We start from the raw sequence: 57,671 nt of genomic DNA, 5'->3' as shown, positions 1-57,671 counted from the left end.
TGTTATATCCATTCCTGAAATTGCAGCAACTTTCTCAATGCTTATTTCAGGGAAAATAATTTGTTCTTTGATACCAAGTGTATAATTACCTCTTCCATCAAAGCCTTTATCTTTCACTCCTCTAAAGTCACGTACACGAGGTAACGCTACTGACAATAATCTGTCAAGAAACTCGTACATTTTACTTCCTCTTAAAGTAACTTTAGCACCGATTGGCATGCCCTCCCTTAACTTAAAATTCGAGATTGAATTTTTGGCAATTGTGGGCATAGCTTTTTGACCAGAAATAGTAGACAATTCTTCTACTCCTATATCAACTAATTTTTTGTCAGCAGTCGCAGCACCAATACCTTTGTTGATAACAATTTTCTCCAACTTAGGCACTTGCATTATTGACTTATATTGAAATTTCTCCTTTAAAGCAGGAATAATTTCACTGATATATATATCTTTTAATCTTGGATTAGCCATTGTTAATTACCTCCCCTGTTTTCTTAGAAAATCTTTGTAATTTACCCTTATCATCCACTTTTCTACCAGTTTTGGTAGCCTCACCTGTAGCAGGATCTACCAACATTAAGTTACTAATGTGAATAGGAGCTTCAATTTTTTCAATTCCACCTTCAGGACTAGTGGCAGATGGTTTTTTATGTTTGGTTACAATATTAACACCTTCAACAAGTGCTTTTTGTTTTTCACCTAACATTTCTAATATCTTACCACTTTTTCCTTTCGAATTACCAGAAATAACCTTTACAGTATCTCCCTTTCGAACATGGAACTTTTGTTGTTTATTTTTCTTCCTTTCCATAATTATAATACTTCAGGTGCTAAGGAAACTATTTTCATAAACTGCTTCACACGCAATTCTCTTGCTACAGGACCAAAAATACGAGTACCTCTTGGTTCATCGTTAGGGTTCAGAAGAACGGCAGCATTGTCCTCAAAACGGATATATGAACCATCTTTTCTTCTTATCTCCTTTTTAGTTCTTACAACTACTGCACGAGAAACAGTTCCTTTCTTAAGATTACTAGATGAAAGAGCAGATTTGACACTTACAATAATCTTATCTCCTATAGTAGCATACCTTTTTTTCGTACCTCCCAGGACGCGAATACAAAGCACCTCTTTGGCACCACTATTATCCGCAACACTTAATCTTGATTCTTGTTGTATCATGGTTATTTAGCTCTTTCTATGATTTCTACTAATCTCCATCTCTTATTTTTGCTCATAGGACGGGTTTCACCAATTTTCACTTTATCTCCGATATTGCAATCATTGGTCTCATCATGAGCCATAAATTTGGTAGTTTTCTTCAAAAACTTACCATATATAGGGTGTTTCACTTTTCTTTCAACTGAAACAGTTACGGATTTCTCCATTTTGTTGCTGACAACAAGCCCTATTCTTTCCTTTCTAAGGTTTCTTTCCATCTTAGCAATTATTTAGCAAGTTCTTTAACCCTTAGTTCAGTTTCCAATCTTGCTATTGTCTTACGAGTTACCCTAATTTGCATAGGGTTTTCTATAGGTGAAATAGCATGAGCAAACTGAAACTTCTGAAGCTTCTGCGCTTCATTGTTAATATTCTCTTTGAGCTCGTCAATAGATAATTTTTTGATATCTGAATTTTTCATGACGATTAATTTTCTGCGTAATCTCTTCTTACTGTAAACTTAGTTTTTAAAGGTAGCTTTTGTGCAGCTAATCTTAATGCCTCCTGAGCTAACTCAATCGGCACACCACCTGCCTCGAACATAATGGTACCCGGTTTAACAGTTGCCACCCAATATTCCGGAGCTCCTTTACCTTTACCCATACGTACTTCTGCTGGTTTTTTCGTAATTGGTTTGTCTGGAAATATTCTAATCCAAACCTGTCCCTGACGTTTCATCGCACGAGTCATGGCTATCCTGGAGGCTTCAATTTGCCTGCTGGTAATCCATCCCGGCTCAAGCGATTTCAAAGCAAAACTACCGAAAGCTATAGTATGACCTCTTTGGGCAATACCTTTTACTCTACCTTTTTGCTTCTTCCTAAATTTCGTTCTTTTCGGCTGTAACATCTTATATTATCTTTATACTAAGAAAGGATTATTTTCTCTTTCTTTTAGGACGTTCACTTCTTCTATTATTTCCAGGGCCAGGAGCATTTCCTTTAGTTTGTGCAGCAGCGGCACCAACATTAAGAGACAAATCTCTTTTACCAAAAATTTCTCCTTTGAAAACCCAAACCTTGATACCAATTATACCATAAATAGTATTTGCTTCGGAAACTTCATAATCAATGTCTGCTCTAAGCGTATGCAAAGGAATTCTACCTTCTTTATACATCTCAGTACGAGCCATCTCAGCACCACCTAAACGGCCGGAAACTTTGATTTTTATACCCTGAGCTCCAACTCTCATTGCAGAAGCAATTGATTGTTTCATAGCTCTTCTGTATGAAATACGAGCCTTTAATTGCTGTGCGATTGATTCACCGACTAATTTAGCATCAAGTTCCGGTCTTTTGATCTCAAATATATTTATCTGAACATCTTTACTGGTCAACTTCTTAAGCTCTTCTTTCAATTTATCAACTTCACTACCACCCTTACCAATTACTACACCCGGACGAGCCGTGTGAATAGTAAGAGTAATTCTCTTTAAAGTTCTTTCGATAACAATTTTAGAGATCCCTCCTTTTGGGATTCGTGCCAGGATATATTCCCTTATCTTGTGGTCTTCAATTAGTTTTTCAGAAAAAGCATTACCTTTTCCACCGTACCAGTTGGATTCCCAACCTCTTACGATACCTAAACGAAAACCGGTAGGATTAACTTTTTGTCCCATCTATTTTTTATTTTCGGAGTTTTCAGATTCTACTACTGCATTAACTGCTTCAGGAGCACTATCAACGATTAAAGTAACATGATTAGATCGTTTTCTAATACGATGTGCTCTACCTTGAGGTGCCGGTCTTAATCTCTTAAGCATACGACCACCATCTACTCTCACTTCCTTAACGAACAGATTAGCTTCCTCCAAATCAACTTCGGAATTAGCTTGCTGCCAATTAGCGATTGCTGAAAGTAAAAGCTTCTCAACCTTCGCAGCTCCAACCTTAGATTCAAATTTAAGGATATTCAAAGCACGATTCACTTTTTCTCCTCTGATAAGATCTACTACCATCCTCATTTTTCGAGGTGATGTGGGTACATTATTTAACTTAGCAATAGCTTCCATTATCTCTTACCTTTATCTTTCTTATTAATATGACCTCTAAAGTTTCTCGTTGGAGAAAACTCACCTAATTTGTGTCCTACCATATTTTCAGTTACATAAACAGGTATAAACTTATTACCATTGTGCACTGCAAACGTGTGACCTACAAAATCAGGAGAAATCATGGATCTTCTTGACCATGTCTTTATTACAGACTTCTTACCGGAATCAGTCATATTATCAACTTTCTTCTCAAGTCGGAAATCAATATATGGTCCTTTTTTTAATGATCTAGCCATTGATTATTTCTTTTTACCGATAATTAATTTGTTGGAATATTTTTTAGGCGTTCTTGTTTTAAGACCCTTAGATAATAATCCTTTTCTTGATCTTGGGTGTCCACCTGAAGATTTACCTTCACCACCACCCATCGGGTGATCAACCGGATTCATTACAACACCTCTAACTCTAGGTCTTCTTCCTAACCATCTGTTACGTCCAGCTTTACCTAACCTTACTAGCATATGATCAGAGTTGGACACTACTCCAACTGTAGCCAAACAAGCACTTAACACCAACCTCATTTCACCTGATGGTAATTTGATAGTTGAATATTTACCATCACGAGCCAATAACTGAGCATAAGCTCCAGCACTTCGTACCATTGCGGCACCAGATCCCGGACGAATCTCAATATTGTGAATGATTGTACCTAATGGAAGAGATGATAAAGGCAACGTATTACCTAATTCAGGTGCTACATCAGTACCAGATATTACCTTATCTCCTACTTTAATTCCGTTAGGAGCCAGAATATATCTCTTTTCACCATCTGAATAATGCAAAAGAGCAACAAAAGCTGTTCTTGTAGGATCATACTCTAAAGTAGCAACGGTTGCAGGTATAGAGTGTTTATTACGCTTGAAGTCTATGATACGAACATTTTGCTTATGCCCACCACCTATATACCTCATTGTCATTCTACCTGAATTATTTCTACCACCCTTTTTTCTCAAAGGAGTTAGCAGGGACTTTTCAGGCTCTACCTTACTTAGCTCGGTATACACCGGAGCCAATCTATGTCTTTGCCCAGCTGTAACTGGTCTAAATTTCTTAACTGCCATTTTTCAGATCATTAAATTTCGCTGTAGAAATCAATTATTTCACCTTCCGCCACAGTTACAATAGCTTTTTTGTAACTAGCTTTTCTTCCTGTAAGGACTCTGGATTTTGTGTAGCGGGATTTTTGTTTGCCCAAATACTTCATAGTATTGACATCCTCTACATTCACTCCGTATCTTTTTTCTACCTCTGATTTGATTTCAACTTTATTGGCATCATTAGATACAATAAAACCATATTTACCCTTTTCGTTTAAGGCAGAAATCTTTTCAGTAACAAGTGGTTTAACTAAAACGCTCATATCTTTTCCTTAAATAAGTTTTCAACTTTTTCCACAGATCCTTCAACGAAAAATAACTTATCAGCATGTAACACATCATAAGTGTTAAGCATATCAACAGTAATTACTCTTGAGTTCTGTATATTTCTACTTGCCAAAAACATATTCTTGTCGTTTTCCGGTAGTACTATTAAAGTCTTTACAGAATTAACAGAAAGGTTATTAAGCAATTCTACATAAGACTTTGTTTTAGGCTCATTAAAAGAGAAAGACTCTAATATGCCTATCATTTGATCTTTAGCCTTATAAGTTAAAGCTGACATTCTAGCCAAACGCTTCACTTTCTTGTTAAGCTTGAAACTGTAGTCTCTTGGTCTTGGACCAAACACTCTACCACCACCTTTAAATACCGGTGATTTTATACTACCGGCACGTGCTGTACCAGTACCTTTTTGTTTCTTTATCTTTCTTGTTGAACCAGCTATCTCCGCTCTTTCTTTGGATTTATGAGTTCCTTGTCTTGCGTTAGCCAACTTTTGTTTCACGTCCAAATAGATGGCGTGGTCATTAGGCTCAATGTCAAAGATGGCATCGGATAAAGAAATTTTTCTTCCCGTGTCTTCGCCTGTCGATTTAAATATTGAAAGCTCCATCTTTATTTCTCTATTATAACTATTGAATTCTTTGCACCGGGAACAGAACCGCTGATCAACAACAAATTCTTTTCTGGAATAACTTTTAACACTCTTAAATTAGTGTTTTTAACTCTGTCTCCACCCATTCTACCGGCCATTCTCATACCCGGGAATACTCTGGCAGGATAAGAAGCTCCACCAATAGAACCTGGGGCTCTTCCTCTGTTATGCTGACCGTGCGTAGCCTGGCCAACACCACCGAAACCGTGACGTTTTACAACACCCTGGAAACCTTTACCTTTTGATATACCTGCTACATCAACGAAATCACCTTCAACAAAAACATCTTCGATTTTCACTAATTGCCCTAAAGACAAATTATGAACAAATGGCTCTTCACCAACATGCTCCCTGAACTCAATTAATTTCCGTTTTGGCGTTGTTTGTGCATTAGAAAAATGCCCTTTTAACGCCTTAGGTGTATTCTTTTCTTTGCGCTCGCCAAAGCCCAACTGAACAGCAGAATAACCATCGGTTTCCTCACTTTTTACTTGCGTTACTACACAAGGACCAGCCTCTATCACCGTGCATGCGACATTATGTCCATCGGCACCGTAGATGCTAGTCATTCCGATTTTTTTTCCAATTATTCCTGACATTATTATTTTATTATGAACCCTTTAAACAGGATTTACCGTAGCTTTTCCCGAAAGGACTGCAAAGTTAGCAATTTATTGTTAGATACAAAACTTAGCAACTTAAAAATTATAAGTATTTTAAGATAAAAAAAGAACCAATGAAACAAAGCTCATTGGTTCCCCTAAAATAGATTTAAAGTCTATCAAACTTTAATTTCTACATCCACTCCACTAGGTAATTCCAACTTCATTAATGCATCAACTGTCTTGGCGCTATTTGAATAAATATCAACCAATCTTTTAAATGTACATAATTGAAATTGCTCCCTTGATTTCTTGTTCACGTGTGGTGAACGCAAAACTGTGAATATTTCTTTTTCAGTAGGCAAAGGAATTGGTCCGCTTACCACTGCTCCGGTAGTTTTCACCGCTCTTACGATTTTCTCAGAAGATTTATCAACCAAGTTGTGATCGTAGGACTTTAATTTTATTCTTATTTTCTGATTCATGATTCCAATTATTTAACAGCTTCACCTTTAACCTTCGCAATTACTTGCTCTGCAAGATGATTTGGTACAGGATCGTAATGTGAGAAAGTCAAAGAAGCAGTTGCTCTTCCTGATGTAATAGTTCTTAAATCGGTAACATATCCGAATAATTCAGACAATGGAACATCAGCTTTAATAATTTGAGCTCCTCCTCTGGTATCCATTCCTTTCATCAATCCTCTCCTCTTATTCAAGTCACCAGTAACAGGACCTGTATATTCATCAGGAGAAGTTACTTCTACTTTCATGATCGGTTCCAAAAGCTGAGGACCTGCTTTTTTTGCAGCTTGCTTAAATCCAATTCTAGCAGCTAATTCAAAAGAAAGGGCATCTGAATCCACATCATGGAAACTTCCATGGTACAATTCAACTTTCATTGCCTCGATAGGATATCCCGCAAGAGGTCCATTATTCATAGCTTCAGTAAAACCTTTCTGAATAGCTGGAATAAACTCTTTTGGTATAACACCACCTGTAATTTTATTATCAAATTGAAGTCCTGCTTTGATTTCCCCGGTAGTTTCATCCGGATTAGCAGGAGATAATTTGAAAGAAATATCTGCAAACTTACCTTTTCCACCAGATTGTTTCTTATAAACCTCTTTGTGATCCACTAAAGCGGTAATGGCTTCTTTGTAAGCAACCTGAGGAGCACCCTGGTTTACTTCTACCTTAAATTCACGTCTCATACGATCCATGATAATATCAAGGTGCAATTCACCCATACCTCTTAAGATAGTTTGACCTGTCTCTTCGTCAGTATTTACTTTTAATGTTGGATCTTCTTCTACCAATTTAGCAATTGCCATTCCCATTTTATCAACATCTGCCTGAGTTTTAGGCTCAATGGCATATCCGATTACAGGCTCAGGAAAATTCATAGATTCAAAAACAATTCTATGATTCTCGTTACATAGGGTATCACCGGTTTTAATATCTTTAAAACCAACTACCGCAGCAATATCACCAGCTTGAAGCTGATCAATTTGATTTTGCTTGTTTGCATGCATTTGGAAAATTCTAGAGATTCTTTCTTTCTTACCAGTTCTGGTATTGAAAACATAAGAACCTGAATCTAAAAATCCTGAATATGCTCTAACAAAACAAAGTCTACCTACGAATGGATCAGTTGCAATTTTAAATGCTAAGGCAGCAAAAGGATCATCCTTTGTTGGTCTTCTGAATGTTTTTTCTTCAGTATCAGGGTTAGTTCCAGCAATTTCATCTCTATCCAGAGGTGATGGAAGTAATTCCATTACATAGTTCAAAAGAGTTTGAACACCTTTATTTTTGAAGGCAGAACCACACATCATTGGAACGAAGGCCAAATCTATAGTTGCTTTTCTTAAGGCATTAATTACTTCATCTCTTGTGATAGACTGTGGATCTTCGAAAAATCTTTCTACAAGTTCCTCATCATATTCAGCAACAGATTCCAATAATTTTTCTCTATACTCATTTACCTCATCCTGCATATCTTCAGGAATTGGAATCTCCTGGTATGTCATACCATTGTCTTCCTCGTTCCAGATAATAGCTTTCATTTCAACTAAATCTACAACTCCTCTAAAAGTACCTTCAGCACCAATGGGTAATTGAAGTGGGACAGCTTTTGTACCTAACATTTCCTTAACCTGCTTACACACCTTAAGGAAATCAGCACCATCTCTATCCATTTTATTAACGAAACCGATTCTGGCTACTTTGTAGTTATCAGCTAATCTCCAGTTAGTTTCAGATTGTGGTTCAACACCATCAACTGCACTAAATAAGAATACTAAGCCATCTAATACCCTAAGTGATCTGTTTACCTCTACGGTAAAATCAACGTGACCTGGAGTATCAATGATATTGATGTGATATTTTTCATCCTTGTAAGGCCAAAAAACGGTTGTAGCAGCAGAAGTAATAGTAATACCTCTTTCTTGTTCCTGCTCCATCCAGTCCATAGTAGCAGCACCATCATGAACTTCTCCTAATTTATGGCTTACACCGGTATAGAATAAAATTCTTTCCGTAGTAGTTGTTTTTCCGGCATCGATGTGGGCAGCGATACCAATATTTCTTGTTAATCTAAGATCTCTTGCCATTATACTAGCTATTAAAATCTAAAGTGTGAAAATGCTTTATTTGCCTCAGCCATTCGGTGAGTATCATCCTTTTTCTTGATAGCAGCTCCTTCTCCTTTTGAAGCCGCAACAATTTCACCAGCCAAACGCTCCATCATAGTTTTCTCCCCTCTTTTACGGGAATAATCTATCATCCATTTGATACCTAATGAAACTTTTCTTTCAGGACGTACTTCTAATGGCACTTGAAAAGTGGCTCCACCAACTCTACGGCTTTTTACCTCAACAGAAGGTGAAATATTAGCTAATGCTTTTTTCCATGTCTCCACACCATTCTCCTTGGTTTTTTCTTCCACCAATTGAATAGCATCATAAAAAATTGTATAAGCTGTACTTTTTTTACCGTCCTTCATTAAATAGTTAACGAATTTCGTTACCATAGTATCCCCGAATTTGGGATCAGGCAGGACGTATCTCTTTTTAGGTTTTGCTTTCCTCATCTCTGTTTATTTCTTAGGTCTTTTAGCTCCGTATTTTGATCTTCTTTGCGTACGACCACTCACACCGGCAGTGTCTAACGCACCCCTGATAATGTGGTATCTTACACCAGGTAAATCTTTTACTCTTCCACCTCTAATCAAAACAATAGAGTGTTCTTGAAGATTGTGTCCTTCACCCGGAATATAGGCGTTAACTTCTTTTTGATTGGTCAATCTTACCCTGGCCACCTTTCTCATTGCTGAGTTAGGTTTCTTCGGAGTGGTTGTGTAAACACGTGTACAAACCCCTCTTCGTTGTGGGCAAGAATCCAGAGCAGGAGATTTTGACTTTGTGGTCAATTTCTTTCTACCTTTTCGTACTAATTGCTGTATAGTAGGCATCTATTATTACTTTATCTTCTATTACTACTTGAGATTTTTAGGACTGCAAAGGTAAAAATTAAGAAGCATTTTCCAAACACATCAGACTTTTTATTTTACAATATCCTAATTTATAAGGATTAAGCTTTAGGCTTCACCCACATTTGAACCAAAATTCATAGGGAATTTTGGCACTTCTTCGGACTGTTTAATAGGTCCGAAATTCTTTTCATATTTATTAATATTATCTTTCAAAGCATTCAGCAATCTTTTGGCATGCTCCGGAGTGACTACCACCCTGGATTTTACCTTTGCTTTTGGAACGCCCGGCATAAGACGAATAAAATCTATCACAAACTCACCATTGGAATGGGCAATCATAGCTAGATTGGCATAAACCCCTTCCGCTACTTCTTCCGAAAGTTCAATATTAATCTGATTAGGATTCTTCTTGTTTTCTTTATTATCATCCATATTCCAACTTATTTATAAATCTGTTATAGATTTTATTCGCACTAAATATACCAATTACTTTTGAAGCTCTTTTTCCTGAGATGTTAAACGATCCTCTTTGATAGCATCAAGCTCATCTTTAGAGCCAACGATGATATCATTGTAATCCTGCAAGCCCGTTCCCGCAGGAATTAGGTGACCTACAATAACATTCTCCTTAAGACCTTTTAAATGATCCGCTTTACCACGTATAGAAGCCTCACTCAATACCTTAGTAGTTTCCTGGAAGGAAGCTGCTGAGATAAAGCTTTCAGTTCCCAATGAAGCTTGCGTGATACCTTGCAAAGTTGGCTTGGAAACAGCTGCTTCCGCATCCCTTACTTTCACCAGTTTCATATCCTTTCTTTTCAGGGTTGAATTCTCATCCCTTAATTTTCTTGATGAAACAATTTGTCCCGGCTTTAAGTTAGGCGAGTCACCAGCCTCAGTTACAACTTTCATATCCAAGATTCTATCATTTTCTTCTCTGAAAACGAATCTATCTACCACCTGATTAGGTAAGAAAGTAGTATCACCTGATTCAAGTACCTGTACTTTCTGCATCATCTGACCTACAATTACTTCAATGTGTTTATCATTGATAGCCACACCTTGTAATCGGTAAACTTCCTGTATTTCGTTCACAATATATTCCTGAACAGCAGTAGGACCTTTGATAGACAAAATATCAGAAGGAGTTGTAGCTCCATCAGATAAAGCATATCCTGCTTTCACAAAGTCATTATCCTGAACCAAAATATGTTTAGACAAAGATACCAGGTATCTCTTCTTTACTCCATCTTTAGATTCAATGAAAATCTCTCTGTTTCCTCTTTTAATACCACCGTAAGTTACAACTCCATCAATCTCTGACACTACTGCCGGATTAGATGGGTTTCTTGCTTCAAACAATTCTGTTACTCTTGGAAGACCCCCTGTAATATCTTTAGACTTACTGGTTGATCTTGGTATTTTTGCTAAAATCTGACCTGGTTTAATTTTCTCATTTTCACCAACTGATAAGTGGGCTCCAACAGGAATGTTATAAACTTTAGGCTCTTCTCTCCCTTTAGTATTTACAATAACCGCAGGGTTTTTAGTTTTATCTTTTGTATCGATGATAACCTTTTCTCTGTGACCTGTTTGATCATCAGATTCTTCTTTATAAGTGATACCTTCTTCAATACTATCAAATTCTGTAACACCTTCAAACTCTGATAAAATCACAGCATTATATGGATCCCAGAAACACAGTTCATCATTTTTAGAAACTTTATCACCTTCTTTCACTTTCAGAATAGCACTGTAAGGAACGTTGTTGGTCATTAAAACTTTCTTGGTTTTAGGATCGATAATTTTAATCTCACCTGAACGACCCATTACTACTGTTTGAGGATTTCCATCACTATCAGTAGACTGAATTGCTCTTAGATCCTCAAATTCAATAACACCATCAAATTTAGCCTTAACAGTCGCTTCAACTGCAATATTAGAAGCTGTACCACCAACGTGGAAAGTTCTTAGCGTAAGCTGAGTACCAGGTTCACCAATCGACTGTGCGGCAATTACACCAACTGCATCACCTCTTTGTGCCATCTTAGAAGTAGCAAGGTTTCTTCCGTAGCATTTACCACAAACTCCCTGACGGGTTTCGCAAGTTAGTACAGAACGAATTTCTACTTCTTCAATGTTTGCTTCATCAATTTTAGCAGTAACTTCATCTGTGATCTCATCCCCTGTACCAACGATTAATTCGTTAGTCTCAGGATGATAAATATCATGTACACAAACCCTACCTAAAATTCTTTCTGATAATGATTCAACAATTTCTTCATTGTCTTTCAATGCAGAAACAGTAAGACCTCTTAAAGTACCACAATCGACTTCGTTAACAACCACATCCTGGGCCACATCAACTAATCTTCTTGTCAGGTAACCTGCATCAGCTGTTTTAAGGGCCGTATCTGCTAGACCTTTTCTGGCACCGTGAGTTGAAATAAAGTACTCAATTACATCAAGTCCTTCACGGAAATTGGAAAGAATTGGGTTTTCGATAATTCCACCAACAGATCCTGCAAGGTTTTTCTGCGGTTTTGCCATCAATCCTCTCATTCCACCCAACTGACGAATTTGCTCTCTTGAACCTCTGGCTCCAGAGTGCATCATCATGTAAATTGAGTTAAATCCTTGATTATCTTCCTCAAGCTGTTGCATTAAAGAGTTAGTCAATTGAGAGTTAATTCTTGTCCAGATATCAATTACCTGATTGTAACGCTCATTGTCTGTGATAAGACCCATCAAGTAGTTATTCCAAACAACATCAACTTCTTCTTTGGCCTGAGCTACTAATGTTTCCTTAATTTCAGGAACCATAATATCACCAAGTCCCATTGATAAACCACCTTTATAAGCAGCCTGGAAACCTAATTCTTTGATGTCATCAAGGAATTGAGCAGTTCTTGCTGATCCACTTATTTTATATACTTCAGAAATAATTACCTGAAGTTTTTTCTTTGTCAATAGCTCATTTACAAAACCAACTTCTTCAGGAACAGACTGATTAAATATCACTCTACCTGCTACAGTTTCAATTAGCTTAGTCTCTAAACTACCATCTGCATTTCTCACCTTGGCTCTTACTTTTATAAAAGCATGTTTAGATAATTGACCTTCATTAACAGCTATGATTACCTCATCAGCGCTATAAAAGCTTTTACCTTCACCTTTAACTGTTTCTTCCGGAGTAGTTTTCTTCCCTTTAGTTACATAATAAAGACCTAACACCATATCCTGAGAAGGTACAGTAATTGGAGCTCCATTTGCAGGATTCAAAATATTGTGAGAAGAAAGCATCAATGTTGAAGCTTCCAAAATAGCTTCATGTCCTAAAGGAACGTGAACCGCCATCTGGTCACCATCAAAATCCGCGTTAAATGCAGTACATGCCAACGGGTGCAATTGAATAGCTTTTCCTTCTATTAGTTTAGGTTGGAAAGCCTGGATACCCAAACGGTGCAATGTAGGAGCACGGTTTAATAAAACCGGATGTCCCTTCAATACATTCTCCAAAATATCCCAAACTACAGGATCTTTTCTATCAACGATTTTCTTAGCTGACTTAACAGTTTTTACAATACCCCTTTCGATCAATTTTCTGATAACAAATGGCTTGAATAATTCAGCTGCCATTTCTTTAGGAATACCGCACTCATGCATTTTCAACTCAGGTCCTACTACAATTACAGAACGACCTGAATAATCCACACGCTTACCTAATAAGTTCTGACGGAAACGGCCTTGCTTCCCTTTCAACATATCTGAAAGGGATTTCAGTGCTCTGTTACCATCTGATCTTACTGCATTAACTTTTCTTGAGTTATCAAATAAAGAATCTACAGCTTCCTGCAACATTCTTTTTTCATTTCGAAGGATAACTTCAGGAGCTTTAATATCTATTAATCGCTTCAAACGATTATTTCTGATAATTACTCTTCGGTAAAGGTCATTTAAATCTGATGTAGCAAAACGACCTCCATCTAATGGCACTAATGGTCTTAATTCCGGTGGAATAACAGGAACCATTTTTATAATCATCCATTCAGGACGGTTTTCGATTCTTGTTCTTGCATCACGGAAAGCTTCCACTACCCTTAATCTCTTAAGAGCTTCTGCTTTTCTTTGCTGAGAAGTATCGGTTGCAGCCTGGTGACGTAATTCATAAGATAATTCATCTAACTTGATTCGGCTTAAAAGCATATCCAATGCTTCTGCACCCATTTTAGCAATGAATTTATTAGGATCATCATCATCCATCTGTTGGTTCTCTCTAGGAAGCTTATCAAGTATATCCAAATACTCATCTTCTGTCAAGAAATCCATATAAGCTATACCATCTTCTTCTTTTACACCTGGCTGAATTACTACATATCTTTCGTAGTAAATAATCTGGTCTAGTTTCTTAGTTGGTAAGCCTAATAAATAACCTATTTTGTTAGGTAAAGACTTGAAGTACCAAATGTGAGCAACAGGAACCACCAATTCGATATGCCCCATACGTTCTCTACGTACTTTTTTCTCTGTAACTTCTACCCCGCAACGATCACATATAATTCCTTTATATCTGATTCTTTTATATTTTCCACAATGACATTCCCAATCTTTTACCGGGCCGAAAATACGCTCACAAAACAAACCGCCCATTTCTGGCTTATACGTTCTGTAGTTGATAGTTTCCGGCTGAGTAACTTCACCATGAGAGCTTTCCAAAATAGATTCAGGAGAAGCTAAACTTATAGTGATCTTTGAGAAATCAGTATTGATTTTTTTATTTTTTTTGAACGCCATAATTTTTGGTATCTAAAATGGGGGCTTAACACCCCCGATTAAACAAAATGATATTAGTCTAAAGTGATTTCAAGAGCCAAACCTCTCAATTCATGAACCAAAACATTGAATGATTCAGGAATATTTGGTTTACCCATATTCTCACCTTTCACGATGGCTTCATAAGCTTTTGCTCTACCAATTACATCATCCGACTTGATAGTAAGAATTTCTTGCAGCACATGAGAAGCACCGAATGCCTCTAAAGCCCACACTTCCATTTCACCGAAACGTTGACCACCAAATTGTGCTTTACCACCTAATGGTTGTTGCGTAATTAATGAATATGGCCCGATAGAACGTGCGTGCATTTTATCATCAACAAGGTGACCTAATTTCAACATGTAGATAACACCTACAGTAATTTTCTGATCAAACCTGTCTCCCGATAAACCATCATATAAATGCGTTCTACCAAATTCAGGAAGTCCTGCCTCAGCCAATTCTTTGGAAACTTCGTCCGAAGAGGCTCCATCAAATATTGGGGTAGCATATTTTCTACCCAATTTCAATCCGGCCCATCCTAAAACAGTTTCATAAATCTGACCAATGTTCATCCTTGATGGTACACCTAATGGATTCAATACAATATCCACTGTTGTACCATCTTCCAGGAATGGCATATCTTCATCACGTACAATTTTGGCTACAATACCTTTGTTACCGTGACGACCAGCCATCTTATCCCCTACTTTTAATTTACGTTTTTTGGCAACATAAACTTTAGCTAATTGGACAATTCCTGCCGGTAATTCATCCCCTACTTCAAGGGTAAATCTCTCTCTTTTGAATTTACCTGCTATTTCATTACGTTTTTTGTTGTAATTTCTAACAAGCTCAACAATTAAGCTATTGATTTCATCATCAGCAGTCCAGTTGTCAAGAATAAGATCGGAGATCAAATTCACTTCCTCAGGAACGTTGTAGTTACTTTCGTCTCTGTAAATATTCTTTTCAGGGAAGAGATTTTTCTCAATGTTAGTTCTGTTGAACTTCACACCTTTACTCATTATTTCATCACCAAACTTGTGCTTGATCCCCTGACAAGTCTTACCGGAAAGCAATTCAGTTAATTTGTCAATCTTCAATTCACGCAGTTTAAGTAATTGCCTGCTATATTCTTTACCTAGTACTTCTACTTCTTTTTTAGCTGCAGATCGTCCTTCTTTATCTTTTTTATGTCTTGCGAATAATTTAGTATCAATTACAACACCTTTTAAAGATGGAGAAGCTTTTAATGAAGCATCTTTAACATCACCAGCCTTATCACCAAAAATAGCTCTTAAGAGTTTCTCTTCAGGAGTAGGATCTGTTTCACCTTTAGGGGTGATTTTACCAATGATAATATCACCTTCAGAAAGTTCGGCACCGATACGAATAATACCGTTTTCATCAAGATTTTTAACTGCTTCTTCGCTTACATTAGGGATTTCAGAAGTTAATTCTTCTTCACCTCTTTTAGTATCCCTAACCTCCAATTCAAACTCTTCCACATGTATTGAAGTGAAAATATCTTCTCTTACAACACGTTCAGAAATTACGATTGCATCTTCAAAGTTATATCCTTGCCAAGGCATGAAAGCAACTTTCATATTTCTACCTATGGCTAATTCACCTTTTTCAGTACCATACCCTTCACATAAAATCTGACCTTTCTTCACTTTATCGCCTTTATAAACAATAGAACGAAGATTAATAGTAGTGTTTTGGTTAGTTCTTCTGAATTTGATCAGATTATATACCCTTTCTTCTTCTTCAAATGAAACTAATTTCTCAGTTTCGTTCATGTCATACCTGATGACAATTTTTGTAGAATCCACGAAAGTTACCACTCCATCTTTTTCAGCAACAATCAAAGATCTTGAATCTCTTGCTACTCTGCCTTCCAGACCTGTACCTACAATTGGAGCTTCCGCTCTTAATAAAGGAACTGCCTGACGCTGCATGTTTGATCCCATCAAGGCACGGTTAGCATCATCATGCTCCAAAAATGGAATCATTGATGCTGCAACTGACACAATCTGATTTGGAGCAATATCCATATAAGATAATTCCTTAGGCTCCAGAATTGGGAAATCTCCTTCGAATCTAGCTTTTACCCTGTCGTTAAGGTAAGTTCCGTTATCATCTATCGGAGCGTTTGCTTGTGCAATATTATGATCATCCTCCTCTTCAGCAGTAAGATAAAGTACATTTCCACTCATATCTACTTTACCTTCTACAACTTTTCTGTAAGGTGTTTCGATAAAGCCCATGCCATTCACTTTTGCATGAACGCATAAAGAAGATATCAAACCAATGTTTGGACCTTCTGGCGTTTCAATGGTACATAATCTACCATAGTGAGTATAGTGCACATCTCTTACTTCAAAACCAGCTCTTTCACGGGAAAGACCACCGGGTCCTAAAGCAGACATTCTTCTTTTGTGAGTAATTTCAGACAATGGATTGGTTTGATCCATGAACTGAGACAATTGGTTAGTACCAAAGAATGAGTTAATAACAGAGGATAAAGTCCTCGCATTGATCAAATCAACAGGCTTAAAATCTTCATTGTCACGAACGTTCATTCTTTCACGGATGGTTCTTGCCATTCTGGCCAAACCAACACCGAATTGAGCATATAATTGCTCACCAACGGTACGCACACGTCTGTTACTTAAGTGGTCAATATCATCAACAATAGCCTTTGAATTGATTAGCCCAATTAAATATTTAACGATGTGGATAATATCCACCTTTGTTAGAACTTTGGTTTCAGAGTCAATGTCCAAACCTAATTTCTTGTTAATTCTATATCTACCTACTTCACCTAAATCATATCTTTTCTCACTAAAGAATAAGTTATGAATGATTTCACGGGCTGTAGCCTCATCAGGAGCTTCAGTATTTCTAAGTTGACGGTAAATTTGTTCAACCGCTTCTTTCTCAGAGTTAGAATTATCTTTTTGTAAAGTATTATAAACAATACTGTAATCTGTAATATTTACATCCTTACGGTGAAAAATAATCGATTTAACACCTGAATCAAGAATTAAATCAATATCTTCTTCTTCTAAAACAGAGTCTCTTTCAAGGAGTACTTCGTTTCTATCAATAGAAACAACTTCTCCAGTATCTTCATCCACGAAATCCTCTGTCCAGGTTCTTAGAACCCTGGCAGCTAGTTTACGACCAACTGCTTTTTTCAAAGCTGCCTTAGTGGCACTAATTTCTTCGGATAAATTAAATAAGTCTAGAATATCTTTATCAGAACCGTAACCAATTGCTCTTAGCAAAGTAGTTACAGGGAATTTTTTCTTTCTGTCAATATATGCATACATGACGTTATTTACGTCAGTAGCAAATTCAATCCAGGATCCTTTGAATGGAATAATACGAGCAGAGTATAATTTGGTACCATTTGTATGCTTACTTTGAGCAAAGAAAACACCCGGTGACCTGTGCAATTGAGAAACAATTACACGTTCAGCTCCATTAATAATAAAAGAGCCCTTTTCAGTCATGTAAGGAATATTTCCAAGGAAAACCTCTTGTTCTATGGTCTCGAAATCCTCATTGTCCTCATCATTACAAAGCAAACGTAATTTGGCTTTGAGGGGAACGGAATAAGTTAACCCCCTGTCAATACAACCATCAATATCATATTTAGGAGGATCTACCAAGTAGTCAACAAATTCAAGAACGAAGTTTTCTCTTGAGTCAGAGATAGGAAAGTTTTCTTGAAAAACTTTAAAAATACCTTCTTCAGCTCTTTTCTCCGCTGGTGTTTCTAGTTGGAAGAAATCCTGAAATGACTGGAGTTGAACATCAAGGAAATCAGGGTAATCAATAATTCTTTTAATCGAAGAAAAATTGATTCTTTCAGATTGATTTGTATTAGCCAAGGCTCTGAATATTTAAAGTTATGTATTTTTATATAGTAATGCTTTTCAGCTGTTTCCCGTTCGTTTTCTATCTAAAATATGTACAAACAGGAAAAGACCTGACTCCATACACTCGTATGAGGTATGGAGACCAGGCCTAATTTCTTGGGCAGAAATCAGTTAATCCTTTCAGGATAAACTGATTATTTTAATTCTACTTCTGCACCAGCTTCTTCTAGTTGCTTTTTAAGCGCTTCAGCTTCGTCTTTAGCAACTCCTTCTTTTATTGCTTTAGGAGCACCATCTACTAATTCTTTAGCTTCTTTTAAGCCTAAACCTGTTAATTCCTTAACAGCCTTAACAACTTGTAATTTTGCAGCACCTGCAGATTTTAAAATTACATCAAATGTAGATTTTGCTTCTGCAGCTTCTTCCCCGGCACCAGCGCCACCTGCTACAGCAGCAGGAGCAGCAGCAGCTGCAGGTTCGATACCGTGTGTTTCTTTTAGGTAATCAGCAAGTTCATTAACTTCTTTTACCGTTAATTCTACTAATTGATCTCCAATTGCTTTGATATCAGCCATGATTGTATTTTTTAATTTTTAATGATTTTGTTCTTGATTATTATTATTGTGCTCTTTCTTCAAGTGCTTTTACTAAGCCAGATATTTTGTGACCTCCGCTTTGTAGGGCAGAAATAACATTTTTGGCAGGAGATTGAAGTAATCCTATCACTTCACCTAGCAACTCAGTCTTAGATTTAAGTTCACTAAGGAAATTCAAGTTCTCTTCACCTACAAAAACATCTGTGTCTATAGCAGCAGCTTTGAATAATGGTTTTTCGCTTTTGTATTTTTTGCGAAACTCTTTGATCACTTTAGCAGGAGCATTTCCAACTTCCGGGGAAAAAAGGATTCCTGAGAAACCTTTTAACGAATCGTACATTTTTGAAAAATCAGCTTCTTGCCTATCCAATGCTTTTTCAATAAGGGAATTTTTCACAACTTTGTATTCAAGTCCCCTCTCAAAACATAGCCTACGGAAAGCATTGATCTGCTCAACAGTCAATCCACCTGCGTCCGCAACGTAGAAATGACCCGTTTGAGATAATTTTTCAGAAAGCTCCTCTATAAGTTGTCCTTTTTCTTGCTTGTTCATATTAAATTCCAGCTATAGAGTTTTTATCAATTGAGATACCTTTGCTCATCGTAGATGACATGGTCATACTCATAAAATAAGTACCTTTAGCAGAAGCGGGTTTAAGCTTCGCCAAAGTTTGGATCAATTCATTCGCGTTTTCAGTAATTTTCTCCGGAGAGAAGGAAGCCTTACCTACACTTGCATGAATGATTCCGAATTTATCCACTTTAAAGTCAATTTTACCTGCCTTTACTTCCTGGACAGCCTTACCTACATCAAGCGTAACAGTTCCTGATTTAGGATTAGGCATCAGACCTCTCGGCCCGAGAACTTTACCAAGTCTACCTACTTTTGCCATAACAGTAGGCATGGTAACAATAATATCAATATCAGTCCAACCACCTTCGATCTTCTTAATATAATCATCTAAACCTACATAGTCAGCTCCGGCATCTTTGGCTTCCTGTTCTTTATCAGGAGTTACCAAAGCCAATACTTTAATATTTTTACCAGTACCATGAGGTAGCGCAACAACACCTCTAACCATTTGATCTGCTTTTCTTGGGTCTACGCCTAAACGTATATCCAAATCCACTGAAGCATCAAACTTAGTTGTTGTAATTTCTTTTACAAGAGAGGATGCTTCTGCCAAAGTATAATTTTTGGTTGCATCAATTTTCTCTGCTGCTATTTTTTGATTTTTAGTTAGCTTAGCCATTATCTCTTATTTATGATTCCCAAGGTGCCGTACCGGTCACTTTTAATCCCATACTTCTGGCAGTACCAGCTACCTGACGCATAGCTGATTCTATTTTCAAAGCATTTAAATCGGGCATTTTTGTTTCGGCAATTTCCTTAACCTGATCCCAAGAAACGGAACCAATCTTTAAACGATTAGGCTCAGCTGATCCTTTTTTCTTTTTAGATGCATCTAAAAGAAGTACCGGAGCAGGAGGTGTTTTAACAACGAAATCAAAAGATTTGTCTTTGTAAACAGTTATTAAAACCGGCATAACTTGCCCAGCCTTATCTTGGGTTCTTGCATTAAATTGCTTACAGAACTCCATGATATTTAGACCTTTACTACCTAAAGCAGGCCCAACAGGAGGTGAAGGATTTGCTGCCCCTCCCTTAATCTGTAATTTTACGTATCCACTTATTTCCTTAGCCATCTTGCTATTCTGTTTTTTCTACTTGCATGTAATTCAATTCAACAGGGGTATTTCTACCAAATATTTTCACCATCACATTGAGTTTCTTTCTTTCTTCGAAGACTTCCTCAACAGATCCTGTAAAACCACTAAAAGGACCATCCATTACTTTCACTGATTCTCCGATAATAAATGGCGTACTTAATTTTTCGTCCATCTCTTCGGTTTCATCAACCTTTCCTAATATTCTATTCACTTCAGATTGTCTTAACGGAACAGGAACTTTGGCATCACCAGAACCTTCTCCTCCTAAAAATCCAATCACTCCGGGAATACTGGTGATTACGTGGTTAGCCTCACCATATGATAAGTCAGCTGAAACAAAAACATAGCCTGGAAAGAAGTTTCTTTCTCTGACTCTTTTTTTGCCGTTCCTCATTTCATATACCTTTTCTGTAGGTATAAGAATTTGAGGTATATGTTCTTCTAATTTTTGACGAGCAATCTCATTATCAAGATAAGTTTTAATTTTCTTCTCCTGACCACTTACAACTCGCAAAACGTACCACTTAAATTCTGACATTATCTAATTTATTATTATAAATGCTTAAAAAGCATTATAAAACCATTCCATTGCATTTTCAAATGCCAAGTCAATAATACCAATTAAAATTGCAAAGATTAAAGATGCAACCAACACCAAAATAGAACTATTTTGAAGTTTTGAATAGGTCGGCCATGTAACCTTGTATCGCATTTCTGACCAAGAATCCTTAATGAATAACGTTAATTTTTGCATCTTCTATTTCATTATTTTGCACGGGTGGAGAGACTCGAACTCCCAGCCAATGGTTTTGGAGACCACTACTCTACCAATTGAGCTACACCCGTAAAATACCAATGCAACTCAAAATGGTCTGCAAAGGTAGACAAAAGTTTTATATGAAACAAATGCGCTCCCAAAAATTTGAGAACGCATTTGATATTTTCTAATTAAAGAAATTGTTTTAGTCTAAAATCTCAGTAACCTGTCCGGCACCTACAGTTCTACCACCTTCACGGATAGCGAAACGTAAACCTTTTTCACACGCTACTTTGTTGATCAACTTCACTTCAATAGTAATGTTATCACCTGGCATTACCATTTCTACATTTTCAGGCAAGAATATTTCACCTGTAACATCTGTAGTTCTTAAGTAGAATTGCGGACGGTATTTGTTAAAGAATGGAGTATGACGTCCACCTTCTTCTTTTGACAATACGTAAACCTCAGCTTTGAAATGTTGGTGAGGATTTACAGAACCCGGCTTACAGATAATCATTCCTCTTTTGATCTGAGATTTTTCAATACCTCTTAACAAAAGACCAACGTTATCACCAGCTTCTCCTCTATCTAATATTTTTCTGAACATTTCAACACCTGTAACAACAGATTTCAAACCTTCAGCTCCCATACCGATAATATCAACAGCTTCTCCAGAGTTAATTACTCCTCTTTCAATTCTACCAGTTGCAACAGTACCACGACCAGTAATTGAGAAAACATCCTCAACAGGCATTAGGAAATCTTTATCAGTTAAACGCTCTGGTAATGGAATATAATCATCAACAGCTTGCATTAACTCATCTATTTTAGCTACCCATTCAGCTTCACCATTAAGTGCACCCAAAGCAGAACCTTGAATAACCGGTAAATCATCACCTGGAAAATCATAGAAAGAAAGTAATTCACGTACTTCCATTTCAACTAATTCAAGTAATTCTTCATCATCAACTAAATCTACTTTATTTAAAAAAGCAACTAGTGAAGGAACACCTACCTGACGAGCTAAAAGGATGTGCTCACGAGTTTGTGGCATAGGACCATCAGTTGCAGCTACTACTAAAATAGCTCCATCCATTTGGGCTGCACCAGTTACCATGTTTTTTACGTAATCCGCGTGACCCGGGCAATCTACGTGTGCATAGTGTCTGTTTTCAGTTGCGTATTCTACGTGTGAAGAGTTAATTGTTATACCTCTTTCTTTTTCTTCCGGTGCATTATCAATAGAAGAAAAGTCTCTCATTTCTGCAAATCCTTTATCAGACAATACTTTACAGATTGCAGCAGTTAATGTAGTTTTACCATGATCCACGTGACCGATAGTACCGATATTCACGTGTGGTTTTGAACGGTCAAAGGTTGCTTTAGCCATATTTGAAAAATCCTCAGTTTAGTTAAAATTTATATTATATTTATTCGATAACACTGATTGAGCCAACGAGGGGAATTGAACCCCCGACCTCTTCCTTACCAAGGAAGCACTCTACCCCTGAGCTACATCGGCTTAAAAACGTTCCGCAAATCAATGCTTTAGTTTCATACTCAATACTCAAAGAGTATTCATCAATTTTTGGTACATCCCATAAAAGGCAGTCACGAAATCGTTCTGCCTCAGTGATAAGGGAATGCTTAATATTAGAGCGGGAGACGAGGCTCGAACCCGCGACCTGCAGCTTGGAAGGCTGCCGCTCTACCAACTGAGCTACTCCCGCCTATTTACCGAATTCGGTAATAGTATTGTGGGGGAAACAGGATTCGAACCTGTGAAGTCGAAGACAACGGATTTACAGTCCGTCCCAGTTGGCCGCTTTGGTATTCCCCCTTTCTTTTCATTACGCATTTCCCTAAATCACTTTCGTTTAAGGAAGTGCAAAATTATATGGATTTTATGTTTTATCAAACATATACCTCAAAAAAGATTGTTTTTTTTATTGCAAATAATTAATTCTTGCAGATCAAATTGACTATCAGTGAATTACGCGAAGTAAATATCTCAGATAATTTTAACTATTTGGGAAGTTGATTAATTTTACACTTAATATCCTTCAGAAAAGTGTAAAATCCGAAGTGAGTTTTTATCTTCGTGTTTAATTCTAGCTATGTATAAAGTAAATATAAGCAATGTTGAAGAAGAAGTAAGCGTTCTCCTAAAAGAAAACGACATCTTCATTAATAATGAACCCTTTAATTGGGACATTTATCCAATAGACAAGAATTCATTCCATATAATTTATAAAAACAAGAGCTTGACTGCCTATGTCATTTCAGTCGATTATGTGTCAAAGGAATTTGTTCTTCAAATTAATGGGAAAATCATTGAGCTTAGTCTAAAAGATAAAATGGATATTTTGCTTGAAGAATTAGGAATGAGTGACTTGGCAAAAACCCAAATTAATGAGGTAAAAGCTCCTATGCCGGGTTTAATTTCCGAGATTCTGGTGAAAGAAGGCGATGAGGTAAAGGAGGGGGACTCATTGTTGATATTAGAAGCTATGAAAATGGAAAATGTAATTAAATCCCCGGGAGAGGGGAAAATTTCTGAAATTAAGATTCAGAAAGGGAATAGCGTTGAGAAGAATCAAATACTCATTCAATTTTAGTTTTTTAATCTATATTTACAAAAATTTTTCTGCATGAAATTCAAACGCATATTATTGAAATTAAGTGGCGAGTCTCTAATGGGTGATGAAGGCTACGGAATAGACCCTAAACGATTAGAACAATACGCACAGGAAATAAAAAAAGTGCGGGATTTGGGAATAGAGGTTGCCATAGTAATAGGAGGCGGAAATATTTTTAGAGGAATACAGGCAGAGGGTGCCGGTATTGACAGAGTTCAAGGTGACTACATGGGCATGTTGGCCACAGTCATTAACGGCATGGCGGTTCAAGGCATACTGGAAAATCATGGTATGTTTACCCGTTTGATGTCAGGCATTAAAATGGAACAGGTTTGTGAACCATTTATCAGAAGAAGGGCTATCCGCCATCTGGAAAAAGGAAGAGTAGTTATATTTGGTGCAGGTATAGGCAATCCTTACTTCACCACTGACTCCACTGCCAGCCTAAGGGCAATAGAAATAGAAGCAGATGTAGTATTGAAAGGTACTCGTGTGGACGGTGTCTATACTTCTGATCCGGAAAAAAATGCGGACGCCACCAGATACAGCAGTATTTCCTTTCAAGAAGTATATGAAAAAGGACTGAATGTAATGGATATGACAGCCTTTACACTGTGCCAGGAAAATAATTTACCTATTATTGTATTTGATATGAACAAGCCGGGCAATCTTGTTGATTTAGTAATGGGGGAAAAGGTAGGAACTTTGATTCAATCATAAAACTTAAACAGGAATGGAAGAAATTGAATTTGTTTTAGAGGAAACTAAAGACTTAATGAATAAAGCTATTCAGCACACTAAAAGCGAGTTGCTGAAGATAAGAGCTGGCAAGGCATCCCCGGCTATGTTAGAAGGCCTAATGGTGAAGTATTATGACAACGACACGCCCATCAGCCAGGTGGCCTCAGTGAGTACTCCTGATGCCAGATCCATTATTATTAAACCATGGGAGAAAAACATAATTGGGGATATTGAAAGAGCCATTATCAATAGTGATTTGGGATTCAATCCACAGAACGATGGTGACATTGTAAGGATCAACATTCCACCATTAACTGAAGAAAGGCGTATAAACCTTACTAAACAGGCTAAAAATGAAGCTGAAGAAGGAAAAATATCAATAAGAAATGCCAGAAAAGATGCCAACGATCAATTGAAAAAATTACAAAAAGAAGGCGTTGCCGAAGATGATGTGAAAAGAGCAGAAGATAAGGTGCAGTCTCTTACAGATGATTTTGTAAAAAAAATTGATGAAATTCTTGAGCAAAAAGAAAAGGAAATTATGACAGTTTAATCTGTTCACTATACCTAATTAAAATCCAAAGCTTTCCGTATCCGGAAAGCTTTTTCTTTTTTTAATCATTTTACTTAAACGTTAACTCCTTTAAAATTCCCTACGTGTTTTTTGTATATCCCAAATTTTCATTATATTAATTTGTTATTGAACACTCAAAAGATTCTATCCATTGAAATTAAGGTTTCATATAATCATTTTACTTTGCCTCAGATTTTCTGTGGGCATTGCACAAAATAAAATTGACAGCCTTGAATTAGCATTAGAGAAAAGCCATGGCTCTCATAAAATTGATCTTCTTCACGAATTAGTATTTGAAACATGGCTCAGTTACCCTGACGTAGCACAAAAATATGCAATTGAAGCTTTGTCCCTGGCTAAAGAAAAAAATGATTCCCCAGCAATTTCAAAATCGCTTAGACTCCTAGGGGGCGCATATGTTTACAAAGGCAATTACGAAAAAAGCTTGCGATATAACCTTGAGGCTTTGGAAATTGCCACTGCTTTAAATGATTCATTACTACTGAGCCCTACCCTCAATAATATTGGTTTTGCTTTTTACCATTTGGGCAGCAACCAAAATGCGATGGAATATTTAATGCGCTCCAAAAGAATTACAGAACTTTCAAAGGAGTATTATGGCCTGGAACATACTTTGAATAACATTGGATTAATATATATTAAGGCAAAAGATTACGATAAGGCAAGGGAATACTTTAAGCAAGGTCTGGAAGTTGCCCATAAAAACAAGAATGCGGCATTAATTATGTATGCTCAAAATAATATTGGACTGTCTTATTTAAAAGAAGAAAAAGCAGCTATTGCAAAACCATATTTTCAAAATTCGTTATTACTGGCTAAAGAAATCAACAATAAAAACTGGGAGGCAGTTGCTTTAAGGGGAATGGGCGAAGTTTACATGTTAATGCAACAATTTGACTCAGCCCATTATTTTTATGACCAATCATTCAGACAAAGAAATGAAATTAAAGATCTGCTGGGGCTTTCTGAAATACATTTCCTAAAAGCCAAATTACACATAATGAAAGGCCAATATCCTGAAGCTATCAACCGTCTGAGCCATAGCGATTCCCTGGCTGTGCAAATTGGTGCACCGGAGACCCTACTTTCCATTTACTTAACCTACTCCGATTTGTATTCAAGAATGAAAGATCTTGAAAAGGTTAATAAATACCAACAAAGCTATATAGTGCTAAGGGACTCAATATTTACTGAAATTGTCAACCGTAACCTTTCTTTGCTTCCTGCCAAGATACAAGATGAGGAAAACAGAATTCAGTTACAGAAAAGCCAAATTGAATTAAAGGAAAAAAGCTTTGAAAACTTGATCTATACATCCATTCTCATCCTCATACTGCCTTTTTTAGTACTTATTGTACTGTTTTTTCATAGAAACAAGAAAACAAACAAAACGCTTAACAAACAAAATCAACAAGTAGAGGCTCAAAAAGAAGAGATAGAAACCCAAAAAGAATATCTGGAGCTAAATCTGAAGGAGTTGGAAAAAGCCAAAAATTTGATAAGCCAACAAAAGGATGAGCTGGAAATATTAAACCAGCAGCTGGAAGGCAAAGTGAATGCCCGAACCACAGAATTAAAAAAGGTGAATGAAACGTTGAGAGTGACCAGCCTTGAACTGGATAATTTTATTTATAAATCATCGCATGATATAAAAGGGCCGCTGGTGCGTTTAATGGGCATATGTACTGTGGCACTGCTCGATATTAAAGACCCCGAGGCTTTGAAGTATTTTGTTATGCTTGACAAAGCTACTAAAAGGTTGAATAAAATTATTGACGAGCTAAAACTGGTAAGCGAACTTAATGACAAAGAGCTGGAAAATAATTTAATTGATTTTGACAGCATCACCAGGGAATGCATCACTGAAATTTCCTATATGGAAAATACTGCCGATATCAAATTACACTTGCAACACAAAAATGAATTTGATTCTTATTCTGACGAAAAACTCCTCCGGATTATCATTTTCAATCTTCTGCAAAATTCTATTCAGTTTATGAAGAGTGAACAATTAAAAAAATTCAAGATCACAATTAACCTAGTGAAAAAAAGCAATCAAGTAATTCTTACATTTATATTACATAATTTACATTTAAAAGTAAATGAGGTCACTCATCTCATCAACAGCTTTTCCAAGGCTAACTCGGAATACCATAACTTAAGCATTGGACTTTATACCGTAAAGCAATGTGTGCAGAAATTAGATGGAAGCTTTACTTTAAAATCTAATAAACATCAGGATACAATTTTTGAGGTAGAATTTCCCTTTAAAATAGTTTAATATTGAATTGAGGTTAATTCATTAGGTGAAAACATTTTCCCATGTACAACCTCAATCCATGTTATTCCTCATTGTTTATCTCCACCGAAACATTTCCACCTAAAGTAGTAGATATCCCTACTCTAAAACCGGTGCTTTGATAGCGAAAATTTTCATAATTGGTCACAACTTCTATTCGGAAAAATCTCAAAATCCCATCCAAAGAATAGCCCAACTCTACATAATTTTTACTTTGACTGGTGAGCAGGTAATTAGTAAAGAAGCTTTCCTTCAGTCCCATAAAACGTGTGGCAGGAATTTGAGTGATCAAAAACTTTCTGAATTGGTGGTAAAGAAAAGTCTGTACATAATAGCTATCAGTGCTGTATAAATAATAATCTAAAAGTCGATAACTCTGAACAGGATCAATCTGAGTGATAAAGGCACGGTTTCCCGGGAAATGTGCAAAATCCATAAATCCCAGGGATTTGTTATTCAAAAAAGCACCTGTTCGGGCACTAAAATAAGTAGTGCCTTTTGCTCCAATTTCATAACTATCCCTGAATTCAAACTCTAAACGGTCAAAATCCACATCGCTACCTGCTAGCCCTTTAAATCCTTTAAAATAAGCAAGTGAAAAAACAGGACTTTCATCAGTAATAGCAATTCTACGCCCGTTATTGATGACAAACTTGATATGTGGTTTGTATGTAACCTTAAAATCCGCAGTGAAAGCCTCCTGTCCGTCAAACTCTTTAATTGGATCTGCATTTATAGGCAAATTAGGCGTCAACCCTCTTTCCCAATCAATAAAAGTAAATTCAGTATTGTTGAACAATCTATGCCTTTCTTCATATTCAACATTACCAGAAATACGCCATTTATGGGAAAAGTTATTTTCAAACCTGAACTGCACAAAATCTTTTTCATATAACTTCATGAAGTTCTGCTCCCACATCAATGTAAAACTTGTATTAATCAGAGGTGTAATAGCCGGCATATCATTAAACTGACTCACATAACGGCCCCCTGCCAATGACACACTTCCTTTTTGGAACTGGTATTTACCCAAAACTTTTCCAATTACATTATTTCTGGCAACAGCATACCTAAATGTGGGTTTTAGTAAAATGAAAGGCTTCTTTATCAATTGGTAATCGTAATCGATCTTCTGTGCAGAATCAAGTTTCATTTCAAAGTTTTTTCTGAGACCTATACTATAATCTACATTTAAACCTTCTACTGTATTATACTGTGTACTGAAGAAAGCATTATAAATAATAAATTTCCAATCTTTTTCCTTACCAAATGTGTATCTGCCTCCTGAAATTATATCCAGAGGTTGAAAGCTAAACTGATTGGCATTTTTGAGGGAATCTTTCTGGTTTTTCTCCTCATTGACAATATTCAAACTATCTATTTTGGCGTATCCCCGAATCTCATTATCCGATAATGGTATAGGCCTTACATGATGCCAAAACATAGAATCCTGTGAATATGCACTTGAATCAATCTTGTAATTATAAACTCCCACAATGTCTAATTTAGAAAGTGAATCAGCCTGTGTTTTCTGATAATCCTTCATTAAATCCCTTAAATCCGCGGCTTTTACAATTGCTGGCTCAGATGTTGATTTTGTTTTCTGTAGTTGCTTTACTGACTGTGCTACCTCCTTTTCCGGTTTAGTAGTAACAGGATCATCCTTATCTATCAATTTAATTTTATGAGGCAGAGCAGGATTTAATGTTATTTCATAATCTGCCACAGAAGCTAAATATTTAAATTCGAATCCAACGCCCATGATTTTTCCATCGACATCAAATTGATAACTTATCGGCATCCATGCCTTCTGGTTTACATTTTGATAAACCTGCCGAATCCTTACCTCAATACCCATATCAATTTGAGTTTTCACATCTACATTGTAAAGTGCCCAGTCATCTTCCACCAATTGAATGACTCCCTCAAAAACATTCGGGGCCTTTACTTTGGGAGTCACTTTAATTTTATTAATTAAATGATCTCCATCTACAAAAGCCCCCAAATGTTTAAATGTATAATATTGAAAAGCCTTTGAGGACAATGGCGAAATGGAAGAAGCAATTTCATCCTGATAAAAGCTCCCGGAAATAAAACGCATAGGACTGGCATTAAAATCATTCTTCTTGGATGCGTAAACTGAAATTACTTTTTCGGAAAATTGATTGGGTCTTTTATAACTGATTTCGCTGACAGATTCTGTAATGATCAGGGTAGAAGTATCTATACCTTCTTTCTTCAACATACTCCTTAAATAAAATGGAACACTATTGACCCTTCCTTTTCCTTTTACATAAACCCGTCCGGAATAAGCGTCTATTAATTGCCGATGATAACTACTTTTAGCAATAGCCTTTCGCATCATCCAATTGGCCGGATCTGTAGATTTTGCTGAAGTAACAACTTCATCCAAAAGCAAAGTTTGTTTCTCCATGTAAATATCAAGCTGTAGAAATGTTGTGCCAATTGTAACTTTCCTGATTACAGTTTCATAACCAACAAATTTATACTGAAAGGTATAATCTCCCGGAGGTAAATTTAATTCATAGTAAGCTTCCTGATTGGCTGAAGTACCGGTACCAAGCTCCTCAACATAAATTGTTGTATAGGGTAAAGGTTGTCCTTCATCATCGTAAACCACACCACGTATCCCGCTTGAGAAAGTATTTTGAATTAAGAGAAAATAAGCAATACTAAGTAAAATATACTTCATTCGGTTCTTTAAACTAGATGATGCAATATGTTGGAGTAAGGTTGCTCCAATAAGTAACGTAAGATAAACTTTAAATGTCTATTATAAATTGTTTTAAGCATTCAATTAAATAATACATTCATCACTCGTCAATATTTCTCAAAAGACTAACTTAATAAGCAGAAATCAGTCCAGGAATAATTTTTTAGCCTTAATTCTATCAATCACTATATCAGGCACCAGGTACTTTATAGAACGGCCGTTTCTTATGGCCTTCCTTATAAAAGTAGCCGAAATATCCATTTGAGGTGCTTCAATAAACTTTACGTTGGGATGATTCTCTAATGGTGAGGGTTTAGAATGAGGTCTGGGATAAACCAATAATCCAAATTGATCCAAAATAACTTCATGATTTTTCCACTTGGGAAAACTCTTCAGATTATCCTGGCCAATAATAAGCTTGAAGTCAGTATCAGGATATTTGCTAATGAGGTAAGCAAGAGTATCAGAAGTATAGCTTGGTTTTGGCATTTGAAACTCAATATCGGAAGCTTTCATATGAAATTGATCAGCAATGGCAGCTTCTACCAAATCCAACCTGTCAAATTCATGTGCCAGGTTACTTTGTTTTTTGAAAGGGTTATGCGGGGAAACTACAAACCAAATCTCGTCTACTACTCCTTCTTCCAGTATAGTATTGGCAATGATTAGATGCCCTATATGGATAGGATTGAAAGAACCGAAGAATAAACCTACTTTCTTTTTCTGCATTAGCTATTCAAAAACTCTTTGACAATTTGTTCTGCTTTTTGTAAAGAGGATTCCAGGTCTTCATTGACAAGCGTTACATCAAACTGCTTTTCGAAAGTCATTTCAAATTTAGCTTTATAGAGCCTTTGGGACAAACTGGAGGATGATTCAGAATTTCTTTCCTTCAATCGTTTTTCCAATAATTCCAAAGAAGGTACTTTTACAAAAATAGAAAGTGCTTTATCTCCAAAATATTCTTTCAGCTTCAGCCCTCCTTTAACATCCACATCAAATATCACGTGGCTACCGGTGTCCCAAATCCTTTGAATCTCTTTTTTAAGGGTTCCGTAAAAGTTGCCTTCGTACACTTCCTCCCATTCTACAAATTCGTTATTGTCGATTTTAGTTTTAAAATCCTCCACTGTAAGGAAATAGTAATCTACTCCATCAACTTCCTTCCTACCTCTCTTATCTCTTGTACAGGCAGAAATAGAAAAACCCAATTCCGGGATTTTTTTTAGGAGGTAATTCACTATAGTGGTTTTGCCCGCACCTGAAGGTGCAGAAAATATTACGGCTTTTCCGGAATTCATTTATTAAACGATTTCTAATACTTTGGACTGGATGGAAGTAGCTAATTCAGATGGGACGCTAGGTCTTTTAAGTCGACTTTTTAACCCTTCTTTAATTGATTGGCTGAGTTCAAATTCAGCTCTGCAATTTTCACAATCGGAAAGATGCTGTTCCAACTCAAGTGTCTGTTGCTGAGTGGCCTGTCCGTCTATGACCAACTGCAGCAATTCAAAGCATTTTTGTTTGTCCTCTACTTCCATAAGTTCTTAATCAATTTAATAATTATCAGAGATGTAAGTTTTATCCCTTTTTGAGATGTTATTTGTGTAATACAAATATGCCGAATGTTTAGTTCTCAAAAAATATATTAATTGAATTATTTCCTTTTATCCTTATAGCCCATTGAAGTAGCGTAGTTGACCAGCTTTTCCTTTAGCAAGTTTCTTGCCCTATGAAGTCTACTCCTTACTGTACCAATTGGGATGTCAAGAATTTTAGCCATTTCCTCATAGGTAAAGCCTTCAAGATCACATAAAATAATAACTGTCCTGAAATCAATATCCAACGAATTCAATGCATTGGTAATTTCATCACCAATCATATGTTGGACAGTTTCCACCCTTAAATCAGTAGTTATTTTTTCATCAACCGACTCAGAATTATAATAAGATTCAACCTCCTGATAATCTACCTTGTTGGGTTGTTTACTTGTTTTTCGATAGTTATTGATAAAACTATTCTTCAGAATCCTGAAAAGCCATGCCTTCGCATTTGTTCCTTCTTCAAAAGATTTAATAAAGCGAAATGCCTTTAGGTAAGTTTCTTGCACAAGGTCTTTTGCATCATCCTCATCTAAAGTAAGGCGATAGGCGAAGTTATACATCGCATCAATATGCGGCATAAATTCCTTGTTAAAAACCCTTTGTTTATCTTTGCTTTCGTATGACATACTTTCCCCCGCTGACATATTTAACGATTTTATTCTTTTAAAGTATATAACCGAAAATAAATGATAAGGTTATATCTTTAAATTTCATAATTTTAAAGTAATTTTTAAATGAATATTCTAATTCTTTGCTCTCAGGGTGGAATTGCTGGTTCAACTTACAGTATATCATATTTAGCCAATGGACTGGGGGCTAAAGGGCATAATGTATGGATTGGGTTGAAGAAAGATTCATTTCTTGAAAGTTTGATAAAAAAAGAAGATGTGAATGTTATTCCACTTCCATTTAACGGAAAGCTTGATAACAAGACAAGAAAGAGCGTTAGAAAACTGATTGCGAAAGAAAATATAGAAATAATCAATGCGCAAGCTAGTAACGACAGGTATTTGGGCCCACTCATTAATTTATTCCGAAAAGAAAAAGTACTGATCGTACAAACCAGAAGGCAGCACCCAAAACAGATGCCGGGTATTAACCAGTTTCTTCAAAATATTTTCAATAATTACTTTTCCGATTACCTTGTTACAGTTAGTCATGAGCTAAAAAGAATATTTGTTGAAAGAGGTATAAAACCTGCAAAGATCAAGGTAATCCACAATGGCACCCCTACCAACCAATACGTATTCAATAATGAATTAAGTAATAGCCTAAAACATAACTTAGGATACAGAGAAGATGATATTATTATCGGTTGTGTAGCAAGGTATAAAAACCAACCACAGTTAGTAAAAGCTCTTCAATACTTGCCAAAGGAATGGAAAGTGCTTTATGTAGGGCTGGATGAAGAAAGTTATAGAGAAAGATTTCCCAATGAACCCGATATTCTGGATGTTCCTCAAGAAGTAATTTGTACGGGAATCATTGAAGATAAGGCCGAAGTAATTCAATACTATACCTTGATGAACGTAAATGTATTACCCTCCACTATGGATGGTTTTGGCTTAACTCTGGTGGAAAGTATGGCGATGGGAACTCCCGTAGTAGCGACTAACTATTCAGGTATAAAAGATGTGGTACAGCATGAAGAGAACGGCTTACTTTATGAAAACGAAAATTATGAGGATTTTGCAGAGCAAATCAAAAAAGCCGTTTCAGATCAACAACTAAGAAAAAAAATCATCAAAAAGGGATATGAAACTGCCTTTGAAAAATTCTCTATCGAAAACACTATTGATAATTACGAGTCATTTTTTAAGGAGTCATTACAAATTCAACAACTGAAAAAAAGAAAATAATCCTCCCCTCAATAATCATTTAATAAATCCATCCCAAACTTAAAATCATTTCTCACTACTATACTGTCTCCTTTTATTTTTTTAACAGTAAAACTGTGTTCAATAAAATAGGCTTCTGCTTCTGAACTTTCTATTTCCGTTAAGTGCCTGCTTTCAAACACAATTACTTTGGGCTTATTTTTACTTAAATCATATAGCTTAATCACTTCAAAATCAAACCCTTCCACATCAATTTGCAATACATCTACTTCTGCAATTTGATATTTAGCCCGTAGAAAATCAAAAGTTTTAGTTTCTACTTTTACCTGATTAATATAATCTGATTTTTTTGCCGGTACTTTTATTTTCTTTCTTTTAGAGATTGTATCAATATCCCCGTTATCCACTTTGGCTTCCAAGGTAGGTTTATTAAAAGTAGTTAATCCTGTAGCCCATCTTTCGGTGGTAAAGCTTATTTTATACATATCCATTAGGCCAATCTCATCACTAATGGCTATATTCTCCATATAAATTCCTTTATCAATAAGGTAAAGTGGGAATAATTGATTGCGAAATACATCAGGTTGAGGTTCAACCAATACACCTTTCCAACGATCCCTTTTAATATATTTGTGTATAGGATCGTGGTTTATACCATCATTAGCACCTACTTGAATGACAAAAGTATTGTCCAAATGTTTTGATACCTTATCATAAAAGCAAGCCAGGCTTCCCTTTGCCGGTTTATAAAAATACTTATAATATGAGAGAAATAATATGGAGTTTTGTGCGGATAAGTTAAATATCATTTTTTTATACGCCTGAGTGAAGAGTTTTTTCATTTAATATTATCCGTTGTCAAAAATCGAGAAACAATGATAATATAATTATTCTAACAAACGAAATGAAAAACATTTAAATAAAGCTAAAGCTCTAATAAATCCAACTCACTAATTATAAAATTATCAAGAATAGTTAATTACCCAAGCAGTTCATTGTAAAACTCCTCAAATTCTTTAACAGTCTTGCTGGTATGATAGACAGTTTGAATACGATCTTGAGCCGCTTTGCCATATTTCCTAATCAGTTCCCTATTGGAGATGTAGGTTTTCATCCCTTCTGCAAGCGCTTTAGCATTTGCCGGTGGAACTACTATCCCGGATTCTCCTGAAATAACAAGGTTTACATTGCCAGGGATATCGGTGATCAAAGGGGCTTTCCCTAATGACATGGCTTCAATAACAGCCTTGGTGATAGCCTCACCATAAAGAGAAGCTAACACAAATACGTCACAATCCTTTACTATTTCAAGTATATTATCCCTAAATCCAAGTAAATGAATATTCTTTTTCAGAGGGCTTTCATCGATAAGTTTTTGGAATTCCGGTTTACCCATTCCATTCCCAGCCAGAAAAAGGTGCATAGGTGTATTTTCATCCAAATAATGAGTGGCCTTTAACAAGTGAACAACGCCTTTCATTTTTCTATCATTGGCTGCACAAATAAAGCTTACATCATCTTTCTTCACACCAAAAGGACTCAAATCAAATTCCTTATCTATCTTATACCATCCTATATCATGACCTTTGTTGATTGTTCTGAATTTCTGTTTGGCCCAGGGTGCATTTTTCACAAATAATTTCCTGATAGCTTCTACTAAACAAACTACGCCATCTACTCTTGAATTAAAATATTTGAGGTACATAAACGGATCATACCATGCAATATTTCCGGTATAACCCCGGTATAAAACTACTTTTACAGGCAATCCTTTTGCCGCTGGAATTCCATTGAAATACGCCAGGCTATTAAACATCTGCAAAATGTCATATTTACCTCTGATCAACTCTTCTCTGATAAATGCTATACTTTCCTTATCCCTTTTTTTGGTAGGATGAAAGGGAATGACCTTTAGACCTTTCTCTTTAAACTTTTTATTGTAATCAGCATCCCCATAGGTCATAATGGTTACTTCATGTCCTTTCTCCTGCAAACCAATAAATATTTCAGCCTCTGGTCTTGCTGTAACTGTAGTTCTGTAATTACTAATAACTAATATTTTCATGTGTATATGTTTATTGTCAATGGTCACAACTTGTACCGCCTTAGCGGTATGCCCCAAAGGGATCCCTTCGGGAGAATTCAATAAATTTTATTCATCCTCGGTTGGTATGTTAAGGATTCTAAAATTTATGCTCATTTCATGTGTATATGTTCGTTTTAAGTTACCACATGGAATTCGCGATAAATATTCATCTGGCGGTTGGTATAAATTCGCCCTCGAATATTTATGCTCATTTCATGTATTTCTACTATTAAACTCCCGGGAATACACTGTCTTTTTTTGTGATAAATTCTGCGGTTGACGCGTTTGTTAAATTGAATATGAAATTATTAACAAAGCTTAAAAACCTTTATGGATCAAAATAAAAGGATTAATTTTAGCCCTCCAATTAAATACTCATTTCTTTTAGTATGAAGTTATCTGCTACTGTTATTACTTTTAATGAAGAAGCCAATATTGAAAGGTGCCTGAAATCACTTGAACAAGTGGCAGATGAAATAGTAGTGGTAGATAGTTTTTCTACTGACAGAACCGAAAAAATTGCTTGCCAATTTAAGAAGGTACTATTTATTAAAAATAAATTTGAAGGACACGTCCAGCAAAAGAACTTTGCAATGGAGCAGTCAACTTTTGACTATGTTCTTTCGCTGGATGCCGATGAGGAATTAAATCCAGAACTTCAGCAACATATCTTACGAATTAAATCATCCGAACTGGAAATTGCTGATGCGTATTATATGTCGAGACTCAATAATTATTGTGGAAAATGGATCAGGCATGGTGGCTGGTATCCTGATTTTAAAATACGACTCTGGAATAAATCCTTGGGTAAATGGGGTGGCACAAATCCGCATGACAAAGTAATTCTAAGTGAAAATAGCACATTGCAGAATTTAAAGGGTCAAATTCTGCATTACACTTATCAGAATACAGAGCAGCATGACAGACAAATAGAAAAATTTACTTCCATTGCTGCCCAGGAGTCATTTAGAAAAAACAAAAGAGTATTCATCATATCTCACTTAATGCTATACCCAATTATCTCTTTTATAAAAGTATATATTATAAAACTGGGCTTTATGGATGGTTATTACGGCTTAATCATCGGCTTGAAACATTCCCGCTACAAATACCTGAAATACTTAAAACTATACAGACTAAAAAAGAAGGCTACTTCCTGATGGCTTTAATAATCATTGTTTCCCCAAATAACAATGGAGTTTTAAAAAGCGTGGAAAGAATTTCCTGATTATTTTTCCGCTGTACCTTGTCCTTTTCTTCTTTTTTGAAGACCCAGTTGGTAAATACCCAGCTAAAAGGGATAAATATTGCATAAATCCAACTTATCAGCTTAACACGATTGGTTTTTACCTGCACAATTTTAAAGCCATTTGTGTGCAAAATATATCTCATCCTTTGATACGACATCATGTTAATATGATGCAAAGGGGTAGGTTTTTCTTCATTTAAAGGCACTTTACATTTATTATGGTGGCTGGTCCAGAACCATCTCCACCGCGACCTGAAAGAATTAATATTAGGTGTGGAGATAACAATTTGACCCTCCTGTTTGATCACCCTGCTACATTCCCTGATAAAAAAGAAAGGATTCTCCAAATGCTCTATTCCGTCAATACATACTACACTGTCAAAAAAACCATTGTCATAAGGTAATACTTTATTCATATCGGCTACAGCAAAATTAGGGTTTTCAACCTTCATAATATTCTCGATATCAGCTGAGTATACAGATTTTTCTTGATTGATCAACCTGTTGGTAAAAGCCCCTGCCCCGGAAGGAATATCCAGCACTTTGCCCGGATCACCGGAATCATTTAACAATTCGAAAACTATATTATGGGTATTTTTAGAAGTGTTCTCAGGAATATGTTGATGCATCTTTAATTAGTTTTGCTTCAAAGATAAAAGTTTAACTTTGTAAAAATTTTAAAATTGTGAATGTTTTACATTTAAGTTCCGAATCTTCATGGAGAGGTGGCGAGCAACAGATTGCCTATCTGATTGGCGAATTACGTACTAAAGGAATTAACCCACTTGTTGCAGGAAGACCCGGTTCAGCATTCGAGCAATATTGTGAGAAGGAAAAATTCCGCTTCTTCCCTATTGCCATGAAAAATTCTTTTGATATTAAATCGGGCTTACAATTAAATAAACTGTGCCGTCACCTGAAAATAGATTTATTGCATGCCCATAGTTCCCGCTCTCATGCTACTGCCTGGATTTCCTATTTATTGGGTAACCCTACTCCGATTATTGTTAGCAGAAGGGTAGATTTCCCTTTAAAAAACAACATATTGTCACAGCACAAATACAATATAAAGAGCTTAAAGAAAATTGCATGTGTTTCCGATGCCATCAGGAATATTGTACAACCCAAATTGCGATATCCTGAAAACTGCATTACCATTCATAGCGGCATTGACCACCAAAAGTTTGAAGGGTTTCAGGGAAGCAATTACCTGAGAACTACTTATGGAATTAATGAGGACATTACCATTATAGGAAACAGTAGTGCCATTGCCCCACATAAAGATTATTTTACATTTGTGGACACTGCCAGGCACATGGTTGAAAACATTAGCAAAAAAGTACATTTCTTCATTATTGGAAAAGGACCACTTGAGAATGAAATCAGGGCCTACATTACTCAAAGTAAAATGGATGAATACATTACGATGACGGGCTTTCTTCAAAACATTAATGAAGTTCTTCCATCATTGGATATATTTTTTATAAGTTCTGAAACTGAGGGCTTAGGCACGAGCATCATTGACGCATTTGCGTCAAAGGTGCCAGTTGTGGCCACAGCAGCAGGAGGAATTCCTGAATTGGTAAAACATGAGCAAACAGGCTTACTGGCTCCTGTCCGCGATACGGAAATGTTGGCTACTTTAATTAATAAAATGATACTAGATAAAGAACTTAGAAACAATATGATTGAGAATGCATGGAACTTATCCCTTGAATTCAGCAAGAAGGCAATGGCAGAAAATTATTATAGACTTTATAATGAAATCCTAAACAAATGAAGCGCGCTTCCATTATAATTTCCTTTTACAACAACCCCAAAGCCCTGAAACTCATTTTAGCTGCATTGCAAATGCAATCGGAAAAGGACTTTGAGGCAATAATAGCAGACGATGGCTCTAAAAAAGAGGTCGTAAATGAAATTGATTCTATTAAGAAGAATTATTCTTTTCCTGTAAAACACCTTTGGCACGAAGACCAGGGATTTCGTAAAAACCGAATCCTGAACCAAGCAGTTTTAGCTGCTGAAAGCAATTATCTTATCTTTATTGATGGAGACTGCATTCCACACCGTCATTTCATACATGACCATCTTCATTTTTCCAGAAAAAACAGAATTGTAGCGGGCAGGCGTGTCAATCTTTCGGAAAAATTAAGTAAATCCCTTACACCGGAAAACATTCTCAAAGGAAAATTGAACAGATGGCTTCCTTCCTTATTAATGGAAAGTTTTGGAGGTAAAGCTCGTTATGTGGAGAAAGCAATCTACCTTCCTTTCGAAAGCATCAATAAAGCATTAGGGAGCACAAAGAAAGGAGTGCTCGGATGCAATTTTTCTGTTCATAAAGATGGCCTTTATGCTATTAATGGCTTCGATATGCGCTATGAAATGCCTTGTGTAGGTGAAGATGTTGATCCTGAATACAGATTGAAGCTTTTGGGCTATGATGTATTTACTCCTAAATTCCGATTAATTCAGTATCATCTGTTCCATTTAAGGCAAAGCCGGGATGGCGAGAAAATTAATTTTGAAATTTTTAATGAAACAAGAAAGCATCAAATCAGTCGATGTGATGTCGGACTCGATCAACTACAGGCTTAAACCTCTGAGGATTTTAAATATTTAGCACAATAATAAATCCAATATTAACAGATTGTTTTTGATCATCATCCGAATTCCGGTAGCTCAAAACTTTTGTAACTCAGGTTGATCCCCCACAATCAAAAAAGCTCCTAAAGAAAAGTTTTTCCTTTAGGAGCTTAAAATTATTCCACATTAATTAACCCGAATAGAGTGTGTTAATTAATCAATTATCAATATCTGTAATATTCCGGCTTAAATGGCCCTTCAGGTGTTACTCCAATATAGTCTGCCTGCTCTTTGCTTAAGGTATCCAACTCAACACCAATTTTAGATAAGTGTAAAGCAGCTACTTTTTCATCCAGATGCTTAGGCAATGTGTAAACCGCATTTTCATATTTATCAGCATACTTCCACAATTCGATCTGTGCCAATGTTTGATTGGTAAATGAATTGGACATTACAAATGACGGGTGACCAGTACCACAACCTAAATTCACTAATCTTCCTTCAGCCAATAGAATAATTTGTTTACCTCCTTCTAAAGTAATTAAATCTACCTGAGGTTTGATGTTGTCCCACTCAGCATTTTTATGCAACCAGTCTACATCAATTTCATTATCGAAGTGGCCAATGTTACAAACAATGGCTTTATCCTTCATTGTCTTAAACAGATCACTGGTGATAATATCTTTGTTTCCGGTAGCTGTAACAATAATGTCAGCTTCTAGCACTGCTTTTCTCATAGGCTTAACTTCAAAACCATCCATGGCAGCCTGAAGAGCACAAATAGGGTCAACTTCAGTAACAATTACCCTCACTCCGGCACCACGCAATGAAGCGGCAGAACCTTTACCTACATCACCATAACCACCAACAACAGCTACTTTACCAGCCATCATCACATCTGTAGCTCTTCTAATAGCATCTACCAATGATTCTTTACAACCATATTTATTATCAAACTTTGATTTAGTAACAGAGTCATTCACATTGATAGCAGGCATAGGAAGTGTGCCTTTTTTCATTCTTTCGTATAATCTATGAACACCGGTAGTAGTCTCTTCTGATAGCCCATTAATTCCACCACCCAATTCAGGGTATTTATCCAAAACCATATTAGTTAAGTCACCACCATCATCAAGAATCATATTCAACGGCTTTTTATCCTCACCAAAGAATAAAGTCTGCTCAATACACCAGTTGAATTCTTCTTCAGTCATACCCTTCCAGGCATAAACCGGAACCCCCGTTGCAGCAATTGCTGCCGCAGCCTGGTCTTGTGTAGAAAATATATTACATGAACTCCAGGTTACTTCAGCACCTAAAGCAGTTAATGTTTCTATCAATACTGCTGTTTGGATAGTCATGTGCAAACAACCAGCAATTCTGGCTCCTTTCAATGGCTGTTCTTTACCATATTCTTCCCTAAGCGCCATTAAACCAGGCATCTCGGCTTCTGCCAAAGTGATCTCCTTCCGCCCCCAGGCAGCCAATGATATGTCTTTTACTTTGTATTTCTGTGTATCGATCATGTTATTGTATTTTTCTAAATAATAAGAACACAAAATTACCACATTAGTTTTATAATAGAAAGTTTAGGATTATTTAATACTGTTAAAAGTGTGGGATATTCTATAATAAAAAATGTATTTCCTTGAATTGATACCTTCTTAAAGCCCCTGATTCATCCTCAATTTTCAGGACTCCATCTGCCTCAGTGCCTCTAATTACTCCATTGAACTTACCATTTTTATCTTCATAATATGCCACAACATCTTTTTTATAAAGTTTTTCTTCGTAGAGTTGACGTATTAAGCGGGCATCATTACTTCGAAGCATTAAATAATAATGCTCAATTGCCATGATAACATCAGATAAAACTTTGTTTAACTCATACTCCACATTTGATATTTCTTTTATTGAGGTGGCTGTTTCCAATAATTTGTCAGTTTGATTCACATTCAAGCCTATTCCAACTATACTTTGAATTATACTATGCTGATTGATGTTGTTCTCAATTAGAATGCCTGTAATTTTCTTTTTGTTCACATATAAATCATTGGGCCATTTAATATACACCTTTGCCATTGGGCACATTTTTTTGAGCAAATCGTATAGGGCGAGTGAAACAATTCTGTTTAAATCAAATTGTTGTGAGGGTTTTAAGAATTTGGGTCTGAGGTAAACTGAGAAAGTTAGATTCTTTCCTGGTTCACTATACCAACTATTTCCCCTTTGGCCTTTGCCTTTGGTTTGATTTTCAGTAATCACAACGGCACCCTCAAAAAGTGTGTCTTTCACTGCCAATTCCGCTAGAAATTCATTAGTAGAATGACAGCTTGGCAGGGAAATCAGTTGTTTCCCTATAAATAAGGTATTGGCAAAGATTTTATGCAATATTATTTCGTAGATTTACAGCAAATTAACAAGTAAGTTTTGAAACCAAAAAATATTTAATGAACTCAGAAGCTTTAAGCAAAATAGTAGTGCAGGGAATGCAAGAGAAGAAAGCAAATGACGTCACTATTTTAGACCTTTCTCAAGTGAAAAATGCTGTTGCCGATTATTTTGTATTATGTTCGGCCAGCTCAGATACACAAGTAGATGCGATTTCTGATTCAGTGGAAGCATTTGTCTATAAACAAGCCAAAGAAAACACTTGGCAGAAAGAAGGTAAAAATAATAAGGAATGGATATTGCTTGACTTCGTAACAGTGGTAGCCCATATTTTTAAAACGGATAAAAGAGCACATTACAATCTGGAAAGTTTGTGGGGCGATGCTAAGATTATAGAAATAGAAAACGTGTAAAAATTTAATAAGAACATATTGCTTTATGCTTCCGTTAAGCATCCAAGCTAATTGAAACAGTAACAAAGAATAATGGCAGAAACACCAAATAATAAAGACAAAAGAAAAAAAATCATACCTAAGCCACCTCAAAAGCCCAATTATCAAGTTTGGGTTATCATTGCATTGATATCTGTGGTATTCGGAATTTCCTTATTCAGTGGCGGAAGCAGTGCCATTAAAATATCGGAAAAAAGATTTGAGAGAATGTATTTAAGTAATGACGTCAAAAAAGTGGTCTTACTTAAAAATCAGGGAGTAGTTGAAGTTTTCTTAAAAGAGGAAGCACTTCAGAATTCTAAGTATATACAGGAATTAGAAAACAGCGGAAACCCCTGGAGTTATGAAAAAGGGCCTCACTATACCTTTGAGGTACCAAGTTTGGAAATTTTCAACAAGAATTTTTCGGAGCTTGAAGCTCAGGTACCTGATTCAGAAAGAATTGGCTATGAAGTAGAAGAAAGAACTTCCTGGACAGATATGTTCTGGAGTTACGGCTTTTTAATATTCCTGCTTTTTGGAGTTTGGTTTTTAATGAGGCGCATGTCAGGACAAGGTGGCCCTGGAGGTCAGATATTCAATATAGGCAAGTCAAAAGCTGCCTTATTTGATGCTGAAAATAAAGTCAAGATCACTTTTAAAGATGTGGCAGGATTGGACGAAGCCAAAGAAGAAGTAGCAGAAATAGTTGAATTCTTAAAAACTCCTTCCAAATTTACTACATTAGGTGGTAAAATACCTAAAGGCGCATTGCTAGTGGGCCCTCCGGGAACTGGTAAAACATTATTGGCCAAAGCCGTAGCCGGTGAAGCAGGCGTACCATTTTTCTCTTTATCAGGTTCTGACTTTGTTGAGATGTTTGTGGGAGTAGGTGCCGCCAGAGTAAGGGATTTATTTAAGCAAGCAAAGGAAAAAGCTCCTTGTATTGTATTCATAGATGAAATTGATGCTATTGGCCGTTCAAGGGGAAATGGCAGAATGCCAGGCTCCAATGATGAAAGAGAAAATACATTGAACTCTCTTTTGGTTGAAATGGATGGTTTCTCCACCGATTCCGGAGTAATCATTTTAGCCGCAACCAACAGACCTGATGTTTTAGATTCTGCTTTAATGCGTCCGGGCAGGTTCGATAGACAAATAAGCATAGATAAGCCGGATATAGTAGGAAGAGAAGCCATTTTCAAAGTACATTTGAAACCTCTAAAGGTGGATGAAAAGAATGTGGATTCAAGAAAATTAGCAGCTCAAACTCCAGGCTTTGCCGGTGCTGAAATTGCTAATGTTTGTAATGAAGCCGCATTAATTGCTGCCAGAAAAAACAAAAAGGCTATTGAAATGCAGGATTTCCATGATGCTATTGATAGGGTTATTGGCGGTCTTGAAAAGAAAAATAAATTAATTTCTCCTAACGAGAAGAAAATAGTTGCTTACCACGAAGCAGGACATGCGGTTGCAGGCTGGTTCCTTGAGCATGCCGATCCTTTGGTAAAAGTAAGTATTGTTCCACGAGGAGTAGCAGCATTAGGATATGCTCAGTATCTTCCAAAAGAACAGTTTTTGTATCAGACGGAGCAGTTAATGGACGATATGTGTATGGCGCTTGGAGGAAGAGCTGCCGAACAAATTACGTTCGGAAAAATTTCTACCGGTGCATTAAGTGACCTGGAAAGAATTACCAAAATGGCTTATAGTATTGTAAGTGTTTATGGTATGAATGAGAAAATAGGAAATGTTTCTTATTATGACTCTAAAGATGGTGGTGATTATAAATTCACCAAACCCTATTCAGAAGCTACAGCTCAAACAATTGATGAAGAAGTAAGAGCACTTATTGATAATGTTTATGACCGGACATTGAAATTGCTTACTGACAAGAAAAAAGAATTGGGCATATTAGCCGAACAACTCCTTGAAAAAGAGATCCTATTTCAATCTGATTTGGAAAGGTTAATTGGAAAGCGCCCTTTTGAAGAGCAAACAACTTATGAAGCTTTCACCAATGGCAAACAGTCTATTGCTGAAGCGGATGTGAAATCCGAACAGGTTGATGAAAATAAAGATGAGGAAAAAGAGGAAGAAACTGTTGCTGATAACTCCGATAAATCAGGAGGGGATTCAGATGAAAACAAAAACTAATTTTTTCATATAACATTCAATTTGAAATAGTCCCTGAGAAATCCGGGACTATTTTTTTTACCTAAAATCCATGCCTCTCCTGAAAAAATTTCCTGTAAATGGGCTTGCGATAGATAAACTGCCCCCAAAGTAATGGGTATAGTAAATAATCCATTAGCAAAAAAGGTGATTTAAAAGTGATGTCATCCACTATAGTTGCCCCGCCATCTTTGTCACTCCTTACCACATGGTGATGCTTCCAATATTTAAGAAAGAATGGCAGTCGAACACCTTCATCAATAAATTCGAAAAGCTGATCATCTGTATGATCATAAGTAATATCACTTATCCAATGTTGTTTAAAAAAAATAAAATTAAGAACAAGGTGTACCTTATCCCCTTTTTCACATCCTCCAAATTCTTTTAATTCTACAGGAGGAAAAGGAGGATTTAACTTTAGAAATAGTTCCTTGTTAAACCCTTTTTTAACATCCATATAATTGCTCTTCACTTTAGTGTTGATTTTCAAATGCATAAGTGTAAAAGACAGGGACGCTTAAATTGTTTAAGGAAGAAGGATATATTCTACCAAGTTTAGATAGCAGTGGGGTTTCCCACTATAAAACCCACATATATAAAGCTAAATTAGTTACTGGGATTTACTTCCATATTGATGCACTTTCACTTCCCTCACAGGGAGCCTCAATTCAAATATCTTGTCATATTCCGATTCGGCAATCTCCCCCTGAGGTTTCTCGGCACCAAGGACCTCAATCTGCTCTAATATAGTATTGGAATGGCCAATCACCACAATAGTATCCGCTGATATTTCCTGAAGAATTTTCGCAAAACCCTCATAGTCTGAAGGATTATACTTTCCCAATTCAAGATTTTTTGCATCAAGTAAAGGTTTAGCTGTCTCAATAGTTCGTAGATAATCTGAGCTAAAAACTGTATCCACCTTTATATTTTTAAACCACGATGCCAGATCAACCGAACGTATAACTCCCTCTACAGCCAATGACGGGTTATCATTTATTGAGTTTTCCTTTTCAGCATGACGTACAAAATATATAGTTTTCATATTCTCTCCGGAATTACAGGCGGAAAGTAGCATTAACGAAACTATTACGAATATTGATTTTTTCATATACCAAAGTTATACAATTAGGTTTCTCTCAATATGAAAAATTAGAATTTATTTTTGACAATCAAAACTACAATTCATTAAAAGGATAAAACCATTTACAAAGAAATACTTAATCTTCTAAACAACATCAACCGCACTTTAATATCGATCAAACTTAAATTTAACACGACAAATAGGAAAGATTTACAAAAAATAATTACTTTTGAAAGCAATAAAGTTTAAAATCAGCATGGCATTAACTCCTTTAAATGAAAATTTAGGTCACTACAGAGCGGCCCATTTATTAAGAAGAACTGTCTTTGGGGCTAATCAATCCACTATTGATGCTTTTGCCTCCCTCACTCCTACACAAGCATTAGCTCAACTTTTCAAAGATGGTTTAGAGCTACCATTACCTCCTATTGATCCAAACACCGGAACAGAATGGATGAGCACAGGAACAACAGACGCCAATAGCGAAAACTTTGAATTGGAGAATTATTTCATTCGTTGGCACCTGGGCCAGTTCTTTGGAGGACTATCGGCAGAACAGGATAAACTTGCTTATATATTCCGCGAAAAGTTAGTATTGTTTTTCCATACACATTTCACAACCAAGCGATCGGTTGTTAACAATAGTCGCGCGCTCTATTTTCAAAACCAGCTTTTTAGAAAATTTGCCTTTGATGGGTTTCTTCCTGATGGATTAAATTTTAAATCACTGACAGTTAAAATCAGTGTAGACAATGCTATGCTTGTTTTTCTGGATGGAAGGCTCAACGTAAAAGGAAGTCCCAACGAGAACTATGCCAGAGAGCTCCTGGAGTTGTACAGTGCTGGCAGGGGGCTTGAAGGAGCCAATGACAATACCGGGACAGAAGGAGATTATGGTACTTTTACTGAACAGGACGTACAAGCAGGGGCAAAAGTGCTTTCAGGATTCGATGTTGACAATGATTTCTCTACTATTGATCCTGATACAGAACTCCCCTCCGGGAAAATCAAAGGAAACGGGACCATTGCCTCACAGCATGATAATTTACCCAAACAGCTTAGTAACCGATTGGGTAGTATAGTTATCGAGCCAAATGCCGAACTATTGATCAATGGTGAACCTACAAGAGAAAGTGCAATTGATGAAATAACACAATTTATTGATGCTATTTATGGCCAGGAAGAAACGGCAAAGCATATCTGCAGGAAAATCTATCGCTTTTTCGGATATCATGAGATAGATGAAGCCAGACAAAATGGAATCATTACAGACCTTGCACAAATATTTACAGATTCAAACTTTAGCATCCAAGCTGTCCTGGAAGCATTCTTCAGCAGTCTGGAATTTTATGAAGGTAATAGTGGAATAGAAGATGATGCATATGGTAGTATTATAAAATCTCCAATTGATTTAGTAGTTGGCCATGCCAGAAAATTCGAAATAGAGCTTCCTGATTTCTTACAGAATGCGGATGAGTTTTATGAGATTACTGGTTTTATGATGAATAAAATAAGTGATATGGGACTTAATTATTATGAACCCTATGAAGTAGCCGGCTATCCTGCCTATCATCAATTTCCAATTTACTACAGGGGATGGATTACAACCTCCTATCTCACTCAAAGGTATGCTTACATTCAAAGTGTGAGTTCGGGCATGATGGACAATAATCCAATTACAGTAATGAGCCCTATTGAATATGTTGAAAAAAATATTGATTTTGATTTAGCTGCCAATGCCAGAGATTTAGTAGAAGAAGTTTGTAAACATTTCCTTGCCGTATCTGCCAACATTGCTTTCGATAATACAACAAGCGAATTATCTGAAGAGAGGTTGAATTATTTTCTCAATGCTTTTTTATTGAGTTTTGACATTGATGAAGATCCTGAAAGCACCTGGACATTCCGCTGGACTAATGGGGTGGATAGGGAAACTGTCAGCAGACAATTGCAGGACTTATTTAACGCTGTACTTCAATCACCTGAATATCAATTAATGTAGTTATGCAAAGACGAAAATTCCTTAAAAAATTGGGTTTTGCTGCCGGAATGCCTTTCGCACTTTCAGGTATACCTATCCAAGTATTGGCCTCGCATGAGCCATTCAAGAATCTTCTGCACAAAAGTACCAATGATAATGTATTGGTGATTTTACAAATGCATGGGGGCAATGATAGTATGAATACTTTCATACCTATTGATGCCTATGATCAATATTATAGCAGAAGGGCCAATATTGCTATTCCATATAAAAGTGGAAATCGTACATTAATTCCTTTAGACAGTACATTGGATCTCAAAGATCAGGTTGGACTACATCCTGACATGACGGATTTCAAAGCTATGTATGATCAGGGGAAAGCCGCTGTTTATCAGGGAGTATCCTATCCGAAAAATAATGGATCTCATTTCAGGGGCCGGGATATTTGGTTTATGGGTGGCGACTATGATGATTATTTTTCTTCAGGGTGGATTGGACGATACCTTAACCAGGCTTATGCTCCCTCAGCCTATCCTGATGATTTCCCGAATACTGCCATGCCTGATCCATTGGCTCTGGAAATGGGGAACGATTCTTCCCTTCTATTTCATCAGGAAGGAAATATTCCTACCTCTATTTCTCTGGGTAATAGTCCTGGACAGCTGCTTGATCAGATTGAAAATCTGGAAGGATTTGCAGATCAGGGAGTAGATCCTAGAGGATTGCCTCCGGAATTTCTTAATGGATCTGCCTATAAAAAGGAGATGGATTGGATATTAGGTTTGGAAGACAAATCGGAAACATACATAAAAAGGCTTCAGGAAATATATTTGGCCTCAGCAGATTCCAATGTAGCATATCCGGAAATTTACCCTTTTAATGCCCCTTCAGGAAGTTTAAGGAACCCGCTAAGTGGTCAGTTAAAACTGGTGGGCAAACTTTTAGGTGGTGGCATTAAAACAAAAGTATTTTTAGTGAAGATTGGCGGCTTCGATTCCCATGCCTCGCAAGTAGAAACGGCTAATACGACTATGGGCATTCATGCCACAAAAATGTATCATATTTCAGCTGCACTCAAAGCTTTCCAACAAGACCTGAAGAATAGGGGCATTTCAGAAAAAGTATTGACAATCACCATGTCAGAATTTGGCAGACGTATACCTTCCAATGGAAGTTATGGAACGGATCATGGTAAAGGTGGTGCAGTAATGCTTTTTGGAGATAAAGTAAATGCAGGAGTATTTGGTACTAACCCTGATATGAGCAAGGATAATATTGAAATGCAGTTTGACTACCGTCAGCTTTATTCCGGCATTCTACATGATTGGTTTGGAGTAGAGCAGTCAGTCATTAATCAGGATATTTTCTTCAAAGATTTTTTCAATGCCACTGATGAGGCAGGTAACCCTCTACCAACGGTTAAAATAATTTCAGATAAGATTACAAGTAATAAAGAGTGGTTGACAGAGCGGTATAATGTATCCGCACCTTATCCTAATCCAGCCAGAAATTTCACCCATATTCATGTAAACAGCAATACAAAAGGTACTGCCACTGTGGAAATACTAGACCAGAAAGGTGCTGTCCTTAAATCAATTAAAGAGCAACTAAACCAGGGCAAAACGGAGATAAAAGTAACAACTGATTTCCTTAAGCAAGGTATGTATTATTTAAAAATTGAATCATCCTACATCCATGAAACGAAGAAACTTGTTATTCAATAGAACAAAACCTTTTATATTCCTGCTCCTGATAGGTATGTTTTCCATTTCTTCAGCGGAAGGTCAAACATTCTTTAAAAAGAAAAAGAAAAGGAATCTTTCGGAGGATTTTCTGAAAACCCAATGGTGGTTAGGAATCAGAGGAGGAATCAATTTCACCAATGCACAGCCAATCACCCGCTATTCAGGCTTTAACCCTATCAATTATTCAGAAGAATCATTGGAAAAGGAATACAAAAACTTTGAAAACCCGGGATTTCAAATGGGTTTGGATATTACTTTCTACCATGCAGGCTTTTCGATTGCTACATTTCCCTCTTTTTACATTCATAACATAGGTTATGAAAGCAACAGGCAATGGGAAGGAGAAACAGAATTTGACAGATATGAAACCAATTATGCAGTGGATCAATCCATCACTTTTATAGACCTTCCAGTGGCTGTAAAGTATGATATTTTACAACACAAGGTCAGGCCCTTTGTGATGGCAGGAGCATTTTACAGTTTCAAATTTGCTTCCAATAAGGAAGTTAACATACGCGAAACAGATTATGCTTCAGGCAGCCCGCAATCGTATGACAGAGCCACTCTTAACCTCAATAATCCGGAAGAATTCATGAATAACTGGGGGGTATTGGGAGGAGCAGGTGTAAGTTTTGATTTCTGGAATATTCGAACCATTCTTGATTTACAGTACCGACATAGTTTTCGATCAGTTGTAAACTCGAGTGAAAGGTTCAAAGAAAGTGAATTTTCAGCATTTGGAGAGGTTCAGGATGATTACAGCCTACAAAATTATTCCGGCTCTATCAGCTTTGTTTTCCCACTTCGATATATCGATAGTCAATTTAAAGCATTATAATATAATGAGACAATTTTCCTTGATTTTAATCTTAGTTGTTATTTTCTCTTCTTGCAAAGAAGAGGAATTTGACCCGGAATCTGCATTTCTTCAGATTTATGATGACAACAACTACAATGTTTCCTATCAGCCAGTAGGCTTAGGAGCCTCTGATAGCAATATTTTTATGCTCGCAAAGCGCAACCTGGATGTGAGTGCTTTTTCCGGAATTAACCTGATTGTAGCTGATTTACAGGGTAAATTCAAGAGAGAAACACAACTGGAAGATCACTTTGTAGCACCCACCAATGGGTTAATCAAGATTGGAACTACCCATTACTTCGTTTGTATGGATAGAAATAGCTTAAGGCCCTATCTCGCTAGTATTTCATCATCAGGGGAACAAGTAAATTTTTCCGCCTTAAATTTATCTGCATCCTATCCGCTGGCAGCTGCCAAAAGCAGGGATAACAGAATTATTTTATTAAGCTATAATCCGGAGGACAAAGCTTCTGTTTTATCAGAAATTGATCCTGATGGTACAATTATAAAACATACTCAGTATTCTATTGGGCCTGGTGATGATGTACTTACTGCAGTAGTGAACCATTTCACCAAAAGAAGTGATCGACTGCCATTCTTTTGTGGACAAGCACCTGATGGCAGTTATTATTTTAATGGATTCTATAACTATACACTTTCATTGGTTTTTACCGGGTTTGGAGAAAATCCTACGGGAGTAATTCAAGGACAGGGATTAAATGCAGGGATGAAAAGCTTATTACCTATTGGAGGAAATAATTTCGCATTTATCGGCTTTCAATTTTCTGATCATTTTATTTCAGGCAACCTGGCGCTGTCTACCAGTGACATTACCTCCTCAGTGAATTATTTCAACAGGAATATTCCTGAAATATCTGAAAAAGCCAATAGCAAAATTGCTGCTTATAATGCAGAAATAACAATTATTGCATCAGAAACAGAAGGTCGGCAGGTAGTGTTATACTTTTACGATACAACAACAGGTAGTTTACTAAGTACTTACTATATCGGCACCTTGAATCCGTTCACTTTAGCTGATATTTTGGTTTTTGAAGATGGAAGTATTGCTGTCACAGGTACCACATTTTTAGCTGGGAGATTTGAAAGAGTTTATTTAATGAAAATTAGCAAAGATCAGGTGCTGGAGATCCTATAGCATTCAATAAAATGAAACCAAGGCAGGATTTATGTAGAAATAATGTGCGCTCAGGCTTGAGGAAATGCTACAATAAAATTAGCTCCTTTACCCAACTCGCTCTCGCACCAGACACTACCATTCATTTCTTCCACATATTTTTTTACAATCGACAAGCCAAGTCCTGTGGAAGATTCATCGCCTGTTGGTTTGGCACTTAAGGTTTGATACTTGGTGAAAAGCTTGTTTTGATCCGGCTTTGAAATCCCGGGCCCCTCATCCCTGATGTTAATATGATAGTATCCTTCTATTTCATCAGATCCGATATAAACGGTTGTATTGGTAGGTGAAAATTTGATGGCATTGCTCAAAAGGTTTTCATAAACCTGTCGGAGAAAAAAAGGATCTGCCAGGATAGTTAAATTACCTTTTAAGTCCTTACTTTCAAGCCTGATATTCTTAAATAAAGCCTTTTCCTTAAAATCTTCAATAGTATCCCTCATCACAGCTGCCATATCAACTTCATTCATCACATAATTGAGGGATTTTTTACCAATTGCTTCCAGGTCAAGGATGCGCTCAACCAGTTCTTTCAAATGCTGATTAGAAGATTCCAGCTTTTGATAAATCATGAGTTCATCCGCATCCCATGTGTCGTTTTTAAACCCCAAAAGGTTTATTAACCCGCTCATTTGATTAATAGGACTCTTCAGATCGTGAGCTACTATTCCTATTAGCTCATCCTTTTGCTTATTGATGTTGGTAAGCTCAATATTCTTTTTTTGCAAAAGCTGCCTTTGGTGTGATATCTCAGCTTTCTGAGAATTCAGTTGGTTCAGAAGCTTTTCCATTTCCTTACCTTTTTCAGTAAGAAGCATATTATCCCTTGCTCTGATACGATTGGTTTTTATTAGCAATAGAACGATTAAAAAGATAAAAATCAATCCCAAGCTGATGGAGATAATTATTAAACGCTGTAGCTCCTGTTCTTTTTGGGAAGCCAACAAACTTTGACTTTGTATTTCTTTTTCTTTGGTCAGGAAGTTTATTTCATCTCTCTGATTTCCTATAGATTGATCCCCTGCCAATGACCAAATTAGTTCAGAATAGTCATTTCCAAGATATTTCCTGATAATCTTATCTGCCTCTGCCTTGTATAAATAACTATCAAAATAATCTCTCACAGGTTTATCCCAACCTTTATCCTGCTGGTAAATAAATCTATACCCGTCTCTCTTCACTTGAAAAACACCTTGCCTTTTTACCTGGCGTCCTTGATTTATTTCAATCACATAAAAAGGTAGCCCTATATAACCAATAATTTTTTTGTTTTTACTTACCAGCTCGATGATATTTTCTTCACTAGCGGCTTCAATATATTCCAGATTTAGATCATAAATATTTGAAAGATTTTTAAGATCTGCCTCATAGGTGGTATTGGATATTGTAGCAGCCTCAAACCCATCAATTTTTTCCATCAGAACATCTGCATCTTTGAGAAATGGGACAGAAATATGAGTAATCAATACACTTACATCAGGCATATAAGCATTTGAAAATGCCACTAATTCAGCTCTTTCATCAGTGCGGGAAAGGTTAGAAACCCCAAAAGCATTGCCATCACTTTTAATTACATTACCCACCAAATCCTCAAAGGCACTTACTTCAATCCAATCCTGGAAAATCTTTACCTGATGTTTTTTCTCTACAAATCGAAAAAACGAATCCAATATTTCTTTCTCGATACCTTTAAGCTTTCCAAATTCATCCTTGTAAACAAATGGTTTTGATGGAAAATAGAAAATAGTGACTTTCCCTGAACCATTTTTCAAGATATCATTCCAATCATTTGCTAAAACTTGATTGGAAAATAATACAAGTACTAAAAAGAATAAAATATTTTTCACTTGCTGAATTTAATTCTCAATGGGCATCACTAACTTATTCCCACAGAAGAAAGTTTGTAAAGCATTTTTGTCTATTAGGAATACTGTAAAATTGAGTTTTCCATAACCCTGTTTATTGAACTGAAAACTAAATATATAAATATTAGCTGATTAATCTAATTGGAAATCAGATTTGATGAGTAAAGAAAATGAAATGAGTTAGTTATTGTTATTGTTGAAATCACCTCTTTTGATTGACCTAAATAGCTCAACCCATGCCATTGGATTTAATAGAGGATTGACAGGAACAGAGTTGCGTGTGCGGTCATAATAGGCTTGCTGTTGCACAAACCAACGATGATTCATGGAGCCATCAGCAGGTAGGTTCATGTACATTTCTTTTAAAACTGCCGGATCCATGTTTTTATTGATATTATCGTATTGAGTAGGTAGCTGCATAGCTAAAATCGCTTTTTTGAAAGCATCCGCAGTTGGGGGTAAATTATAAACCTGTACTTCATTCAGTACAGTAGTGTCAGCTTTTAATGTAAAAATTACTTTTAACGTTTGACCTTTTACCTGAGGAATAATATACTTACTTTTTTTAAAACCAACTGCACTAATAATAAGGCTATCCCCTTCCAAAGCAGGCATAGAGAAGAATCCGTATGAATTGGTAGATGTCCCCCTTCCAAAGACCGGAGTGTAAATATGCACCCCCGGTACTCCTGCACTGTCCTGGTCCAAAACAACTCCTGTGAATTGGATTACTTCTTGAGTGGATTTCCCTTCATCCTGCGAAAAGCCTAAAAAGGGCATCAAGAAAATCAAAAAAGCAGATATAATATATTTCAGTAAATTCATTCTAGGGCAAATATAACACTTTACACGCAAGATTCTAAACGATTTACCATTGTAATAGTTCCTTAAATATTGCCCGTGGCGTGAGAATCTTGTACATAAATAATTCAAAATACTTATTGATAATATGAAGCTAATAAAATTAGCTATATTATCTTTACAAAAAGATGGAATTTTAAAAACATGCGACTTAAAAATTTTACACTCAATTTTAGTGTTCAGGTTTTTAAATGTCTGGCTGATGATTCTCGTTTAAGAATTTTATTTCAAGTACATGAGAATCAACAAATGTGCATTTCTGATTTGGAACTTATCCTTAATTTCACGCAGGCTAAAACATCCAGACATTTGCTATATTTAAAAAACAATGGAGTGCTTAATTCGCGAAAAGTAGATCAATGGGTTTTTTACAATGTGAAAGAAGAAGTGAAGGACTTATTATCTCAATCCTTCAGATTTGTGGAGAAGGATCAATTATTACAAAAAGATTTAGAAACTTTCAAAGTGATGTACGCCAACAGAGAACTTGCTTTAAACAAACTACATAATAGAAAATGGGTTATATAAAGTCATATCAACACATTTTTTTTGATTTGGATCATACCTTATGGGATTATGAAAGAAACTCCACAGAAGTGCTTGAAGAACTGGTAAAAAAGCATCGTTTGACAGACCGTGGAATTCCAAGTGCACTGGAGTTTTCACAAACTTTTGAGAAAGTAAACCAAGTGCTCTGGAGCGATTTTAATAAAAATAAAATTTCCCGCAGTGCCATTCGTGACCAAAGATTTTTAAAAATACTGGCCAATTACCAAATTGAAGATAATGTTTTGTGCAACAAGCTATCCGATGAATACTTAATGCAGTGTCCAACCAAGCCTCATGTTTTGCCTTATACTTTCGAAATGCTGGATTATTTAAAGGAGAAATACCATTTACATATCATTACCAATGGGTTTGATGATGTACAATATTTAAAACTGGACAAATCCAGGCTTAAACCTTATTTCAAAACAGTAGTCACTTCCGACAGTGCCGGCTACAAAAAACCAATGGCTTCTATATTCAAATTTGCCATCGACAAAGCGGAAGCAAGGAAAGAGGAAAGTATCATGATTGGCGACAATTTGCAAACTGATATGTTGGGTGCAAGAAATTTTGGAATGGACCATATATATTATAATCCATCAAAACTAAGGCATCAGGCTAGCGTTACTCATGAAATAAGTTGCTTAAGTGATCTGCAACATATTCTATAATTTTATTTTTTTAAAAAAGATATTAAGTTTATTTTCATAACATATTAACTATCTAGTAATTAAGAAGACTTTTACTTGTGAAGTTATACCTAAGAATGAGAATATTTCATTCTTAATTTTAATTCTTTTACAAGATTGGAACAATAATTGCATAAATAGTCGCAGAAAGAAATGAATTTGTATCTGAATAGTAAGTTTATAACCTGAAATCTACCAATGACAACCACAAAACTAAAAAGCTCCTTATTTTTATTATTTATAGGATTTACGCTTTCTGCACTTGCACAAGACACTACCGGCTTTACAAGATTAAATAAAACAGATTTTCAGGTTTCTGATGCTTTTACTGAAAATGCGGATGCTGTTATTCTACGTGATAGTGGCTATAGCTATTATAATGAAAATATGGAATTAATTTTCCTCCACAATACCAGAGTAAATATTCTCCAAGAATCAGGGAAATCCTGGGGAAATGTAAGAATTCCCTATAACAAAGAAGATTCACTAATAAACATTGATGCTATTGTTTATAACCTTGATGGGGATAAAGTAATATCTACTCAGCTTAAAGCCAGTGAAATTAAATCTGATACCATTGAAGGCGGTATAGTAGAAACTTATTTTTCTCTACCGAATGTAAAAATAGGTAGTATTATAGAATACACCTACACGTTAAAAATAAATGAGTGGCAAGCAATCAATAACTGGTATTTTCAGAATGAGGTTCCGGTTTTGAAATCCACCTACTCTACTAAAATCCCTTCATTCATGTTGTTCTATAAGAATCTTGAAGGCGTAAGAGGCCTGGATAATTTAGAAAGATCTCTTGTGAAGGATTCTGTTATGGGAGAAGAGCGCTCAATGGTTATGGAAACTTACACAATGGATTCAATCCCAGCTTTTATTCCTGAACAAGATATTCCGGGTGGAGATTATTTCATTTCTAAAATCAAATTTCATTTGGCAGAATATACTCTTCCCGGAGAAGAAACAAAGTTTTTGCTACCTGAAAGCTACGAAGAATTAGCTTTTAACTGGGCAGGAGATCCATATTTTAAGCAAGTGTACTCCAGGTCTAACATTTTAGTAGATAGAATAAATCAAATCTATCATAAGGAGTTCTCACCTCTTAAAAATATACAGAGCTTCTTTTATTTTATCAGAAATAATTTTACTGAGGATATTAGCCAGGAAAGTACAGAATTGGAAGATGTGTACAAAACAAAACGTGGAAGTGCACAACAAATCAATATGCTATTGACAAAAATACTCAATCAGGCAGGCTTTGATGCTTATCTGATTGCTTTAAGTACCATCGACAACAGGCCAACTTATCCGGAGTATCCGAATTTTGAAGTATTCAATCATTTTGTATCAATGGTCAGAGTAAATGGTCAAAATTATTTTATTGACGCCTCAGATAAAAACCTGTTATTTAATATGCTGGAGCCAAACAGTGTAAACAACAGTGGACTGGTAATCTCAAGAACAGCCCCCGGATTTGTTCCATTTGAGTTTAACTTCCAGGATAAGGAACAGACTGTAGGTGATTTTACCATAAGTGATACTGCTACGGTAAGTGGCACACTTGAAGTGAAAAGGGAAGGATATAGTGTTTATAACTTTGATACAAGATTCTTAAGTAGTAACAGAACTTACAATGATTATTTAATAGAGACACTTTTCAGTAATCTCAAATGGGATATCAAAAAGCATGAAGTAAATGACTTGTTTGAAGGTAATAAAGTCATTAAAGAATATTTAGAGTTCAAAAGACCTGTTGATTCAATAGCAAAAAACTATATGCGTATCAAGCCTATCGTTTTTAACGAATATGAAGTGAATCCTTTCCCTGAAAAAGAAAGGCAAAACCCTCTTACAATTTACACCCCAATTTTAAGAAAAGCCAGCTACAATTATACTATACCCGAAGGTTGGGAACTTAAAAAAGTACCTCAATCGAGAAGCTTTGCTTTAAATGGAAACAAAGCAAGATTTATGTATAATAGCAAGATGAATGGCTCCAAATTAACCATTGAATATTCACTGGAAGTAGATCAGGTAATTTATATGAGCTCAGAATATACAGAATTACGAAGCTTCTTTGAAATGGTGGTACAGCTACTGAACCAGGATATTATATTGATCAAATAAAATTGTTACAGATTTAATTGCCAAAAATAGTTGGTAAAATGCCTTAAAACTGATTGTAAACAACTGATATTAAGATAGATATACTTATTTTGACTAGAGCTCATTGAAATGTGTTTCAATGAGCTTTTTTTTGTAT

At 36.2% G+C, this 57,671-nt stretch carries 58 protein-coding genes and 4 tRNA genes (1 of these 62 running past the window's edge); 17 read left to right on the top strand and 45 right to left on the bottom strand.

Going from position 1 to position 57,671, the window contains the following annotated elements; genetic code table 11:
• The 31 genes from rplE to JKA74_RS19295 all read right to left on the bottom strand — a co-directional run.
• Positions 1-471, bottom strand: the 5' portion of a protein-coding gene (rplE, locus tag JKA74_RS19445) for a 50S ribosomal protein L5 (protein ID WP_201432913.1). It extends 87 nt beyond the left edge of the window; the window shows 471 of its 558 coding nt (coding positions 1-471); the start codon lies at positions 469-471; its stop codon lies off the left edge, out of view.
• Entirely contained in the window at positions 464-811 is a 348-nt protein-coding gene (gene rplX / locus JKA74_RS19440) for a 50S ribosomal protein L24 (RefSeq protein WP_201432912.1), read from the bottom strand. The genes rplE and rplX overlap by 8 nt, the downstream gene beginning before the upstream one ends.
• 2 nt (positions 812-813) lie before the next feature.
• A complete protein-coding gene (gene rplN, locus JKA74_RS19435) occupies positions 814-1,182 on the bottom strand; it encodes a 50S ribosomal protein L14 (RefSeq protein WP_201432911.1) in 369 nt (122 codons plus the stop codon).
• A 2-nt stretch (positions 1,183-1,184) separates the two neighbouring features.
• Positions 1,185-1,448 carry a 30S ribosomal protein S17 gene (gene rpsQ, locus JKA74_RS19430; protein WP_407659077.1) on the bottom strand — a complete coding sequence of 88 codons (264 nt, stop codon included), beginning with the start codon at positions 1,446-1,448 and terminating at the stop codon, positions 1,185-1,187.
• Positions 1,448-1,642: a 50S ribosomal protein L29 gene (gene rpmC / locus JKA74_RS19425; protein ID WP_201432909.1), complete on the bottom strand. Its 195-nt coding sequence runs from the start codon at positions 1,640-1,642 to the stop codon at positions 1,448-1,450. The genes rpsQ and rpmC overlap by 1 nt, the downstream gene beginning before the upstream one ends.
• A gap of 5 nt (positions 1,643-1,647) precedes the next feature.
• Positions 1,648-2,070 carry a 50S ribosomal protein L16 gene (gene rplP / locus JKA74_RS19420; RefSeq protein ID WP_188461119.1) on the bottom strand — a complete coding sequence of 141 codons (423 nt, stop codon included), beginning with the start codon at positions 2,068-2,070 and terminating at the stop codon, positions 1,648-1,650.
• A gap of 28 nt (positions 2,071-2,098) precedes the next feature.
• Positions 2,099-2,839 (bottom strand): 30S ribosomal protein S3, encoded by a 741-nt coding sequence (rpsC, locus tag JKA74_RS19415; RefSeq protein WP_201432908.1) that lies wholly within the window; start codon positions 2,837-2,839, stop codon positions 2,099-2,101.
• Positions 2,840-3,232 (bottom strand): 50S ribosomal protein L22, encoded by a 393-nt coding sequence (rplV, locus tag JKA74_RS19410; protein ID WP_201432907.1) that lies wholly within the window; start codon positions 3,230-3,232, stop codon positions 2,840-2,842.
• Positions 3,232-3,510 carry a 30S ribosomal protein S19 gene (gene rpsS / locus JKA74_RS19405; RefSeq protein WP_201432906.1) on the bottom strand — a complete coding sequence of 93 codons (279 nt, stop codon included), beginning with the start codon at positions 3,508-3,510 and terminating at the stop codon, positions 3,232-3,234. The genes rplV and rpsS overlap by 1 nt, the downstream gene beginning before the upstream one ends.
• Before the next feature lie 3 nt (positions 3,511-3,513).
• The gene (gene rplB / locus JKA74_RS19400; RefSeq protein ID WP_201432905.1) at positions 3,514-4,335 is read right to left on the bottom strand and encodes a 50S ribosomal protein L2; all 822 of its coding nucleotides are present in this window, start codon (positions 4,333-4,335) and stop codon (positions 3,514-3,516) included.
• Positions 4,336-4,346: 11 nt separating this feature from the next.
• Positions 4,347-4,634, bottom strand: a complete 288-nt coding sequence (rplW, locus tag JKA74_RS19395) for a 50S ribosomal protein L23 (protein WP_201432904.1) — start codon at positions 4,632-4,634, stop codon at positions 4,347-4,349.
• Positions 4,631-5,266: a 50S ribosomal protein L4 gene (rplD, locus tag JKA74_RS19390; protein WP_201432903.1), complete on the bottom strand. Its 636-nt coding sequence runs from the start codon at positions 5,264-5,266 to the stop codon at positions 4,631-4,633. Before rplD ends, rplW begins: the two co-directional genes overlap by 4 nt.
• Positions 5,267-5,268: 2 nt before the next feature.
• Entirely contained in the window at positions 5,269-5,907 is a 639-nt protein-coding gene (gene rplC / locus JKA74_RS19385; protein WP_201432902.1) for a 50S ribosomal protein L3, read from the bottom strand.
• A gap of 182 nt (positions 5,908-6,089) precedes the next feature.
• Positions 6,090-6,395, bottom strand: coding sequence for a 30S ribosomal protein S10 (gene rpsJ / locus JKA74_RS19380; protein WP_201432901.1), 306 nt, complete (start codon positions 6,393-6,395; stop codon positions 6,090-6,092).
• A gap of 8 nt (positions 6,396-6,403) precedes the next feature.
• Positions 6,404-8,524: an elongation factor G gene (gene fusA, locus JKA74_RS19375; RefSeq protein ID WP_201432900.1), complete on the bottom strand. Its 2,121-nt coding sequence runs from the start codon at positions 8,522-8,524 to the stop codon at positions 6,404-6,406.
• Between the two features lie 11 nt (positions 8,525-8,535).
• Positions 8,536-9,003 (bottom strand): 30S ribosomal protein S7, encoded by a 468-nt coding sequence (rpsG, locus tag JKA74_RS19370; RefSeq protein WP_201432899.1) that lies wholly within the window; start codon positions 9,001-9,003, stop codon positions 8,536-8,538.
• Between the two features lie 6 nt (positions 9,004-9,009).
• Positions 9,010-9,384, bottom strand: a complete 375-nt coding sequence (gene rpsL / locus JKA74_RS19365) for a 30S ribosomal protein S12 (RefSeq protein ID WP_201432898.1) — start codon at positions 9,382-9,384, stop codon at positions 9,010-9,012.
• Positions 9,385-9,510: 126 nt separating this feature from the next.
• Positions 9,511-9,837 (bottom strand): DUF3467 domain-containing protein, encoded by a 327-nt coding sequence (locus JKA74_RS19360; RefSeq protein ID WP_201432897.1) that lies wholly within the window; start codon positions 9,835-9,837, stop codon positions 9,511-9,513.
• Positions 9,838-9,891: 54 nt separating this feature from the next.
• Positions 9,892-14,199, bottom strand: coding sequence for a DNA-directed RNA polymerase subunit beta' (gene rpoC / locus JKA74_RS19355; RefSeq protein ID WP_201432896.1), 4,308 nt, complete (start codon positions 14,197-14,199; stop codon positions 9,892-9,894).
• A gap of 53 nt (positions 14,200-14,252) precedes the next feature.
• A complete protein-coding gene (rpoB, locus tag JKA74_RS19350; RefSeq protein ID WP_201432895.1) occupies positions 14,253-18,125 on the bottom strand; it encodes a DNA-directed RNA polymerase subunit beta in 3,873 nt (1,290 codons plus the stop codon).
• Between the two features lie 182 nt (positions 18,126-18,307).
• The gene (gene rplL / locus JKA74_RS19345; RefSeq protein WP_201432894.1) at positions 18,308-18,688 is read right to left on the bottom strand and encodes a 50S ribosomal protein L7/L12; all 381 of its coding nucleotides are present in this window, start codon (positions 18,686-18,688) and stop codon (positions 18,308-18,310) included.
• 43 nt (positions 18,689-18,731) lie between these two features.
• Positions 18,732-19,262 carry a 50S ribosomal protein L10 gene (gene rplJ, locus JKA74_RS19340; RefSeq protein ID WP_201432893.1) on the bottom strand — a complete coding sequence of 177 codons (531 nt, stop codon included), beginning with the start codon at positions 19,260-19,262 and terminating at the stop codon, positions 18,732-18,734.
• A 1-nt stretch (position 19,263) separates the two neighbouring features.
• Positions 19,264-19,962: a 50S ribosomal protein L1 gene (gene rplA, locus JKA74_RS19335; protein ID WP_201432892.1), complete on the bottom strand. Its 699-nt coding sequence runs from the start codon at positions 19,960-19,962 to the stop codon at positions 19,264-19,266.
• Between the two features lie 10 nt (positions 19,963-19,972).
• On the bottom strand, positions 19,973-20,416 hold the full coding sequence (rplK, locus tag JKA74_RS19330) for a 50S ribosomal protein L11 (RefSeq protein ID WP_201432891.1): 444 nt from the start codon (positions 20,414-20,416) through the stop codon (positions 19,973-19,975).
• Positions 20,417-20,420: 4 nt separating this feature from the next.
• Positions 20,421-20,978 carry a transcription termination/antitermination protein NusG gene (gene nusG / locus JKA74_RS19325; RefSeq protein WP_201432890.1) on the bottom strand — a complete coding sequence of 186 codons (558 nt, stop codon included), beginning with the start codon at positions 20,976-20,978 and terminating at the stop codon, positions 20,421-20,423.
• 24 nt (positions 20,979-21,002) lie between these two features.
• On the bottom strand, positions 21,003-21,194 hold the full coding sequence (gene secE / locus JKA74_RS19320) for a preprotein translocase subunit SecE (protein ID WP_201432889.1): 192 nt from the start codon (positions 21,192-21,194) through the stop codon (positions 21,003-21,005).
• Positions 21,195-21,213: 19 nt separating this feature from the next.
• Positions 21,214-21,286, bottom strand: a tRNA-Trp gene (locus tag JKA74_RS19315).
• 116 nt (positions 21,287-21,402) lie between these two features.
• Positions 21,403-22,590 carry an elongation factor Tu gene (gene tuf / locus JKA74_RS19310; RefSeq protein WP_201432888.1) on the bottom strand — a complete coding sequence of 396 codons (1,188 nt, stop codon included), beginning with the start codon at positions 22,588-22,590 and terminating at the stop codon, positions 21,403-21,405.
• 60 nt (positions 22,591-22,650) lie between these two features.
• Positions 22,651-22,722 (bottom strand) — tRNA-Thr (locus tag JKA74_RS19305).
• A gap of 135 nt (positions 22,723-22,857) precedes the next feature.
• Positions 22,858-22,930 (bottom strand) — tRNA-Gly (locus tag JKA74_RS19300).
• A 28-nt stretch (positions 22,931-22,958) separates the two neighbouring features.
• Positions 22,959-23,040 (bottom strand) — tRNA-Tyr (locus JKA74_RS19295).
• 277 nt (positions 23,041-23,317) lie between these two features.
• Here JKA74_RS19295 and JKA74_RS19290 point away from each other — a divergent pair.
• The 4 genes from JKA74_RS19290 (at position 23,318) to JKA74_RS19275 (ending at position 27,456) form a co-directional block, all read left to right on the top strand.
• Complete coding sequence (locus tag JKA74_RS19290) at positions 23,318-23,818, top strand: acetyl-CoA carboxylase biotin carboxyl carrier protein subunit (RefSeq protein ID WP_201432887.1); 501 nt, start codon at positions 23,318-23,320, stop codon at positions 23,816-23,818.
• A gap of 33 nt (positions 23,819-23,851) precedes the next feature.
• Positions 23,852-24,559 carry a UMP kinase gene (pyrH, locus tag JKA74_RS19285; protein WP_201432886.1) on the top strand — a complete coding sequence of 236 codons (708 nt, stop codon included), beginning with the start codon at positions 23,852-23,854 and terminating at the stop codon, positions 24,557-24,559.
• Between the two features lie 13 nt (positions 24,560-24,572).
• The gene (gene frr / locus JKA74_RS19280) at positions 24,573-25,133 is read left to right on the top strand and encodes a ribosome recycling factor (RefSeq protein ID WP_201432885.1); all 561 of its coding nucleotides are present in this window, start codon (positions 24,573-24,575) and stop codon (positions 25,131-25,133) included.
• A gap of 172 nt (positions 25,134-25,305) precedes the next feature.
• Complete coding sequence (locus tag JKA74_RS19275) at positions 25,306-27,456, top strand: ATP-binding protein (RefSeq protein WP_201432884.1); 2,151 nt, start codon at positions 25,306-25,308, stop codon at positions 27,454-27,456.
• A gap of 61 nt (positions 27,457-27,517) precedes the next feature.
• Here the strand turns inward: JKA74_RS19275 and JKA74_RS19270 are convergent, their stop codons facing one another.
• The 5 genes from JKA74_RS19270 to JKA74_RS19250 all read right to left on the bottom strand — a co-directional run bounded on the left by JKA74_RS19270 (position 27,518) and on the right by JKA74_RS19250 (position 32,456).
• Positions 27,518-30,187 (bottom strand): DUF5686 and carboxypeptidase regulatory-like domain-containing protein, encoded by a 2,670-nt coding sequence (locus tag JKA74_RS19270; protein ID WP_201432883.1) that lies wholly within the window; start codon positions 30,185-30,187, stop codon positions 27,518-27,520.
• A gap of 165 nt (positions 30,188-30,352) precedes the next feature.
• Positions 30,353-30,937 (bottom strand): nicotinate (nicotinamide) nucleotide adenylyltransferase, encoded by a 585-nt coding sequence (gene nadD, locus JKA74_RS19265; RefSeq protein WP_201432882.1) that lies wholly within the window; start codon positions 30,935-30,937, stop codon positions 30,353-30,355.
• A complete protein-coding gene (gene gmk / locus JKA74_RS19260; RefSeq protein ID WP_201432881.1) occupies positions 30,937-31,509 on the bottom strand; it encodes a guanylate kinase in 573 nt (190 codons plus the stop codon). Before gmk ends, nadD begins: the two co-directional genes overlap by 1 nt.
• 3 nt (positions 31,510-31,512) lie before the next feature.
• On the bottom strand, positions 31,513-31,749 hold the full coding sequence (locus JKA74_RS19255; protein ID WP_201432880.1) for an anti-sigma factor family protein: 237 nt from the start codon (positions 31,747-31,749) through the stop codon (positions 31,513-31,515).
• A 116-nt stretch (positions 31,750-31,865) separates the two neighbouring features.
• Positions 31,866-32,456, bottom strand: coding sequence for a sigma-70 family RNA polymerase sigma factor (locus tag JKA74_RS19250; protein ID WP_236587951.1), 591 nt, complete (start codon positions 32,454-32,456; stop codon positions 31,866-31,868).
• 90 nt (positions 32,457-32,546) lie between these two features.
• Between JKA74_RS19250 and JKA74_RS19245 the strand changes: the two genes are divergently transcribed.
• Positions 32,547-33,671 (top strand): glycosyltransferase family 4 protein, encoded by a 1,125-nt coding sequence (locus JKA74_RS19245; protein ID WP_201432879.1) that lies wholly within the window; start codon positions 32,547-32,549, stop codon positions 33,669-33,671.
• An 8-nt stretch (positions 33,672-33,679) separates the two neighbouring features.
• On the opposite strand, the gene JKA74_RS19240 is transcribed toward JKA74_RS19245, so the two are convergent.
• Positions 33,680-34,492: an FkbM family methyltransferase gene (locus JKA74_RS19240; RefSeq protein ID WP_236587950.1), complete on the bottom strand. Its 813-nt coding sequence runs from the start codon at positions 34,490-34,492 to the stop codon at positions 33,680-33,682.
• A gap of 137 nt (positions 34,493-34,629) precedes the next feature.
• Entirely contained in the window at positions 34,630-35,715 is a 1,086-nt protein-coding gene (locus tag JKA74_RS19235; RefSeq protein WP_201432877.1) for a glycosyltransferase family 4 protein, read from the bottom strand.
• Positions 35,716-36,125: 410 nt separating this feature from the next.
• Between JKA74_RS19235 and JKA74_RS19230 the strand changes: the two genes are divergently transcribed.
• Entirely contained in the window at positions 36,126-36,896 is a 771-nt protein-coding gene (locus tag JKA74_RS19230) for a glycosyltransferase family 2 protein (protein ID WP_201432876.1), read from the top strand.
• Here the strand turns inward: JKA74_RS19230 and JKA74_RS19225 are convergent.
• Positions 36,886-37,614, bottom strand: coding sequence for a class I SAM-dependent methyltransferase (locus JKA74_RS19225; protein WP_201432875.1), 729 nt, complete (start codon positions 37,612-37,614; stop codon positions 36,886-36,888). The genes JKA74_RS19230 and JKA74_RS19225 overlap by 11 nt on opposite strands.
• A 56-nt stretch (positions 37,615-37,670) precedes the next feature.
• Between JKA74_RS19225 and JKA74_RS20990 the strand changes: the two genes are divergently transcribed.
• Together JKA74_RS20990 and JKA74_RS19215 are read left to right on the top strand one after the other, a co-directional pair.
• The gene (locus JKA74_RS20990; RefSeq protein ID WP_201432874.1) at positions 37,671-38,765 is read left to right on the top strand and encodes a glycosyltransferase family 4 protein; all 1,095 of its coding nucleotides are present in this window, start codon (positions 37,671-37,673) and stop codon (positions 38,763-38,765) included.
• Positions 38,762-39,586: a glycosyltransferase gene (locus JKA74_RS19215; RefSeq protein ID WP_201432873.1), complete on the top strand. Its 825-nt coding sequence runs from the start codon at positions 38,762-38,764 to the stop codon at positions 39,584-39,586. The genes JKA74_RS20990 and JKA74_RS19215 overlap by 4 nt, the downstream gene beginning before the upstream one ends.
• Before the next feature lie 212 nt (positions 39,587-39,798).
• Here the strand turns inward: JKA74_RS19215 and ahcY are convergent, their stop codons facing one another.
• Both ahcY and JKA74_RS19205 read right to left on the bottom strand, forming a co-directional pair.
• The gene (ahcY, locus tag JKA74_RS19210; protein WP_201432872.1) at positions 39,799-41,100 is read right to left on the bottom strand and encodes an adenosylhomocysteinase; all 1,302 of its coding nucleotides are present in this window, start codon (positions 41,098-41,100) and stop codon (positions 39,799-39,801) included.
• Positions 41,101-41,200: 100 nt separating this feature from the next.
• The gene (locus JKA74_RS19205; protein WP_201432871.1) at positions 41,201-41,965 is read right to left on the bottom strand and encodes a biotin--[acetyl-CoA-carboxylase] ligase; all 765 of its coding nucleotides are present in this window, start codon (positions 41,963-41,965) and stop codon (positions 41,201-41,203) included.
• A gap of 59 nt (positions 41,966-42,024) precedes the next feature.
• Between JKA74_RS19205 and rsfS the strand changes: the two genes are divergently transcribed.
• Positions 42,025-42,378 carry a ribosome silencing factor gene (gene rsfS / locus JKA74_RS19200; RefSeq protein WP_201432870.1) on the top strand — a complete coding sequence of 118 codons (354 nt, stop codon included), beginning with the start codon at positions 42,025-42,027 and terminating at the stop codon, positions 42,376-42,378.
• A gap of 72 nt (positions 42,379-42,450) precedes the next feature.
• Positions 42,451-44,553 carry an ATP-dependent zinc metalloprotease FtsH gene (ftsH, locus tag JKA74_RS19195; RefSeq protein WP_201432869.1) on the top strand — a complete coding sequence of 701 codons (2,103 nt, stop codon included), beginning with the start codon at positions 42,451-42,453 and terminating at the stop codon, positions 44,551-44,553.
• A gap of 61 nt (positions 44,554-44,614) precedes the next feature.
• Here the strand turns inward: ftsH and JKA74_RS19190 are convergent, their stop codons facing one another.
• Both JKA74_RS19190 and JKA74_RS19185 read right to left on the bottom strand, forming a co-directional pair.
• On the bottom strand, positions 44,615-45,067 hold the full coding sequence (locus JKA74_RS19190; RefSeq protein WP_201432868.1) for an SRPBCC family protein: 453 nt from the start codon (positions 45,065-45,067) through the stop codon (positions 44,615-44,617).
• Between the two features lie 114 nt (positions 45,068-45,181).
• Positions 45,182-45,682, bottom strand: a complete 501-nt coding sequence (locus tag JKA74_RS19185) for a histidine phosphatase family protein (RefSeq protein WP_201432867.1) — start codon at positions 45,680-45,682, stop codon at positions 45,182-45,184.
• Positions 45,683-45,884: 202 nt separating this feature from the next.
• On the opposite strand from JKA74_RS19185, the gene JKA74_RS19180 reads away from it, so the two are divergent.
• The 4 genes from JKA74_RS19180 to JKA74_RS19165 are packed head-to-tail and all read left to right on the top strand — an operon-like array spanning position 45,885 to position 51,396.
• Positions 45,885-47,657, top strand: coding sequence for a DUF1800 domain-containing protein (locus JKA74_RS19180; protein ID WP_201432866.1), 1,773 nt, complete (start codon positions 45,885-45,887; stop codon positions 47,655-47,657).
• Positions 47,658-47,659: 2 nt separating this feature from the next.
• Positions 47,660-49,360 (top strand): DUF1501 domain-containing protein, encoded by a 1,701-nt coding sequence (locus JKA74_RS19175; RefSeq protein ID WP_201432865.1) that lies wholly within the window; start codon positions 47,660-47,662, stop codon positions 49,358-49,360.
• On the top strand, positions 49,332-50,219 hold the full coding sequence (locus JKA74_RS19170) for an outer membrane beta-barrel protein (protein WP_201432864.1): 888 nt from the start codon (positions 49,332-49,334) through the stop codon (positions 50,217-50,219). Before JKA74_RS19175 ends, JKA74_RS19170 begins: the two co-directional genes overlap by 29 nt.
• A 4-nt stretch (positions 50,220-50,223) precedes the next feature.
• Complete coding sequence (locus JKA74_RS19165; RefSeq protein WP_201432863.1) at positions 50,224-51,396, top strand: hypothetical protein; 1,173 nt, start codon at positions 50,224-50,226, stop codon at positions 51,394-51,396.
• Positions 51,397-51,446: 50 nt separating this feature from the next.
• Here the strand turns inward: JKA74_RS19165 and JKA74_RS19160 are convergent, their stop codons facing one another.
• Together JKA74_RS19160 and JKA74_RS19155 are read right to left on the bottom strand one after the other, a co-directional pair.
• Positions 51,447-53,282 carry an ATP-binding protein gene (locus JKA74_RS19160; protein ID WP_201432862.1) on the bottom strand — a complete coding sequence of 612 codons (1,836 nt, stop codon included), beginning with the start codon at positions 53,280-53,282 and terminating at the stop codon, positions 51,447-51,449.
• Positions 53,283-53,480: 198 nt separating this feature from the next.
• A complete protein-coding gene (locus tag JKA74_RS19155) occupies positions 53,481-54,125 on the bottom strand; it encodes a carboxypeptidase-like regulatory domain-containing protein (protein ID WP_201432861.1) in 645 nt (214 codons plus the stop codon).
• A gap of 180 nt (positions 54,126-54,305) precedes the next feature.
• Between JKA74_RS19155 and JKA74_RS19150 the strand changes: the two genes are divergently transcribed.
• From JKA74_RS19150 to JKA74_RS19140, 3 genes are all read left to right on the top strand, one after another.
• A complete protein-coding gene (locus tag JKA74_RS19150; protein ID WP_201432860.1) occupies positions 54,306-54,689 on the top strand; it encodes an ArsR/SmtB family transcription factor in 384 nt (127 codons plus the stop codon).
• Entirely contained in the window at positions 54,677-55,381 is a 705-nt protein-coding gene (locus JKA74_RS19145; protein WP_201432859.1) for a YjjG family noncanonical pyrimidine nucleotidase, read from the top strand. The genes JKA74_RS19150 and JKA74_RS19145 overlap by 13 nt, the downstream gene beginning before the upstream one ends.
• Before the next feature lie 216 nt (positions 55,382-55,597).
• Positions 55,598-57,535, top strand: a complete 1,938-nt coding sequence (locus JKA74_RS19140) for a DUF3857 domain-containing protein (protein ID WP_201432858.1) — start codon at positions 55,598-55,600, stop codon at positions 57,533-57,535.
• The last annotated feature ends 136 nt before the right edge of the window (positions 57,536-57,671 follow it).

Origin of the sequence: Marivirga aurantiaca, assembly GCF_016679925.1 — a bacterium.
Classification (GTDB): Bacteria; Bacteroidota; Bacteroidia; order Cytophagales; family Cyclobacteriaceae; genus Marivirga; species Marivirga aurantiaca.
This window is presented reverse-complemented; position numbering and strand designations above follow the sequence as displayed.

Excerpts from the sequence above, each read along its gene's own strand:
- rplL (WP_201432894.1), bottom strand. The coding sequence starts at position 18,688 with ATGGCTGATATCAAAGCAATTGGAGATCAATTAGTAGAATTAACGGTA.
- JKA74_RS19170 (WP_201432864.1), top strand. The coding sequence starts at position 49,332 with ATGAAACGAAGAAACTTGTTATTCAATAGAACAAAACCTTTTATATTC.
- rplK (WP_201432891.1), bottom strand. The coding sequence starts at position 20,416 with ATGGCTAAGGAAATAAGTGGATACGTAAAATTACAGATTAAGGGAGGG.
- rpsC (WP_201432908.1), bottom strand. The coding sequence starts at position 2,839 with ATGGGACAAAAAGTTAATCCTACCGGTTTTCGTTTAGGTATCGTAAGA.
- JKA74_RS19150 (WP_201432860.1), top strand. The coding sequence starts at position 54,306 with ATGCGACTTAAAAATTTTACACTCAATTTTAGTGTTCAGGTTTTTAAA.
- rplB (WP_201432905.1), bottom strand. The coding sequence starts at position 4,335 with ATGGCAGTTAAGAAATTTAGACCAGTTACAGCTGGGCAAAGACATAGA.
- JKA74_RS19240 (WP_236587950.1), bottom strand. The coding sequence starts at position 34,492 with ATGAAAAAACTCTTCACTCAGGCGTATAAAAAAATGATATTTAACTTA.
- rsfS (WP_201432870.1), top strand. The coding sequence starts at position 42,025 with ATGAACTCAGAAGCTTTAAGCAAAATAGTAGTGCAGGGAATGCAAGAG.
- gmk (WP_201432881.1), bottom strand. The coding sequence starts at position 31,509 with ATGAATTCCGGAAAAGCCGTAATATTTTCTGCACCTTCAGGTGCGGGC.
- JKA74_RS19140 (WP_201432858.1), top strand. The coding sequence starts at position 55,598 with ATGACAACCACAAAACTAAAAAGCTCCTTATTTTTATTATTTATAGGA.
- JKA74_RS19225 (WP_201432875.1), bottom strand. The coding sequence starts at position 37,614 with ATGCATCAACATATTCCTGAGAACACTTCTAAAAATACCCATAATATA.
- fusA (WP_201432900.1), bottom strand. The coding sequence starts at position 8,524 with ATGGCAAGAGATCTTAGATTAACAAGAAATATTGGTATCGCTGCCCAC.
- ahcY (WP_201432872.1), bottom strand. The coding sequence starts at position 41,100 with ATGATCGATACACAGAAATACAAAGTAAAAGACATATCATTGGCTGCC.
- rplX (WP_201432912.1), bottom strand. The coding sequence starts at position 811 with ATGGAAAGGAAGAAAAATAAACAACAAAAGTTCCATGTTCGAAAGGGA.
- nusG (WP_201432890.1), bottom strand. The coding sequence starts at position 20,978 with ATGTCAGAATTTAAGTGGTACGTTTTGCGAGTTGTAAGTGGTCAGGAG.
- rplP (WP_188461119.1), bottom strand. The coding sequence starts at position 2,070 with ATGTTACAGCCGAAAAGAACGAAATTTAGGAAGAAGCAAAAAGGTAGA.
- rplC (WP_201432902.1), bottom strand. The coding sequence starts at position 5,907 with ATGTCAGGAATAATTGGAAAAAAAATCGGAATGACTAGCATCTACGGT.
- rplD (WP_201432903.1), bottom strand. The coding sequence starts at position 5,266 with ATGGAGCTTTCAATATTTAAATCGACAGGCGAAGACACGGGAAGAAAA.
- frr (WP_201432885.1), top strand. The coding sequence starts at position 24,573 with ATGGAAGAAATTGAATTTGTTTTAGAGGAAACTAAAGACTTAATGAAT.
- JKA74_RS19245 (WP_201432879.1), top strand. The coding sequence starts at position 32,547 with ATGAATATTCTAATTCTTTGCTCTCAGGGTGGAATTGCTGGTTCAACT.
- JKA74_RS19175 (WP_201432865.1), top strand. The coding sequence starts at position 47,660 with ATGCAAAGACGAAAATTCCTTAAAAAATTGGGTTTTGCTGCCGGAATG.
- rpsJ (WP_201432901.1), bottom strand. The coding sequence starts at position 6,395 with ATGAATCAGAAAATAAGAATAAAATTAAAGTCCTACGATCACAACTTG.
- ftsH (WP_201432869.1), top strand. The coding sequence starts at position 42,451 with ATGGCAGAAACACCAAATAATAAAGACAAAAGAAAAAAAATCATACCT.
- rplA (WP_201432892.1), bottom strand. The coding sequence starts at position 19,962 with ATGGCTAAGCTAACTAAAAATCAAAAAATAGCAGCAGAGAAAATTGAT.
- JKA74_RS19185 (WP_201432867.1), bottom strand. The coding sequence starts at position 45,682 with ATGAAAAAATCAATATTCGTAATAGTTTCGTTAATGCTACTTTCCGCC.
- JKA74_RS19165 (WP_201432863.1), top strand. The coding sequence starts at position 50,224 with ATGAGACAATTTTCCTTGATTTTAATCTTAGTTGTTATTTTCTCTTCT.
- JKA74_RS19190 (WP_201432868.1), bottom strand. The coding sequence starts at position 45,067 with ATGCATTTGAAAATCAACACTAAAGTGAAGAGCAATTATATGGATGTT.
- rplN (WP_201432911.1), bottom strand. The coding sequence starts at position 1,182 with ATGATACAACAAGAATCAAGATTAAGTGTTGCGGATAATAGTGGTGCC.
- JKA74_RS19230 (WP_201432876.1), top strand. The coding sequence starts at position 36,126 with ATGAAGTTATCTGCTACTGTTATTACTTTTAATGAAGAAGCCAATATT.
- JKA74_RS19255 (WP_201432880.1), bottom strand. The coding sequence starts at position 31,749 with ATGGAAGTAGAGGACAAACAAAAATGCTTTGAATTGCTGCAGTTGGTC.
- rpsS (WP_201432906.1), bottom strand. The coding sequence starts at position 3,510 with ATGGCTAGATCATTAAAAAAAGGACCATATATTGATTTCCGACTTGAG.
- JKA74_RS19215 (WP_201432873.1), top strand. The coding sequence starts at position 38,762 with ATGAAGCGCGCTTCCATTATAATTTCCTTTTACAACAACCCCAAAGCC.
- rpoC (WP_201432896.1), bottom strand. The coding sequence starts at position 14,199 with ATGGCGTTCAAAAAAAATAAAAAAATCAATACTGATTTCTCAAAGATC.
- JKA74_RS19360 (WP_201432897.1), bottom strand. The coding sequence starts at position 9,837 with ATGGATGATAATAAAGAAAACAAGAAGAATCCTAATCAGATTAATATT.
- rpsG (WP_201432899.1), bottom strand. The coding sequence starts at position 9,003 with ATGAGGAAAGCAAAACCTAAAAAGAGATACGTCCTGCCTGATCCCAAA.
- rplW (WP_201432904.1), bottom strand. The coding sequence starts at position 4,634 with ATGAGCGTTTTAGTTAAACCACTTGTTACTGAAAAGATTTCTGCCTTA.
- JKA74_RS19155 (WP_201432861.1), bottom strand. The coding sequence starts at position 54,125 with ATGAATTTACTGAAATATATTATATCTGCTTTTTTGATTTTCTTGATG.
- JKA74_RS19145 (WP_201432859.1), top strand. The coding sequence starts at position 54,677 with ATGGGTTATATAAAGTCATATCAACACATTTTTTTTGATTTGGATCAT.
- pyrH (WP_201432886.1), top strand. The coding sequence starts at position 23,852 with ATGAAATTCAAACGCATATTATTGAAATTAAGTGGCGAGTCTCTAATG.
- rplV (WP_201432907.1), bottom strand. The coding sequence starts at position 3,232 with ATGGAAGCTATTGCTAAGTTAAATAATGTACCCACATCACCTCGAAAA.
- rpsL (WP_201432898.1), bottom strand. The coding sequence starts at position 9,384 with ATGCCTACTATACAGCAATTAGTACGAAAAGGTAGAAAGAAATTGACC.
- tuf (WP_201432888.1), bottom strand. The coding sequence starts at position 22,590 with ATGGCTAAAGCAACCTTTGACCGTTCAAAACCACACGTGAATATCGGT.
- JKA74_RS19270 (WP_201432883.1), bottom strand. The coding sequence starts at position 30,187 with ATGAAGTATATTTTACTTAGTATTGCTTATTTTCTCTTAATTCAAAAT.
- rpmC (WP_201432909.1), bottom strand. The coding sequence starts at position 1,642 with ATGAAAAATTCAGATATCAAAAAATTATCTATTGACGAGCTCAAAGAG.
- secE (WP_201432889.1), bottom strand. The coding sequence starts at position 21,194 with ATGCAAAAATTAACGTTATTCATTAAGGATTCTTGGTCAGAAATGCGA.
- JKA74_RS19235 (WP_201432877.1), bottom strand. The coding sequence starts at position 35,715 with ATGAAAATATTAGTTATTAGTAATTACAGAACTACAGTTACAGCAAGA.
- JKA74_RS19290 (WP_201432887.1), top strand. The coding sequence starts at position 23,318 with ATGTATAAAGTAAATATAAGCAATGTTGAAGAAGAAGTAAGCGTTCTC.
- nadD (WP_201432882.1), bottom strand. The coding sequence starts at position 30,937 with ATGCAGAAAAAGAAAGTAGGTTTATTCTTCGGTTCTTTCAATCCTATC.
- rplJ (WP_201432893.1), bottom strand. The coding sequence starts at position 19,262 with ATGAACAAGCAAGAAAAAGGACAACTTATAGAGGAGCTTTCTGAAAAA.
- JKA74_RS19250 (WP_236587951.1), bottom strand. The coding sequence starts at position 32,456 with ATGTCAGCGGGGGAAAGTATGTCATACGAAAGCAAAGATAAACAAAGG.